Origin of the sequence: Streptomyces sp. x-80 (assembly GCF_046549095.1) — a bacterium.
GTDB lineage: Bacteria > Actinomycetota > Actinomycetes > Streptomycetales > Streptomycetaceae > Streptomyces > Streptomyces celluloflavus.
This window is the reverse complement of sequence record NZ_JAJPWM010000007.1, coordinates 112,328-168,461: the sequence shown is the minus strand read 5'-3', so window position 1 is coordinate 168,461 and position 56,134 is coordinate 112,328. Positions and strand designations below refer to the sequence as shown.

The following is a 56,134-nucleotide window of genomic DNA, read 5'->3' as shown; positions in this document are numbered from 1 at the left end:
GACTGTCAACTGGACCTCCGGGGAGAGAAGCGAGAAGAGAGAGGAGAGAGCGGGAAGGGTGCGGGAAGGGAGCGGAGAAGAAACCGGAGAAGAAACCGGAGAATCGCCCTACGCCGTCAGTCATCGATGCCGGTGCGCTCCACCCCCGCGACGATGTAGCGCTGGAGCAGCAGGAAGACCAGCACCAGCGGGGCGATCGAGACGGCCGCCGCGACGAACAGTTCGTGCAGATTGAGGCTCTGCGCGGTGGTGAACGTGGACAGTGCGACCTGGACCGTCCAGGACTCCTGGTCCTGGCCGATGACCAGCGGCCACAGGAACGCGTTCCAGGCGCCGATGAAGACGATCGTGCCGACCGCGGCGAAGACCGGCCGGGCGTTGGGGACGACGATGCGCCAGTACGTCCGCCAGTAGCCGAGCCCGTCCACCCGGGCCGCGTCCTCCAGCTCCTTGGGGAAGCCGAGGAAGTACTGCCGGAAGATGAAGCAGGCGAAGGCGCTGAACAGGGTCGGAATGACCAGACCGCGCAGCGTGGAGATCCAGCCGAGGGACGAGACCAGGACGAAGCTCGGTACGAAGGTGACCGCCGCCGGGACCATCAGGGTGCCCAGGACCGCGTAGAAGACGATGCCGGAGTGGCGGTAGGGGATCCGGGCCAGACCGTATCCGGCGAGCGAGGCGAGCAGGACCGTGCCGACGGTCGTGGCGACGGCGATCAGCGTGGAGTTGAGCAGCGCCCGGCCCATGGGGAGGTTCGGATCGCGGAAGACCTCGGTCAGATTCGACCACTGGAGGTCGTGCGGGAAGAACGTCCAGTCGGGCGCGGTGATGTCCTGCTCGGTGGCCAGCCCGTTGCGGACCAGGAGGTAGAAGGGGATCAGGAAGAGCAGCGCGAGGGCGATCAGAAGGACGATCCGCAGCGCGCGGCCGGCCCTGGCCAGCGCGTCGTGAGCGTCATGCATGGGCGGTCAGTCCTCCTTGCGGCCGAGGCCGAACCAGCGGGCCTGGGCGACGGTCGCCACGGCGATGATCAGCGCCAGGATCACCGCGCCCGCACTGCCGAGCCCGAGGTTCTGCTCCCGGCCGAGCGCGGTGTAGTAGAGGTAGACCAACGGCGGTCTGGCGTACGGCGGATAGCCGCGGGCGTCGCTCAGCAGGTTGTAGAACTCGTCGAACGCCTGAAACGCGTTGATGACCAGGAGCAGCACCACCGCGACGGAGGTGGCCCGCAGCTGGGGGAAGGTGAGGTGCCGGAAGACCTGCCAGCCGGGCCGGGCGCCGTCCACCGCCGCGGCCTCGTACAGCTGCGGGGAGATCCGCTGGAGTCCGGCCAGGAAGAGGATCATGTAGAAGCCCGCTTGCAGCCACAGCCGGACGGTCACGATCACCAGCCAGTACCAGGGCGGATGCGTCGTCGACAGCCAGGCGGTCTGATCCCCGCCGAACCAGCCCAGCACGGTGTTCGCGAGCCCGAACCGCACCCCGTTGAAGATCGACAGCTTCCAGATCAGCGAGGCGACGACATAGGAGCAGGCGGTCGGCAGGAAGAACACCGACCGGAAGAACGCCTGGGCGAACCGCAGCCGGTTGACCATCAGCGCCAGGCCGAGCGAGAGCGCGAAGGTCGCCGGCACGATGAAGACGGTGAACAGCAGGAACGTGCCCAGACTGCCGAGGAACGCGTCATCGCTCAGCATCGACGCGTAGTTGTCCAGCCCGACGAAATCGGTCGGGGTGACGGTGTTGTGCGCGTCGAAGAAGCTGAGATAGACGCTCCAGGCCAGCGGTACGTACGTGAACAGCCCCAGCCCGATCGCGAACGGGCCGACGAAGACCCAGAACCAGAGGTTGCGGCGCTGCGGCCCGAGCAGCCGGGCGCCGAACGAGGGCCCGGGGGCCGTAGCGGCCGGCCGGGGGGATGCCACGGCCCCGGCCCCGGCCCCTTCGGTCGTCCGTACGCTCATCTCTCCACGCTCACTTACTCACGCTCACTTATCCACGCTCACTTCTTCTTGACCCGCTGGAGCTCGGCGTTGACCTGGCGGATCACGGTCTTCAGCTCGCTCTCCGGATGCGCGCCGTCCTTGATGATGCGGCTCAGCGCGTCCTGATAGGCCGTACGGTCCGCGGTGGTCCACAGCAGCGGCTCGGCGTAGCCGTGCTCGGTCGCGAACCGGACCGCGTCCGCGGCCGGGCCCGTCCGGAGCTGTTCGGCCTTCTTGGCGAGCGAGATCCGGGCCGGGATGTGGAAGCCGTACGAGAGCGCGAAGTCCTGCTGGTAATCGGTGCGGTCCACCCACAGCCACTTCGCGTACGCCTTCGCCTCCGCCGTGCGCTTACCGCGCGCGCTGACCGCCACCCCGTACGCGCCCACCGGGACCGAGGGCCTGCCGCCCGCCCCGTCCTTCGGGAACGGCAGTACGCCGAAGTCGTCGCCGAGCGCCTTCTTGACCTGCGGCAGCGCCCACAGCCCGGACCACTGCATCGCGGTCAGCCCCTGGATGAAGGCGGACGGGTCCGACCAGTCGGTGGGGGCGCCCAGCAGCAGCGACCGGTCGGCGTACAGCCGGTGGATCTTGCCGAGCGCGCGGGCGGCGGCCGGATCGTCGAACCCGGCCTTGCCGTCGTCGCCGATCAGGCTCAGCCCGGCGGCGAAGAGAGGGGTGCCGCCGAGGACGCCGACCCCGCCGTCGTTCCCCAGGAACAGCCCCTTGACCTTCTTCGTGGTCAGCTTCCGCGCCGCGTCCACCAACTCGTCGAGTGACTGCGGCGGTTCGACACCGGCATCCTTGAGGAGGCTCTTGCGGTAGTAGAGCAGCTGCGTGTCGATGGCCTGCGGGATGCCCCAGATCTTGTCCTGCCAGATCTTCGGGGCGAGCACGGCCTGGTTGAAGTCGTCCTTGACGGGCTCGACCTCGGCGGTGAGATCGACGACCTGGCCGCCCCGGATCTGGTCCAGGAGCGGCCCGTTGACCTCGAAGACGTCCGGCCCGGAATCGGTCAGCAGCGCGGCGGCGGTCTGCCGGTCGTAGTCGCCGGGCCGCCACTGCACGGTGACCGCCGCCTTCCGGTAGGCGGCGGCGTACCGCTTTACGGCCTGCTCGGCGCCGGCCTCGCCGTACTGGTGGTACCACTGACTGATCGCTGGCCCCGAACCGCCGCCGCCCCGGCCGGTGTTCGATCCGCAGGCCGCCAGCACCCCGGTGAGCGCGATGCCACCGGAGACGGCGAGCAGCCGCCGCCTGCCGATGCCGTGGTCGGTACCCGTCATGGCCGGACGCCCCCTGTGCTCGTAGCTGAGTGGTGATCGACGATCGCCACGCGGTGCGGCGACCACTGTGCCGCACGAGCGTGAAGAACGCATTGCACCTTTACGAACCGGGTCGGCGCGTCGGATGTTCCACCTCAGGGGCCACGCCTGGTGTCTCGTGATCCTTTTTGCATCACTTCGAGTTATTTGCAACGAGTCTCTTGATGTCGGTCCGGACGAGGCGGACCTTGGCCAGGATCTCTTCGGCGGTGGCCGTCCAAGTGAACGGGTTGACGCCGGAGTTCCAGGTGCCGGTGTCATTGCGGACCCGCGTGATCAGGACGTCGGCGCCGGCGGAGGTGGAGCGGCGGATACTCCGCCAACTCGCTTGTCAACCCTGGGACGAGGGTGGTGGAAGCCGGCGGTGTCATCAGCGTCAGCGCAAATCACCCGCGCCCCTACCTGCGCGGGTACTTGCTCCTGGGCACCGCCGGAACGGTCACCTTCCTGTCCGGGCGGCCCGCGCTGGGCATATCGGGTCTTCCAGCGGTTCACGGTCGGCAGAGACACTCCGAGCAGCCCGACAAAACCCTTGCGGCGACTCCTATCGCCCGACCACAGGACAATCCGGGTCCGCGAGGCCACAACCACAGGAACACCCCGGTGTACGCCAACTCCCGGAATTCTGCCAACCGTTCCACGGAGAGATCCACCGCCGGCAGCAACGAGGCAGGGAGCGGGTTCCGGCGCGGATTCGGGGTCAGTGATCGCGCCGACGCGCATGACGCCGCCGATCGTCGCTGGTCTTTCGCGTTGGTCCACAGGCGAGTTGGCGAAGTATCTGAAGCGGGCCGAGGGCGTCGCCGTGTCCTGGCGCTACGTTGCGCGGGTCTGACGCGAGGAGAATCTCAAGCCGCACCGCAAGGACAAGAGGCCGGACCGTTCACCTGGACCGCAGCTGCTGAAGAGATCCTGATGAAGGTCCGACTTGTCCAGATGCAAACGGGATCACGAGACACTAGTGACGCGGGCGGCCCCGTGCGAACTGGCCATCTGTGACGGCGCGGTGGAAGGCGGTCCAGGCAGCCGGGGTGAGGATGAGCGCGGGACCGTCGAGATTTTTGGAGTCGCGGACGGCTACGGTTCCGGGGATGTCGGTGGCTACTTCGACGCACTCGTTCTCGTGGTCGCTGTAGCTGGACTTGCGGTAGGTGAAGTCGGACATGCTCACAGTTCCTTGCCCAGGTTGCTGATGAATGCTCGCGAATCGCTCTCGCTGAGCGCTTGCTGTGCGATTTTCTCGAACAGTTCACCGTGGTGGGAAGCCTCCTCTCCGCCTTCGATCCACAGCGGCGTACGGGGGATCTCGACGTAGACCACGTCCATCGCCCCGGGGTCCGCGAACGAGATCAGGCTGAAGCCGCAGCCCATGCCCAGCTGGGCTCCTGCGCTGAAGGGCAGCACCCGGATGCTGAGGTTCGGCCGCTGGGCCTCAGCGGCCAGATGCTCAAGCTGTTCACGCATCACGTCTGTCCCACCGACGAGGTTCCTGAGCACGGCTTCGTAGACGATGGCGTTCAGGCGGAGCGGCGGGTCATCGACCAGGCGCCGTTGGCGGGCCAACCTCGCAGTCACGAAGTGGTCGTCCGGGTTTAGCGCGCGAACGTAGCCGGAGGTTTGCAGCAACCCTGGGATGAAAGCGACCTGCCAGGTCTTGATGGCTCTGGCGGCGCTCTCCAGGATGGCGTACTCCTTCATCGGAGGGGAGAACGGTGCGTCGTTCCACCACCCCTTGGCCTTGCGGCGCTCGCGGTCGATCCGTGCCAGCTCCAGCAGACCGCCGACGACCGCAGGGTCGTCCACGTTGTACAGGTCGCACAAGGCCCGGATATCCGGATCGCGTACGGGAACCCAACCACCCTCCATCTTTGCGACCTTGGTTGTGGACGCGGTGAGCCTCTTGGCGGCCTGAGTCTGCGTCATGCCTGCTGCGGTCCGGAGCTGTGTGAGCTCCCGGCCCAGTCGGCGCCCCAGGACAGTTGAAGTGCTGTTTCCCTGCATCGATTGGCTTGCTGTCACGCGATCAGTGTGGTGGTGGGCGGACGAGGCATGCAAGCTCGTACGGAGGAATGCCTCCAAGAGGAATTGCAACGATCACCGATCCGCCACTACCGTCCGTAGGGAACTGATCGCGCAGCGACTCCAGTTGGCATGCTGATGCGCGCTGCCCAAATCCGGAGGTGGCCGACGATGATCGCCCCACAGGAACCGGCGGAAAAGACGGAAAGGGTCCTCCACGAGGACGTGCTCGACTACACCTCGCGCCCCAAGAGCGTCTCGCTTGCGCGCCACCGTGCCGCCCGCCTCGTCGGAGAGTGGGGAAAGGGTCAACTAGCCGACACGACATGCTTGTTGGTGTCCGAGCTGGCCACGAACGCCATCCGGCACGGCGCCGTACGCGGCCGGTTCTTTCGGGTTCGGCTCACCCTTACGGAGTCCGCGCTGCGGATCGCCGTGACCGACGCGCGCGGTGAACGCCTGCCTTGCGAGGGCGCGCCCGCACCGGACGACACGCACGGGCGCGGCCTGCTGCTGGTGCGTACGCTCTCGGCCCGTTGGGGCGTCAGCGTGCTCGCCGTCGGTAAGACGGTGTGGTGCGAACTGGATGTGACGGAGGACGGCGCCGTCCCCTCCTGAGCCACCGGACCGGGTACGCGAGTGCACATGGGTACGAGGATGGAAGCGGTCGGGGAACGGTGCGGGAAGCGGAGACCGTGGCCCGGCGGCCGGCCCCGGACAACCGTACGGGCCGGCCCGCCCCAGGCTCCCTTGCCGAATACCGGTTGCCGCATGCCGTACGCCCGGGTCTCGGGCGTACGGCACGCGTGTCAGGGGGCCGGGGCCACCGCCGGGCTATCGCCCGCAGCGGCCGAAGGCTTCGGGGCTTCCTGGATTGCCAGGGCTCTCAGGCTTTGCGGGACTCTCGGCGAGGGCGCCCCGGCCGCCGCTCACCGGGCTGCTGAGGCGTCCGGAGCCCGTACCTCTGCTACTGGTGCTACTGCCGCCACCGGAGCCACCGGAGCCACCGGCCGAATCGAGCCGGAAGCGGAGCCGGCAGATGACGGCGTCGGTGTTGCGGCGGACCGCATGGGCGACGACCGCGCCGCGCGGGTTCTGGAGCAGCCGCTGCCACAGGTGGGCCGGTTCGGCCTCCGGGATCAGGACGGTGACGCGGGTGGCGGGGCGGCGGCCCTTCAGATAGCTCACATAGGCGGCCACGGGACGGCCCACCGAGCGGGTGGTGGAGGGGAGTTCGAGCAGTTCGACGCCGGGGTTCCACAGTTCCCAGTCGCGGCGCAGCGCCTCGGCGGCCTGGCGGTCCTCGGGTGCGTCGTAGGTGACGGTGACGGCCACCACCTCGTCGCCCAGTGAGACCGCCGCGTTGAGAGCTTCGCAGGTCAGGCGGGAGAGGTGGGAGACGGGCACGATGACGAGGGAGCGGGCGCGGCGCGGCGCTTCGGGGATGCGGCCCAGGCCCAGGCTCTCGCCTATCCGGCCGTACGCGCGGTGCACGGCCTCGAAGGCGAGGACCAGGACCGGCAGCGCGATGACGATCAGCCAGGCGCCCTCGGTGAACTTGGTGGCGGTGACCACGACGGCCGAGACACCGGTGAGCAGGGCGCCGAAACCGTTCAGCGCGATTTTGCCGCGCCAGCCGGGGGAGCGCGCGCCGAGCCAGTGCCGCACCATGCCCACCTGGCAGATGGTGAAGCCGACGAAGACGCCGATCGCGAAGAGCGGGACGAGGGTGTTGACGTCACCGCCGGAGAAGACCAGCAGCGCGGCGGCGACGGCGGCCAGGGCCAGTACGCCGTGCCGGTGGACCTGGCGCTCCGCCTTCAGCCCGAAGACGTGCGGCAGGTAGTTGTCCCGGGCGAGCAGCCCCATCAGGACCGGCAGCCCGCCGAACGAGGTGTTGGCGGCCAGCGCCAGCAGCACCATCGTCGCGAACTGGACGACGTAGAAGGCCCAGTTGTGGCCGAGCGTGGCGTCCGCGAGCTGGGCGAGGACGGTGACGCCCTCGACCGGCTGGAGGTGGAAGCGGCCGATGAGGACCGACAGGCCGATCAGCATCACACCGAGCAGCGCGCCGAGCGCGATCTCGGTGCGCTGGGCGCGCTTGACGGCCGGGGTTCGGAAGGACGGCACCGCGTTGGCCACCGCCTCGACACCGGTCAGTGCCGAACAGCCGGACGCGAACGCCTTGAGGAGCAGCAGGGCGCCGACGGCGGTGGCGTTGTGGGAGACGACGGAGGCGTGGCCGTCGGCGGTGAGAGTGGAGACGGGCGCGTCCCGGCAGAGGCCGACGACGATCATCGTCAGGATCGAGCCGACGAAGACGGCGGTGGGCAGCAGGAACGCCTTCGCCGAGTCGACGATGCCGCGCAGGTTGATGGCGGTGACCAGGACGAGCACCGCCAGGCAGATCCAGAGGCGGTCGCCGTAGAGGGCGGGGAAGGCGGAGGTCAGGGCGGCCACCCCGGCCGTGACGGAGACCGCGACGTTGAGGACGTAGTCGAGGACGAGGGAGGCCGCGGCGACCAGCGCGGTGCGTCGGCCGAGATGGGTCTTGGCCACCGCGTACGAGCCGCCGCCGTCGGGGAACGCGGCGATCACCTGACGGTACGAGGCGACCAGGACCGCGAGCAGCGCGGCGATGGCGAGTGTCACGGGGAGGGTGAAGCCCAGGCCGTGGGCGCCCGCGGCGGCCAGGACCAGGACGATCGACTCGGGTCCGTACGCGACCGAGGCCATGGCATCGAGCGAGAGGGCGGCGAGGCCCTGGACGGCGGTGAGGCGATGCCGGGCGTCGGCCTCCGGGGCGCTGTCGTCGCCGGTGCCGTCACCGCTGCTGTCGGCGGTGTCGTGGTGGGGGGAGGAGGGCCGTCCGGGCCGGGCTCCGGTGGCGGTATTGGGGGGTTCCTCGGGCCGGCTTGCGGGCTGGGACACCATCGACATCTTTCGTCGTACCTCCGTGCGGCACCGTACGTGGAAAGGCCCGCCCCGGGGCTCCCGGCGCCCACGACGGCGGACGGCCGGGCCCGGTGACGGGGTGCGCCCAGCGTGCGGGGTACAGGACGGCCCGGCCGTGACCTTGGCGGGGCTTTGGCGGGTAACCAGGGGTTCTTCACGGGTTCTTGACGGGGACGACCGTGTCCTCCGGCGTGCGCGACGGCGCGTCAGGAGTGCATCAGGGGCGCGTCAAGGTTCCTGCACGCTGTATCAGTGCCGTATCAACGCCCCGGCCGCCCCGGGGACACCGCCCTAGCTTCGTCTCCATGGGACGACGACGAGACCTGGGCCCCGAGTTCACGGCGGATGGCGGGGGAGGCGAGGGTGACGGGGCCGGCGAGCGGCACGGGAACGGGGAGAGACGGGCGGGGGACATACGTGGTGCGGGTGCGGCGGGTGCTGCGAGCGCCGTGAACGCTGCGGGTGAGACGGGGATGACGGGTACGCCGGGTGTGCTGAGTGTGCCGGGCGGGACGAGTACGCACGGCGCGACGAGTGTGCCGAGTGCGATGAGCACGACCGGAGCGACGGGCGCGACGGATTCGACGGGAGGGGCCGGGCATGCGGGAGTGGACACCTGGTCGGCGATTCCACCACCGGTGCCCGGTGGTGCGGTTCATGACCGGACCTGGGCACCCGAACTCCGGGCCGCGGTCCGGTGCACAGCCGGGCTCTTCGCCCTCATGCTGCTGGTCGACCTCGCCAACCGGACCCTCGAACCGGGCCGCATCGCCTGCTGGACGGCCGTCGCGCTGGTGCTCTTCGCGATCCTCTACCCGCCACGGGTGACGGCCGGCGAACACTGGCTGGCCTCCCGCGGCCTGCTGCGCACCCGCCGGGTCCGTACCGATCTGCTCGTGCTCGTCCGCCGCAGTGACGGAATGGCGCCCCGCCTGATACTCCGCGACGCCCTGGGCGGCCGCGTCGAACTGGACCCCAAGGTCTTCACCGCGAACCCGTTGCTCTGGCACCACCTCGACCAGGGCGTACGCCGGTCCCGCGCCCGCGGCCTGCTCCGCTGCGGCGCGGCCCCGCTCCAGGCGCTGGCGGACCGGATCGACCGCGACGGCGCGCGGGCGGTGTTCGACGCGTCGGGGCTGTAGTCCGTCGTGTGGGGGCGGTGGGCGCCCGGCACGGATCGGACCAGGTCCTGTCGGATCGTGGCCCTGGGATCGTGAGGCTGTCAGAGCGTGGCGCTGACAAAACGTGCGCTGTCAGATCGAGTGCTGTCAGATCGTGTGCTGTCAGATCGTGGCGGGCCGGATGAAGTCGTAGTGGACATCGGTGAGTTGTTCCGAGGCGACCCACAGCCGTTCCGAGGTCGTGTCCTTCTTCGTCCACGGCGCGCGGAAGGACTGGGCCGGGGCGCCACGCAGTCCGTTGCGCGGGCCGATGAACGAGTCCGGCCTCATATGCGGGGCGGTCGCCGCACAGAGGGTGCCCAGCGCGCCGCCTTCCGGGGACTGGCCGATGACGCGGTTGCCCAGCCCGATGACGCGTTCGGCGGACCGGCGGCCCTCCATCCGCACACCGGCGGTCTGCAAGTTGGTGGTGGCGTAACCGGGGTGCGCGGCGGCCGCGACGACCTGGGAGCCGGCCGCCGCCAGTCGCCGGGACAGCTCGTGGACGAACAGCAGATTGGCGCTCTTCGACCGGCCGTACGCGATCCAGCGGCGGTACGAGTGCTCACTGTTGAGGTCGCCGAGATCGACGTCGGCGAGGGCGTGGAGTGTGCTGGAAACGCTGACGACGCGGGCCCCGGGGGTGGCGAGGAGCTTGGGGAGCAACAGTCCTGTCAGCGCGAAATGGCCGAGATGGTTGGTGCCGAACTGCATCTCGAAACCGTCGGCGGTCGTGCGGTACGGCAGCGCCATCACGCCTGCGTTGTTGATCAGCAGGTCGAGCCGGCTGCCGTCGAAGTCGTCGAGGGCGGCGGCGAAGTCCCGTACGGAGGACAGATCGGCCAGATCGAGGCGCCGGAACTCGACCTCGGCGGTGGGAACCTCGGTCCGCAGCCGCTCCAGGGCGGCGACACCGCGCGCCTCGTTGCGGCAGGCCAGCAGCACGCGGGCGCCACGGCGCGCCAGTTCGCGCGCGGTGACATAGCCGATGCCGCTGTTGGCGCCCGTGACGACCGCCGAACGGCCCGTCTGGTCGGGGATGTGGCTGGTGTTCCACCGGGTCACGCGTGCGCTCCTCCGTAGGGGAGTCCAGGGTACGCCTCAGGGGCAGCCCGATTCGGTCCGGTTCCGGAGATCGCCATCAGCCCGCCGGGCCCTTCGTCCGGCCTTCCGTCCGGCCTTCCGTCCGGCCTTCCGTCCGTCGTTCCGCTGGGCCCTTCGGCGGGGCTTCGGCGGGCCTTCCGGGGGTCTCCGCACTGACCCCCGGTGGGTTCTTCGCCTCGCCTCCTGGCGGCCGTCGGCCGGTGGTGTTACGGCGGCGAGTTCTCCGGCTGTGGGGCCTTCGGTTGTTCGGGTGCTCGGCTTTCGGCCGGTGGAGCGTCGACTGCCGGATCTTCGGCGAGCTGTTTGATGGCCGAGAGGCGCGTGTCCCAGTCGGCGGCGAGCCGGTCCATCCACCGGGCGGTGACCCCGAGCCGCGCCGGTATGACCCGGTATCGCGCCTCGCGGCCCGCCCGATGGCCGGCGACGAGTCCGGCCTGGTCGAGAACCCCCAGGTGTTTGACGATCGCCTGGCGGCTGACCGGCAGCTCCGTGGACAGGACCGTGGCGGTTGCCTCACCGTGTGCGGCGAGGGCGTCGAGTATCCGGCGGCGGGTCGGATCCGCCAGCGCGGACAGCACCTCCGCCACCGTGTCCCGGCCTTCGTCCCGGCCTTCGTCTCGGATCCGGCCCTGATTTCGGTCCTGGCCCTCGTTTCGGTCCTGGTCCTGGCCCTGGTTCCGCTTCGGGTCCGACGTCATGCCGCGAGTTGCTCCGCGTACCGCCGGATGTTGTCGACCTGGGCGGACCAGCCCTCGGAGTGGCTCTCGTACGAGGCTCCCGCGGCCGTCTCCGCCGGAATGTCGAGGTCGGCGAACCCGGTCTCCACCACGCGCAGCCGGGTCCCCTCGCCCTCCGGGGTGAGGGTGAACTCCACGAGGGTGGAGTTGCCCTCGACCGCCACCTCACCGGGGAACCCGCTCGCCCAGCGGTAGGAGAAGCGGTGCGGCGGCTCGACCGTCACGATCGTCGTCGGGAACTGGCGCCCCGCGCCGTGATCGAGATGCATGATGCCGCCCGGACGCAGGTCGACCGGGGTCGGCTCGCCCTGCCCGAACCACGAGCCGACGTGCTCCGGCTCCGTGAGCACCGCCCATACCCGCTCCACGGGCGCCGCGATGCTGATCTCGCGCTCGATGCGGTTCCTGCCCTGGCCACTCTCCGGAGCTGTGCTGTCGCCGGTGGTGGTGTTGTCGTTGGTGCTCATGGGATGAACCTCCCGCCGTTCTGCCGTCGTGATGCATATGTTCGTGCTACTCGATGGTTGCACGTTGGGGTGGATAGGTGCAACCGGTGGGTTGCGTGAGATGGCTGTGGGTGTGGCTGCCGACTGCCGACTGCCGACTGTGTGCATGGCCGTGTGCGGGAGGCGTGCGTCCCGTCTGTCTGCCCGTCCGTCCTCTCGTTCCTCACGTGGCCCCGGTGCCTCGTCGCCCCGTCGCCGCGTCGTCCCGGCATCGGGAGTCGGCCTGAAAGAGTCCAACGCCCGTGGCGCCGTGGGCTGTTCAGGTGGCATGGGCCGGGCCGCATGCAGGTCGTGGGGCGGCCCGAAAACGAGTGGCACAAGGCCGCGTGCTCCGCATAGCTTCTGCGCTCGTGACCGATGATCCGGTGCGTTCATCCAGCAGTTCGCCCGCGATATCCACGGAGCCGGCCGTGGTGGTCTCCGACGGGCGGACAGTGACGGCTGAGCGTGCGTCGGGGTCGTCCGGACCCGCCGAGACGTTGTTCTCCGGGACGTACGCGGCCGCATCCTCCAGTTTCGCCGCGGTGATGTTCCTGACCGGGCTCGCCGCGCTGGCCGTGGTTCCCACCTTGCCGACGGCCGCCCGGGACCTGGACGGGGTGGCGCTCTTCCCGCTGGTGGCGGGGTGCTTCGTGGCCGCGAGTCTGCTGGGCGGGGTACTGGGAGGCCATTGGGCGGACCGTTCCGGGGCGCACCGACCGCTGGCGGCGGGCATGGCGCTGGCGGTCGCCACCCTGCTGGTCTCGGCCGCCAGCACCTCGATCTGGCAACTGGCGGCCGGGCGCTTCCTGGACGGGCTGGCGGGCGGAATGGGCGCGGTGTCGATCAACGCCGCCATCGGCCAGGCATACCCCGACCGGCTGCGGGCACGTGCTCTGGCGCTGATGAGTGCCTGCTGGATCGTCCCGTCACTGGTCGGCCCTCCGCTGGCGGGGCTGGTGGCCGGATGGTGGTCCTGGCGCGCGGTGTTCTTCGGTCTGGCCGTTCTCACCCTGGTGCCGGCGCTCGTGGTGGTGGCCCTGCTGCGCGGCCGTTCCTGGCCGCCCGCACCCGCGCCCGCACCGTCGGCGGACCGGCCGCGGAGCCCCGCGCTGATGGTCGCGACCGCGGTGAGCGCGGGTGCGGCGTTGGGGCAGTACGGCGTCTCGGGCTGGGACACGCACCACCTGCTGTTCGTGGCGGGTGGGCTCGCTCTGCTGGTGGTGTTTGCACCACGGCTGCTGCCGCCGGGCACCTGGTGTGCCGGGCGCGGGCTGCCGGCCACGGTGCTGCTGCGCGGCCTGGGTTCAGGAGTGTTCTTCACGCTGGAGGCATTCGTGCCCCTGCTGCTCGTCACCGACCGGGGCGCGCCTCCGGTACTGATCGGCCTGGCCTTCACAGGTGCCGCCGTGGCCTGGGCCGCCGCCTCCTGGGCGCAGAGCCGTCTGCTGGAAAGCCGCCCCCGCCACCACCTGGTCGTGGCCGGTGCACTGGTGCTGGCGACGGCGGTCGCCCTCGCCGTGGCCGGGACGCTTCCCGCGATGCCCGCGTTCGTGGCGGCGTCGGCCTTGGTTGTCGCGGCCGTCGGCATGGGCATGTTCGCCCCTTCCCTCACCGTACTGTCGCTCTCCCACAGCCCGGCCGACCGCCAGGGCTATGCGAGCGGCGCGATGCAGACGGCCCAGAACCTGGGCCAGACAACGGTTCTGGGCCTCTCCTCCGCTCTGCTCAACGCCTGCCTGGGCGCAGGCTCCGCCGACTCCGCCGGCTACGCAGCCGCCTTCGGGCTGCTCCTCGCGCCGTGCCTCCTCGCCACCCTCCTCGCTGCCCGCACCCGCATCACATGAGCGAAACCACGAACCACGTCCCCGTAGGCATGCCGCCGCCCATCGATCGACGGGCTCCTGAATCGAGGGACTCCTGAAACCGACCGGCTCCTGAAACCGACCGGCTCCTGAAACCGACCGGCTTCTGAACCGACGGGCTGCTGAACAAGATCAGTAAGTGGTGGGGGTGTTCAGCGACCGGTTCTCGCTCCCGTACCGCGAGGGTGCCGTTTCGTACGGCCGGCGCCTTCTCCGTCCTAGGCCGCATCGACAGCAACCAGGCCCTCGCCACCAGCACGCTCCACCTCCTCCACCTCCTCTACCTCCTCTACCTCCTCCATCTCCTCCTTCGCTGTCCCCACCGTCTCCACCACACAGTCGGCCCCGACCATCCCGGCCACCCCGTCGACACCAGCCACTGTCCGGCCGGGGACCGCACCACTGCCATCGGTTCGCGCCTCGCGCGAGCCCGGATGGCCGTGGGCCCGGACGCGCTCCTCGCCCGCTTCCGCTTCGCACGGCCCGCCTGGCTGACGGGCAGCCTCCCGCCTGGGGCGACGAGTTCCCCGTCAAGCCGCCGCTCGCCCTCCTCCTCGACCGGTGATCCGGCGGCGGACCGGCACGCAGCCACGCAGTCGGCAGGGCCCGCGGACAGTCGGCGGAGCCCGCGGGATGTCAGCGCGGCCAGGCAAGGGCAGGGCGTATACGCCGCCGTACCCGAGCGGTTGCCGGCCGATGTCGCCCGGCAACCGCCCGGACGCACGCGCAGCCCCTACGTCCACGTCCACGCCCACCCCCACCCTTACGCCGGACGTCTACGCGGCCCCAGCCCCAGCCTCCGCCCCCGTCGTTGTCGCCGTTCCCGTCAGCCGTCGGGCCGCCAGCTCCGCGTACACCGCGGCCCCGTCTGCCAGCACCGCGTCGTCGAACTCGGCCAGTGGTGAATGGTTGTTGGGGCTGCGCCCGGGGTCGGCACCGGCGGGCGGGGCCCCGAGGGTGAGCATCGCGCCGGGGATCTCGTCCAGTACGCGGGAGAAGTCCTCCGAGCCGGGCAGCGGCTGCGGCAGCGCCCCGTAGCGTTCCTCGCCGAGCGCGTCGCGTACGACATCGGCCGCGAAGGCCGCTTCGGTATGGTCGTTGACGGTCACCGGGTACAGCTCGGCGAAGTCCGCGTCCACGCTCACCCCGAACGCCGTCGCGATACCGCGGCAGACCTCCACCGTGCCGTCCTTGACCAGGGCCTGTGCCTGCGGTGAGAAGCTGCGTACCGATGCCTCGAAGACCGCGGTCTCGGGAATGATGTTCTGCTGGGTGCCGGCGTGGAAGGTGCCCACCGTGAGGACCACTGGGTCGAAGATGTCGAAGGTACGGGTGATCCACGCCTGGAGGGCGCTGACCATCGCGCAGGCGGCTTGCACCGGGTCCTTGGCGCGATGCGGCATCGAACCGTGTCCGCCCTCGCCGCGTACGGTCACCCGCAGCACATTCGCGGCGGCCAGCGCCGGCCCGCCACGGGTGCCGAAGACACCGCTGGGCAGCCCCGCGGACATCACATGGATCGCGTACGCCGCGTCCGGCCGCCGTCCTGTCGCGTCCAGCAGCCCTTCGGCCAGCATGTGCCGCGCGCCGTCGAAGCCTTCCTCGCCGGGCTGGAACATGAACAGCACATCGCCCGCGAGCCGTTCGCGGTGCGCGGCGAGCAGTCTGGCGGCGCCGGTGAGCATCGTGGTGTGCAGATCGTGGCCGCAGGCGTGCATCCGGTCGGTGTCGGCCGCGAAGTCCAGACCGGTCCGCTCGGCGACCGGCAGCGCGTCCATGTCGCCGCGCAGCAGCACGGTCGGACCCGGCTGCCCACCGCGCAGTACCGCCGTCACCGAGCTGAGTCCCTCGCCGGTCCGCACTTCGAGCGGCAGACCGTCCAACTCGGCCAGCACCGCCTCCTGGGTACGGGGCAGATCCAGCCCGACCTCGGGAATGCGGTGCAGCGAGCGGCGCAGCCGTACGAGGTCGTCGGACATGGCGCGGGCGTCGTCACGCAGATTCAGTGGGTTCATCTCGTGCTCCTTGTCTGGTGCTCCTTGGCGGGAGGGGCGGGCGGGGAGGGAGAGGGGAGGGGCGGGTGATCGGGTGGATGGGCGAGTGGTTGACGGAGGGGCTGGGGTGGGGCTGAGGAGAGGATGCCCAGGCTTCGGGCCGTCTGCGCCTGATTCGGCCCGGACTTGCCCCGGGCATGTGAGGCAGGGAGCTCTCAGGGTTCGGCTCGGTACCTGAGGGGAGGACGGGAGCGAAGGGGAAGAGGCGAGTGAGGGGACGGGGGGGACGGGGCCTGAGGTCCGTGCGACCCGCGAGGCGGGTTGCCGGGGGAGTCCCGCCGTCATTCACCGGCCTGCGGTGCAGGGGCGGCACTCCGGGGCAGCCCGGCGGCCCGTCCGCGCAGCAGGAGGTTCTGCGTCCCCAGGCCGATCGCCAGGCAGGCGTACAGCGACGCGGTGCCCAGTAGCCCGGCCCCGGCCGCGTGGTCGATCCACAGACTCAGCCCGATGTGCACCCCCACCGAAACCAGCCAGAGCCCGGTGGTGGCCGCTGTCCCCTTGCGCAGCACCTGGTCCTGGGGGCCGCGCCACATCCGTACGGTCCGTGCCCTGGCCACGCCGAAGCCCGCCGCGACGGCCAGGCTCACCACCAGGAGGATCACGGGCAGCGTGGTCAGCGCGTGGTACTTGAGGACCGAGGCGATGCCGAACGAGATCCCCAAGACACCCAGGGCGCCGAGGAGGGCCGGGACGATCAGCGAGCCGATGCGCCGCACCGGGCGGGTGCGCAGCTGCTGTCGTACGACCGGACCGACGACCACCACGGCTATGACGAGGGCAGCCCCGCCCCCGTTGTTCGTGCTGTGCACGAGCCAACTCCCCTTTGTGGCACCGCTTGCGCGCGGAGCCGTAATGCCCAGCACCATGGCGGCCACGGCCAGGCCGTGTGGCACCGCTTATGCGCGGAGCCGTACCGCCCATGGTGGGCGAACACCTACGGGGGCCCCGTACCGGATGTCGGTCCGTACGGCCCCTCCGCCGACAGCGTGATCCCCGCGATCCCGGTCGCGTGGCGGTTCTCGGCCGGCGTGCGGGCGAACCCGTACGGGGGTGGGCAGCAGGGCGGGACGGAGCAGCGCGACGGGAGACGGAGCGGCGCGGTGGGGCGCTCGGCTCGTCGTGCCGCAGTCATCGGCCGCCAAGTGCTGGGCCGACGAGAACCGCCGGTCCCGGATGCCCGAGGACCCGCCCTTCGTAAGATCACCCGGTGCCTCCTGACATATCCCTGATCACTCTCGCCTTGCTCTGCATGGCCGCCCTCGCGGCGGGCTGGATCGATGCCGTCGTGGGTGGCGGCGGACTGCTGCTGCTTCCCGCGCTGCTGGTCGGACTCCCGCACACGCCCGCCGCGTACATCCTCGGTACCAACAAATCGACCGCCATCGTCGGCACCGCCGCGGCCGCCGTCACCTATGTCCGCAAGGCTCCGATCGATGTACGGAACGGGCTGCGCATCGGTCTGGCCGCGCTCGGCGGATCGCTGGCCGGGGCGTTCTTCGCGGCCGGGATCAACAGCGAGGTGCTGCGCCCGCTGATCATGGCCGTACTCCTCGCGGTGCTCGCCTTCATCCTCTTCCGCCCCTCCTTCGGGACCGCGCCCGCCCTCTCGGGCCCGGTCTCCCGGCAGCGGGTGCTGGCGGCGATCCTCATCGCCGGCCTGGGCATCGGCTTCTACGACGGTCTGATCGGGCCGGGGACCGGCGCCTTCCTCGTGATCGCGCTCACCGCCGTCCTGCACATGGACCTGGTCACCTCCTCCGCCACCGCCAAGGTCGTCAATACGTGTACCAACGCCGGGGCCCTGGTGATGTTCGGAATCCAGGGCACGGTGCTCTGGCAACTCGGCGCACTGCTGGCCGTGTTCAACCTCGTGGGCAGCCTGGTGGGAGCCCGGATGGCACTCAAGCGCGGCGCCGGGTTCGTACGGGGCGTGCTGGTGGTCGTGGTCGTCGCGCTGCTGTGCAAGCTGGGCTTCGACCAGTGGATCGCGACCTGAGCCCGGTCCGGCCTCCCGGTCCGGCCTCCCGGTCCGGTTCTGGCTCCGTCCTGTTCCGCCCCCTTCTCCCGCTACCCCGCTACTCCCGCGCTTCCCCGCCAACCCGCCACCGTGGCGCCCCTATTGCTCCCGATTCCCCAGATTCCCCAGATTCCCCGGGGTCTCCGTCACCTCGCGAAAGCGGCAGCGATACATCCGTGCCAGGTCCCTCATCGCGGGTATCAGCGCTGCCACCCGGGCGGTCAGCCGGTAGGCCGTCGGCAGCTTCTCCCACCCCGGTATCTCCAGGGCGCTGATGTTCTCGACGATCTCCAGCCCGGGGCTCAGCCGCGCCACCCCCGCCGTGCCCGTGCCCCAGTGCAGCGTCGCGCCGGTCTTCACGATGACGCGGTCGTGCCGCAGTGTCCGGATGGCTTGCGGACCGAGCGCGTCGAAGGCGAGCTCTCCGCTCGGTACATGGGCCATCAGCCGCCGTAGCAGCGCCGTGCCGTCCTCCTCGGTCAGATACATCAGCAGCCCCTCGGCCACGATGATCGTCGGCCGGTCCGACGGCAGCCGCGCCGTCCACGCGGGGTCGGTGACGGACGACGGGATGGTCGTGTACCCCGCGCGCTCCGGATACAGCTCCCGGCGCAGCGCTATGACCTCCGGGTAGTCGACGTCGTACCACCGCACCCCCGGGCCCGGGGCCAGGCGGTAGACGCGGGTGTCGAGGCCGCAGCCCAGATGCACCACCGTGGCGTATTCGTGCGCAGCGAGGAAGCGCGCCGTCCAGACGTCCAACTGCCGTGCGCGCAGGGCGACCGCGGCCGACTTGCCGGCGCCCAGCCGTATCTTCCCGAAGTCGTAGTCGAGCCGACGGACGGCGTCGACGGCCATGGGGTCGTCGAGTATCGGGTTCTTGGAGCGGCTGTCCACCGCCCGGCCGTAGAGCGTGGCGAGAAGGGTTTCCTTCTCCTCGGTCAGGTGCACCTTCAGCCGCGTCTTCGGATTCGGACTGGTCATATCTTCGAGAGTACGGAACATTCAGAAAAATGTGAAGGCTTTGCTGGGCTGGGCCGTGCGAGTGGTGGACGGGAGTGGACGGAAGGTGCGTGCTCAGCCGCGGGTGGCTGTGGTGATCTCTGAGTCCTGCGCCCGGTCCGGCACCTTCGTGACCGCCGTCAGCAGTACCGCAGAGTCTTCGACGGCGTGCAGTGCGTGCCGCTCGTGCGGGATCGCGGTGATCTGGCCGGCGAACAGCTCGTGGTTGCCGCTGGGTGCGGTCAGCCGGACCCGGCCGTACAGGACCTGGAGGCTCGCGGCCGGGGGCGCGTTGTGCTCGTCCAGCGAGGAACCCGTGGTCAGCGCGATAACGGTCTGCCGCAGTGGACCGTCATGCAGGAAGAGGTGTGCGCTGCGCCCGTGTGCGGAGGCCCTGGCGTCGTCGATCTGCTGGCGGGCGAGGGTGTTCAGGTTGTCCATGAACGGGCCTTTCGGGTGCGGACCGGCGGCGGGGACCCTTTTCCATCCTTGCCGGTGCCCTGGTGGGCGCAACCGGGACGTCCGGGGGTGAACCGGGCTGTTCGACGGTGACCGGCCCGTCCGGGTGCATGCCCGTACGGGTCGGCCTCGTCGCGGTCGGGGTGATCGCCGCCGTCCGTACGATGCGAGCGATCCCCGCGGCACGGGTGATCCGTGCGCCGTCCCGCTTCCGTTCCCGTTCCCGCTTCTGTTCGCGACCCTGACTCCGCTCCCGCTCCCGCTCCCGCCCCCGACTTCGCCCCCGACCCCGACCCCGACCCCGCACCCGCGCCTGCCCGGCTCCTCCTTGTGTCCCTGCCGGCTTCTGGCTGTCGGCTCAACCCCAGCCGTTTTCCCGCCCTTTCCCGCCCTTTCCCGTACGTCTCCTCCTGCGAAGGGTGCGCAACCGTGGCCGACCCCACCGCCCAGAATGACCCGTCGGACCCGTCGGACCCGTCGGACCCGTCGGACCCGTCGGACCCGTCGGACCCGTCGGACCCGTCGGACCCGTCGGCCTCATTCGTATCCGCCGTGCCATCCGCGTCCTTCCCGTCATTGGCGTCATTCGCGCCGCCCCGCTCGTACGCGTCGGCGGGTGGCGTGCCCGAATCGCCCGACCGGGCCGGGCGGCCGGCCCGCTTCCCGGCCGTCATGACGACCACCGGCAGTGGGTGGAAGGCCAAGTGGCCGGCACGCGACGCGATCGAAGGCAGGCTCGCGGCCGGTGCGCAGATCAGTGTGATCAGTGCCCCGCTGACCTCGGTGTTCCGCTGGGAGGACGCTGTCGAGGCCACCGGGGAGTGGCGGGTGCTGTGCACAACGGCGGCCGCACCGTACGCGGCGTTGGAGGCGCGCCTCCTCGCGGCGCACGATGGTGGGACTCCCGAGATCGCCGCCACCCCGATCACCTGCGGCGATGCCGGATACCTGGCCTGGATCGCCGAGGAGGCGAGCTGACGTGCGGCGGGGAAGGGGGCAAGCGGCCGCGGTGGCGCTCGGTCTGGCGCTGTGCCTCATGGCCGCGTCCGTGAGCCGCGCCGCCGATGCGGCCACCGTCCACCCCCACCGGCCCCGCGCCGCCTCCCTCTCCACCCACGCCTCTGCTTCCACACCCGCACCCGCCCCCACGCTCACCCCCGCCGCCGACCCTGACCCTCACCCCGACCCTCACCCCGACTCCCCTTGGACCGCCGACGACGCCGCCGCCTACTGGACGGCCCGGCGGATGGCCGACGCAGCCCCGCCCCCGCGTCGCCCCGACCGCCCCGCGGGAAACCCCCAACCCTCCTCCACCGCCCGCCACTTCGATGGCATTCCGTCCGTCGGCGTACTGTTCTCCGTCGGCCGGGACACACGGGCGCACCACTGCACGGCCAGCGTCGTCCACAGCCCGCACCACAATCTGATCCTCACCGCCGGGCACTGCAATCCGGGGTCGCACGCCGCCTTCGTCCCCCAGTACGCGTCCGGGGCGGCCACCCAGCCGTACGGGGTCTGGGCGATCGGGGAGACCTTCGCGCATCCTGGCCGCGGTACCACCGGCGCCGCCGCCGACCTGGACTTCGCGTTCGCCACCGTCGCGCCGGACCAGGACGGCCGCCTGATCGAGGCGGTCACCGGCGGCAACGTCCTCGGCCCCACGCCCGGTTACACCAACCAGGTCACGGTCATCGGCTATCCCACCGTCCGCAACGACCCGCAGGACCGGGCCGTACGCTGCGACACCCGCACCACCCGGCTGCCCGGAACCCGTCAACTGCGCATGGAATGCGGCGGGTTCCACGGCGGGACCTCCGGGAGCCCCTGGCTGACCCGCTTCGACGAGCGGACCAGGACCGGCTGCGTCATCGGCATCATCGGCGGCCTCAACGGCGGCGGACCGCCCGGTCCGGGCAGTGACCGGATTTCCTACAGTCCGTACTTCGGAACGGAGACTCTGGACCTCTACTCCCGCGCGTCCCAGGCGCGATGACCCTCCGCGGGCCGCCCGCGGACCATCCGCCCGACCGCCGACCGCCGACCGCCGACCGCCGACCGCCGACCGCCGACCGCCGACCGCCGACCGCCGACCGCCGGAAGACCGGATGCGCACTCGGGCGCGCCACGTCGACGCGGTCCACCGCGGACGTACGGCCTCCTCGTCGCCCGATCTATCGTCGGCGGACGGAACAACGGAACATGCGCCCTGGCGCGGAGGAGTAGGGATGAACGCTTCAGGTCTGTCGGAGGCGCGGCTCGGGCGGCTGCGCGAGGTGCTGGCCGGGCATGTCGCACGGGGCGAAGTGCCGGGCCTGGTCGCCCTGGTGGCCCGGCGCGGGGAGGTGCACAGGGAGGCGATCGGCACGACCGAGGCCGAGGGCGGCGGCGGTCCGATGCGCGGCGACGCGATCTTCCGTATCGCCTCGGTCTCCAAACCGGTCACGGCCGCGGCGGCGATGATCCTGGTGGAGGAGTGCCGGCTGCGGCTGGACGACCCGGTGGACGAGCTGCTCCCCGAACTGGCCGACCGCAAGGTCCTGCGGCGGCCCGACGGGCCACTTGACGACACGGTTCCGGCGCACCGGCCGATCACCTTGCGCGATCTGCTGACCTTCCGGATGGGTTTCGGTGCGGTGCTGGCGCCGCCCGGGACGTACCCGATCCAGCGGGCCATGGACGAGGCCGGGCTCACCCCGGGCCCGGAGGCCGTACCGGTCGGGCCCGATGAGTGGCTGGCACGCCTCGGCGACCTGCCGCTGGTCCACCAGCCGGGGGAGAAGTGGATGTACCACACCGGCTCCGACGTCCTGGGCGTGCTCATGGCCCGCGCCACCGGGCGGCCGTTGGCGGAGCTCCTGAAGGAGTGCCTCTTCGAGCCGCTCGGTATGGCGGACACCGGGTTCCATCTCCCCGCCGACAAGCTGGACCGGCTGCCCGCCGCCTACCGGCCCGACCCCGGGACGGGAAAACTCGTGCGCGTCGACGACCTCCGCCGTACCAGGTGGGCACGGCCGCCCGCCTTCCCGTCCGCGGGCGGGGGACTGGTCTCGACCGCCGATGATCTGCTGGCCTTCTGCACGATGCTGCTGAACAAGGGCCGGTACGGCGCGGAACGCATCCTGTCCAGGCCGTCGGTCGAGGTGATGACCACCGACCAGCTCACCGAGGAGCAGAAGGCGGAGAACGCCGTGTTCTTCGGCGGCAACAGCGGCTGGGGGTTCGGCGTCAACGTCGTCACCGGGCGGAACGAACTCGCCGCCGTACCCGGACGGTTCGGCTGGAACGGCGGCTCGGGTACCTCCGTCTATATCGACCCGGCAGAAGGACTGATCGGGATTCTGCTGACCCAACGGGCGATGACCGCCCCGATGCCACCCGCCCTGTTCCGCGATTTCTGGACCGGCGCCTACCAGGCCATCGACGACTGAGCGGCACCGGACCCGTGGGGTGGCGGGCCGCACCGGGGTCCCCGGGCCCCGCGTACGCCAGGCCCCGCGTACGCCAGGCCCCGCGTACGCGCGCGGGTCCGGCCGGCGGAGGCGCTAGCGCAGTGCCTCCGTCAGCCCCTGCTCGCGCGGTCCGAGGAAGTGCGGATCGGGCCGCAGCAGTGCTTCCGTCGCCGCCTTGCCCGCCGCGAAGATCTCCCGTACGCCGCCGTACGCCCAGGTCACATCGTGGTGGGCGGCGACCCCGACCCCGTACGACTCGATACCGGCCGCCGCGCACAGCGACAGTGCGCGCCGGATGTGGAAGCCCTGGCTGACCAGCACCGCCTTGTCCACGCCGAAGACGCGGTGTGCGCGGCTGCACGAGTCCCAGGTGTCGAAGCCCGCATGATCGCTGACGATCCGCCCGGCCGGGATGCCGTGGCGCAGCAGATAGCCGCGCATCGCGGCCGGTTCGTCGTAGTCGCGGCGGCTGTTGTCACCGGTGACCAGGATGGCCCGCACCGTGCCGCGCTCGTACAGTTCGGCGGCCGCGTCCAGCCGGTGGGCGAGATACGGCGACGGCTCGCCGTCCCGCAGGCCCGCGCCGAAGACGACGGCGACCGGCGCGGCGGGCACATCCGCGACCGTACGGACGCGCGGCCCCGCCGAGGCGTTCAACCACGTCGCGGGCGCCAGGGCGAGCACGCTCAGCACCACGACGGCCTGGTACGTACGGCGCCACCCCCGACGGGTCCGGGGCAGCCGTAGCCGCCGGTCGGATCCCCGCCCCGGCTCCGGCACCGGTCGCGGTCCCAGCCCTGGCATCTGCGCTCCTCACATCCGTACATCCATACATCCGTACCGGCGGATCCGTGCCCCAGCGGTGCCCGGTCCGCTCCGGATCCATGATCGATCTCGTCGGCTGCGACGCCCGACGGCGGGTGCCTGGTTGCGGAGGGAAGAGAACATCATTAACCAGAGCTTTACGGAACGGAAGGAAGGTCGCGAGCCGGGACGCCCGCGGAAACGCGAGCCGGAACGGCCCCTGAAGGGAAGGGAGAGGAACCTCCGCCCATGATCACCGAGCCCGAGCCCGAGCCTCATGCCGATGCCGATGCCGATGCCGATGCCGGTCCCGGTCCCGGTCCCGAGCCCGACACCGTCCGCCTGCCGTTCTTCGTCTACGGCACGCTGCGCCCCGGCGAGGCCAACTACGGCTGGGCGCTGCGCGGCAGGACCGGCACCGAGGAACCGGCGCGGATCGGCGGTGCGTCGCTCTACGACGGTCCCGGATACCCGTACGCCGTCGCCGGGCCGGCCGACGCCGTGGTGTACGGCGATCTGGTCCTGCCGCGCGCCGCCGACTACGACGAGGTGTGCGCGGCGCTGGACCGGCTGGAGGGCTGCGCACCCGGCGACCCGGGGAGCGTCTACGAGCGGGTGGCCACCGAGGCCGGGTGTCCGGACGGCAGGACCGTACGAGCCTGGGTCTACCTGGCGGCCGAACCGCTCGCCGCCCGGCTGCGTGCCACCGGCACCCCTGTCGAAGGCGGCGACTGGCGGCGCGCCACGGCGGAGCGGCGCGCCCGCCGCCCGGCCGGACCCGGTGCCGCCGCGGCCCCCGACCGCACCCCCGCTAACCTGAACGACTACTTCCGCACGGATCAATGACGCACCGCACGGACCAAAGACGCACCGGCCGGTCCCGGACCGGCTGAACCCCGTACCGCCCCCCGCAAGCCGACGACTCCCCACCACGGCAAGAACCCGTACCGCGAGAACAAGAACCCGTACCGCAAGAACCCGTACCGCAGAACAGGTGTGACCCGCGTGCCTTCCACCCCCGCTCCCTCCTCCGCCGGCGCTGCCGGGCCCCCGCTGCCCAAGGCGGAGCTGCATCTCCATATCGAGGGCACTCTGGAGCCCGAACTGGCGTTCGTGCTGGCCGAGCGCAACGGTGTCAAGCTGCCGTACGCCACCCAGGACGAGCTGCGCCGGGCCTACTCCTTCGCCGACCTCCAGTCCTTCCTGAACCTCTACTACGCCCTGATGGCCGTGCTGCGCACGGAGGACGACTTCGCCGACCTGGCGGACGCCTACCTCGCCCGCGCCGAGGCGCAGGGCGTCCGGCACGCCGAGATCTTCTTCGACCCGCAGGCGCACACCGCGCGCGGTGTGCCGATCGGCACGGTCGTCCGGGGGCTGGCCCGCGCGCTGGACGGGGCCCAGGAGACCTACGGCATCAGCACCCGCCTGATCATGTGTTTCCTGCGCGACGAGAGCGCCGAATCGGCCCTGGCGACCTTTGAGGCGGCCCGCCCGTACCTCGACCGGATCACGGCCGTCGGCCTGGACTCGGCGGAGGTCGGGCACCCGCCGTCGAAGTTCAAGGAGGTCTACGCGCTGGCGCGGGAGGCCGGGCTCAAGTGTGTGGCGCACGCGGGGGAGGAGGGGCCCCCGGCGTATGTGTGGGAGGCCCTGGACGTCCTCGGCGTGGACCGGATCGACCACGGCGTGCGCTCCATGGAGGACGAGCGGCTGGTGGCCCGCCTGGCGGCGGACCAGGTGCCGCTGACGCTCTGCCCGCTCTCGAACGTCCGGCTCCGGGTGATCGACGACCTCGCCGCCCATCCGCTGCCCGCGATGCTGGACGCCGGACTGCTGGTCACCGTCAACTCCGACGATCCGGCCTACTTCGGCGGCTACGCGGACGACAACTTCACCGCCGTACGCGATGCCCTCGGCCTCGACGAGGAGACCCTGCGCACCCTCGCCCGCAACTCCTTCCGCGCCGCCTTCCTGGACGAGGCGACGCGCGCGAAGTACCTCGCGGAAGTGGACGCCCACTAGCTGCCGGGGCTTTTGGCCGACGCGGCGAGCGTGCGTGCTGGGCGGCGCGACGGGGCAAAGCCTGCCGGGAGGGGCACTGCCCCTGGTCCCCCTGTGGTGGGGGCGTGCCGCCGCCGGTTCCGCGCGGCGGTACGCCCCCACCCCGGACGCCACCCCTGGTGGCCGCCGCCGCCCCGTTACCGCGGCCCCGCCCCGGTCGGCCGGCTGCCCCCGGCGCGTACCCCATCCGGCCCCGAACCGCCGGGGCGGTTACCGTCGCGGTATGACGGGCACACCACCGACCAACGGCCGGGACGCGGGAGCCACCGGCGGCGGCGCCGACGCGCCCGCCTCCGTGCTCCCCGGCGCCGCCCCCGGCTACGCCCCCACCACCCCCGGATACGCCGCCGCCGACGCCGAGCGCTGGGTCTCCGAGCCCGACAAGCGGCCGGGACGTACCGCCTTCCAGCGCGACCGTGCGCGGGTGCTGCACTCCGCCGCGCTGCGCCGCCTCGCCGGCAAGACCCAGGTCGTCACCCCGGGCACGCTCACCCATGCCTGGGACGCCAGCCCGCGTACCCGCCTGACCCACTCGCTGGAGTGCGCCCAGGTCGGCCGCGAGCTCGGCGCCGCCCTCGGCTGCGACCCGGACCTCGTCGAGACCGCCTGTCTCGCGCACGACCTCGGCCACCCGCCCTTCGGACACAACGGAGAGCAGGCGCTCAACGAAGTCGCCGCGGCCTGCGGCGGCTTCGAGGGCAACGCCCAGTCGCTGCGGCTGCTGGCCCGGCTGGAGCCCAAGCGGTTCCGCCCCGCCCCGGACGGTGCGGCGGTCAGCGTCGGCCTCAACCTCACCCGCGCCGCCCTCGACGCCGCCACCAAGTACCCGTGGCCCCGGGGCGGGCACCCCACCGACCTCGCCTCCCCGAAATTCGGGGTGTACGAGGACGACCTGCCGGTCTTCCACTGGCTGCGGCAGGGCGCGCCCGCCGCCGCGCGCAGCTTCGAGGCGCAGGTCATGGACTGGTCCGACGACGTGGCGTACTCGGTGCACGACGTCGAGGACGGGCTGCACGCCGGACACCTCGACCCGAACTGCCTGCTCGCCGACGCCGAGCGGGCCGAGATCTTCGCCGTCGCCGGTGCGACCTACGCGCCCGGCGCGGACCCCGACGAGCTGGCCGCGGCGCTGGACCGCCTCCTGGACCAGGAGTGGTGGCCGCACGGCTACGACGGTTCGGCGCTCGCCCAGGCCCGTCTCAAGGACGCCACCAGCCAGCTGATCGGCCGTTTCTGTCTGGCCGCCGAGACCGCGACCCGGGCCGCGTGGGGGACCGGACGGCTCACCCGCTACGGCGCCGAGCTGGTGGTTCCGGACGAAACACGGCTGGAATGCGCCGTCCTGAAAGCCGTCGCCGACCGGTACGTGATGCAGCGGCCGGACCAGGAGGCGCTCCGGGCGGACCAGCGGATCGTGATCGCCGAACTGGCCGAGGCGCTGCTCACCCGCGCCCCCGACGGCCTTGATCCGCAGTTCCGTTCGCTGTTCGACGCGGCCGCCGACGACACCGCCCGGATGCGGGCCGTCATCGATCAGATCGCGGCCCTCACCGACGCCTCGGCCCGTTCCCTGCACGCACGCCTCACCCGACCCCCGGGTAACGCGCGGGACAACCCAGGGTGACCCTGGAGGGGAAGCCCCCTTCCCCCCTCCCGCTCCGTGCGGGACGCTCGGACCCGACCGTTTCGAACGGGGGGACCACGAGCACACCAGCGGGCGGGGGACACGGGGCACAACCGGGGGACCGAGGACGTTCACGGACGCGGACGCAGGCGCCGCAACGAGGAGGAAGCAAGTGGTCGACGCACACCGGACGTTCGTCATCGTCGGGGGTGGCCTGGCCGGCGCAAAGGCCGCCGAGACCCTCCGCTCCGAGGGCTTCACCGGCAGGGTGATCCTCATCTGTGACGAGCGCGACCACCCGTACGAGCGCCCGCCGCTCTCCAAGGGGTACCTGCTCGGCAAGGAGGAGCGCGACACCGTCTTCGTCCACGAACCCGCCTGGTACGCCCAGGCCCAGATCGAGCTGCATCTCGGCCAGCCCGCCGTCCACCTGGACCCCGCGGCGAAGACCGTCCGCCTCGGCGACGGCACCCTGATCGCCTACGACAAGCTGCTGCTGGCCACCGGTGCCGAACCGCGCCGACTGGACATCCCCGGTACCGGCCTGGCCGGCGTCCACCACCTGCGCCGCCTCGCGCACGCCGAGCGGCTGCGCGGCGTGCTGGCCTCGCTCGGCCGCGACAACGGCCACCTCGTCATCGCGGGCGCCGGCTGGATCGGCCTGGAGGTCGCCGCCGCGGCCCGCTCGTACGGTGCCGAGGTGACCGTCGTGGAGGCCGCGCCGACGCCGCTGTACGGCGTCCTGGGCCCCGAACTGGGCGGTCTCTTCGCCGACCTGCACCGTGAACACGGCGTCCGTTTCCACTTCGGCGCCCGCTTCACCGAGATCATCGGGCAGGACGGCATGGTGCTGGCCGTGCGCACCGACGACGGTGAGGAGCACCTCGCCCACGACGTGCTCGCCGCGATCGGCGCCGCGCCCCGCACCGCCCTCGCCGAACAGGCCGGGCTGGCGCTGGCCGGCCCCGAAACCGGTGGCGGGATCGCCGTCGACGCCGCGCTGCGCACCTCCGACCCGTACATCTACGCCGCCGGCGATGTCGCCGCCGCGGACCATCCGCTGCTCGACACCCGCCTGCGCGTCGAGCACTGGGCCAACGCCCTCAACGGCGGCCCGGCCGCCGCGCGCGCCATGCTCGGCCAGGAGATCGGCTACGACCGCATCCCGTACTTCTTCTCCGACCAGTACGACGTCGGCATGGAGTACTCCGGCTACGCACCGCCCGGCTCCTACGACCAGGTGGTGTGCCGCGGTGACGTCGGCAAACGGGAGTTCATCGCCTTCTGGCTCAGCGAGGGCCGGCTGCTCGCCGGGATGAACGTCAACGTCTGGGACGTCGCCGAGCCGGTCCAGCAGCTGATCCGCGCCGGGCTGCCGCTGGACCCGGAGGCGCTGGCCGATCCGGAGGTTCCGCTGGAGTCGCTGCTCCCGTAGCGTGCGGCCATGAGCCCTCGCCCCACCGGCCCCGCCGGTCCTGCCCGCCCCACCGGCCCCGCGGGACCGGACCCGGACGTCCCGGCCGTCACCCTCGATGACGTCCGGGACGCCGCCCGGCGGCTGGCCGGGGTGGCACACCGGACGCCGGTGCTGCGCTCCCGGACCGTCGACGCGCTGGTGGGCGCCGAGGTCTTCCTCAAGTGCGAGAACTTCCAGCGCGTCGGCGCCTTCAAGTTCCGCGGCGCCTACAACGCCGTTTCGCGGCTGTCGGCCGGACAGCTGCGCCGCGGGGTCGTCGCGTACTCCTCGGGCAACCACGCGCAGGCCGTCGCGCTGGCCGCCCGGGAGCTGGGCAGCAGCGCCGTCATCGTGATGCCCGAGGACTCCCCGCGGTCCAAGACCGACGCCACCGCCGGATACGGCGCCGAGATCGTCACCTACGACCGGTACACCGGCGACCGCGCCGCCCTCAGCCGGCAGCTGGCCGAGGAGCGCGGTCTGACCCTGATCCCGCCCTACGACCATCCGCACATCATCGCCGGGCAGGGCACCGCGGCCCTGGAGCTGATCGAGGAGACCGGGCCGCTCGACGGGCTGCTGACCCCCGTCGGCGGCGGCGGGCTGATGGCGGGCTCGGCGATCGCCGCCACCGCGCTGGTCCCCGGCATCCGCATGATCGGCGTGGAGCCGGCGGCGGGCGACGACACCCGGCAGTCGCTGGCGGCCGGCCACCGCGTCACCATCCCCGTCCCGCACACCATCGCCGACGGCCAGGCCGTGGACGCCCCCGGCGAGCTGACCTTCGCCATCAACCGCCGGCTCCTCGACTCGGTCGTCGTGGTCGGCGACGACGAGATCCGCGCCGCCATGCGGACGGCCTTCGAGCGGCTGAAGATCGTCGCCGAACCCAGCGGCGCGAGCGCGCTGGCCGCCCTGCTGGCCCACCGCGTCGACCCGGTACCGCCCCGGATCGGCGTGATCATCTCCGGCGGCAACATCGGCCTGGACCGCTTCCTGGAGCTGATGGCCTGACCTCGGCGGGCGGCGTCCCGGCGGCGCGCACGGCGGCGTCCACGGCGGCGTCCGCGGAGGCGTCCACGGAGACAAGGAGGCGGCGCCGGGGGAGACGTGGGCGGACGCGCGGCGGGGACTGTCCGACCCCGGCCGTAGACTTCACGCGTGGCAGGCAGGATCAACGATGACGATGTGAAGGCGGTGCGGGACGCGGTCCCGATCGACGCCGTCGTGTCCGAGTACCTCCAGCTCCGTAACGCCGGCGGCGGCAATCTCAAGGGCCTGTGCCCCTTCCACGACGAGAAGTCCCCGTCCTTCCACGTCAGCACCGCCAAGGGGCTGTACCACTGTTTCGGCTGCCAGGAGGGCGGCGACACCGTCGACTTCATCATGAAGATCGACCACCTCTCCTTCGCCGAGACCATCGAGCGGCTCGCCTCCCAGGCCGGCATCACGCTGCGCTACGAAGAGGGCGGCTACACCCCCGGCCGCCAGCAGGGCGAGCGCACCCGCCTGGTGGAGGCCCACAAGGTCGCCGCGCAGTTCTACGCCGAGCAGCTGGACGGTCCCGAGGCCGCGATCGGCCGCACGTTCCTCGCCGAGCGCGGCTTCGAGCAGAGCGCCGCCCAGCACTTCGGCGTCGGCTACAGCCCGGCCGGCTGGGACCACCTCACCCGCTTCCTGCGCGGCCGCGGCTTCAGCGACCGGGAACTGATCCTCTCCGGCCTCTCCCAGGACGGCCGCCGCGGCCCCATCGACCGCTTCCGCGGCCGGCTGATGTGGCCGATCCGCGATATCTCCGGCGAGGTCGTCGGCTTCGGCGCCCGCAAGCTCCGCGACGACGACAACGGCCCCAAGTACCTCAACACCCCCGAGACCCCCATCTACCGCAAGTCCCAGGTCCTCTACGGCATCGACCTCGCCAAGAAGGAGATCGCCAAGACCAGCCGCGCCGTGGTCGTCGAGGGCTACACCGACGTCATGGCCTGCCACCTGGCCGGCGTCACCACCGCCATCGCCACCTGCGGCACGGCCTTCGGCGAGGGCCACATCAAGATCCTCCGCCGGCTCCTGATGGACAACTCCGGCTCCGAGGTCGTCTTCACCTTCGACGGCGACGCCGCCGGCCAGAAGGCCGCCCTGCGCGCCTTCGAGGACGACCAGAAGTTCGCCGCCGAGACCTCCATCGCGATCACCCCCGGCGGTATGGACCCGTGCGATCTGCGGCTCGCCAAGGGCGACGCGGCCGTCGCCGACCTGGTCGAGTCCCGCACCCCGCTCTTCGAGTTCGCGCTGCGCCATGTCGTCTCCCGGCACAACCTCGACACCACCGTCGGCCGGGCCGCCGCCCTCGACGAGGCGGCGCCGATCGTCGCGAACATCAAGAACAGCTCGATCCAGCACGAATCGGCCGTCGCACTGGCCGGCATGCTCGGCATCCTGGACACCCAGTTCGTCGTCCGCCGGGTCGGCCAGCTCGCCCGCTGGGCCCGCGAGCGCGGCCGCGACGGCGGGCCCGGCCAGGGCCGTCCGCAGCGCCGCGGCCCGGCCCCCGGCGCCGAGGCCGAGCCCGCCGCGCCCACCTCCCGCGGCCCGGCCCTCAACCTCCGCAGCCCCGCCCACCGCGTCGAACGCGAACTGCTCAAGCTCGCCCTCCAGCGCCCCGACCTGGTCTCCCCGGCCTTCGACGCCTACGGCACCGACGAGTTCACCGCCCCGCCCTACGCCACGGTCCGCCGCTGCATCGAGGACGCGGGCGGCGCCACGGCCGGCGCCGCCGACAGCGCGTACGTCTCCCGGGTGCGCGAGGCCGCCCCCGACGACACGGTCCGCGCCATGGTCACCGAGCTGACCGTCGAGCCGCTGCACACCCGCCGCGACCCGGACGAGGCATACGCGGGCGTCCAGCTCGTCGCCGTCCGCCTCGCCGCCGTCAATCAGCGTGTCACGGAAATCCGCGGCGCCCTCCAGCGCCTCGGCCCGCGCGCCGACCCCGAGCACCTCACCGCCGTCCAGAACGAACTCTGGGTGCTCCAGCAGTACGGCCAGTCCCTGCGCGAACGCGGGTACGCGGCGCTGTAGCCCCGCGCGGGCCGCGCACGCCTCCGACGGCCGGCCCGGGGCCGGTAACCGGACGCCCGCCGCCCGCTCTTGGCACCCCGCCGTAGCCGCCCGGTCACGGAACGGACTCAGAAAGTGGCCGCACGCCCCTCGTGGCGGGCGTGTGTCGTGCCCCACACTGAGAAGCGGTGCCTGAGTCCTCGGAGCGCGGCGGGTCCGGTCGCCTGGACCGTGCATCCCCCGCGGAACCGCTCTCGACGTACGGGACGGACGGCGGCTCGGCCGCAGTCGCTCCCGGCCTTTCCGCCGCCTCAGCAGAGATCACCCTGGAGGTCGCCCCCGTGCAGATCCGGACTCTCTCCGACGCACCGGCCGGTGACGCGCCGGCCGCCCCGCGAACGGCCGCTGCGGAGCCGGTCACCGTGGTGCGGCAGGGCGCCGCGCCCGCCGCCGAGCACCCCGCCGAGGAGACCGCCCCGGAGCCGCCGCGCCCGGAGCCGAACGGCCCGTCCTCCGATCTCTTCCGCCAGTACCTCCGCGAGATCGGCCGTATCCCGCTGCTCACCGCCGTCGAGGAGGTCGAGCTGGCCCGCCGCGTCGAGGCTGGTCTGTTCGCCGAGGAGAAGCTCCGCAGCACCCCCGACCTGGCCTCCCAACTCGCCGTGGATCTCGACACCTTGGTGGTCCTGGGCCGGATGGCCAAACGCCGCCTCATCGAGGCCAATCTGCGCCTGGTCGTCTCCGTCGCCAAGCGCTACGTCGGCCGCGGCCTGACCATGCTCGACCTCGTCCAGGAGGGAAATCTCGGACTGATCCGCGCCGTCGAGAAGTTCGACTACGCCCGCGGCTACAAGTTCTCCACCTACGCCACCTGGTGGATCCGCCAGGCCATGTCCCGCGCCCTCGCCGACCAGGCCAGGACCATCCGCGTCCCGGTCCACGTCGTCGAACTGATCAACCGCGTGATCCGCGTCCAGCGCCGGATGCTCCAGGAACGGGGCAGCGAACCGACCCCCGAGGAGGTCGCCGCCCACCTCGACCTCACCGAGCAGCGCGTCAGCGAGGTGCTGCGGCTGGCCCAGGAACCGGTCTCGCTGCACGCCCCCGTCGGCGAGGAGGACGATGTGGCCCTCGGCGACCTCATCGAGGACGGCGACGCCGCCTCACCCGTCGAATCCGCCGCCTTCCTGCTGCTCCGCGAGCATCTGGACGCCGTGCTGTCCACCCTCGGCGAACGCGAACGCAAGGTCGTCCAGCTCCGCTACGGCCTCGCCGACGGCCGCCCCCGCACCCTTGAGGAGATCGGCCGCATCTTCGGCGTCACCCGCGAACGCATCCGCCAGATCGAGTCCAAGACCCTCGGCAAGCTCCGCGACCACGCCTTCGCGGACCAGCTCAGGGGCTACCTGGACTGACCGGGAGCGGGCTGGCGTCCGCGGACCGGCCGGTACGGCGCGACCGGCGCGGACCGGCCGGTACGGGCCCACCCGTACGGACCGGCCGGGCGGGTGCCCGCGCGCCCGGGGCCGTCACTCCTCCCACTGCTGGAAAGCCCCCGGATGGCTCTCGTCACGGACCGCCGTGAACTGCTGGCGAACGGCCAGTCCGACCGGCAGCTCGTCACCCGGCTCGAAGACCTGACTGGCCGCGGCCGGCCACTGCGGCGGATCCACCCACGGGGTGCCGCCCGCCTGCCGGACGGCCTCCGCCCCCGCGGCCGGGGCGAGCGTGCCGTGCGCCACACCCAGCGCCCACGCCGCCTGTCGCGCCGCACCCAGCGCCGTGTACTCCGCGGGCTGCGGCACCACGACCGGCACCCCGAACAGCCCGGGTGCCGCCGCCTGTACGGCGCCCAACTCCGCGGCCGCGCCCAGCAGAAAGACCCGCCGCACCGCAACACCCCGCCCACGCAGCACATCCAGCGCGTCCGCGAGCCCGCACAGCATGCCCTCCACGGCCGCCCGCGCCAGATGCTCCGGCTTCATGCTCTCCCGCCGCAGCCCGTGCAACGACCCCGCGGTGTGCGGCAGATGAGGCGTCCGCTCGCCCTCCAGATACGGCAGCATCACCATGCCGTACGCACCGGGCGACGACGCCAGCGCCAGCTCGGACAGGCCGGCCAGATCCGTCCCGAGCAGCTCCGCGGTGCCGCGCAGCACCCGCACCGCGTTGTTCGTGTGCACCACCGGCAGATGCCGCCCCGTCGCGTCCGCGAACGAGGTGATCGTGCCGCTCGGATCGGCCAGCGCCTCGTGGTGGATGCCGAACACGGAACCGGACGCGCCCAGCGACACCACGGCATCGCCCACCCCGACCCCCAGCCCGAAGGCGGCCGCCATCGTGTCGCCCGTACCGGCGGAGATCAGCAGCCCCTCCGGCGTGAACCCGGCGGTCCCGGCCGGCCCCAGCACCTCCGGCAGCCGCACCTGGTGCCCCAGCGCCAGCTCCACCAGATCCGGCCGGTACGACTCGGTCGCCGTCGACCAGAAGCCGGTCGCCGAGGCGCCGCCCCGGTCCGTCGTACGGCGCGCGGGCCGCCCCAGCAGCTGCCAGGCCAGCCAGTCCTGCGGCTGCATGACCTCCGTGATCCGGGCCGCGTTCGCCGGCTCGGTACGCGCCAGCCAGCGCAGCTTCGTCACCGGATGCGCCGCCTGCGGCACCGCCCCGATGGCCTGCGCCCACGCCGTACGCCCGCCCAGCGAGCCGATCAGGTCGGCCGCCGCGCTCTGCGCCCGCTTGTCATTGCCGAGCAGGGCGGGCCGGACGAGGTTGCCCTCGGCGTCCAGCGGCACCACACCGTGCTGCTGGGCCGCGACGCCGATCGCCTGCACCCCTTCGAGCAGCCCGTTGCCCGCGGCCTCGCCGAGTGACATCAGCCACGCCTGCGGATCGACCTCGGGCCCCTTCTCGACGGGGTGCGGCGCATACCCCTGTCTGATGACGGCACCCGTGTCCGCATCGCAGACCACGATCTGTGTGCTCTCGGACGAACTGTCCAACCCGGCGACTATCCCCATGGCTCCAGATGATGCCGCATCGCGGGCCCGGGGAAGGTGCCAGGGCTTGCCCGGGGAACCCCCGGACGGCTCGGCCGCCGCGGACCACGGCTCAGGTGTTGCTGGTGCCCCAGTCGTCCTCGTCGGAAGTGCGCTGCTCACGCAGCGAGCGGACCCGGTCGGTGACCGAGGGCGGCAGCCGGTCACCGACCTTGGCGGACACCGTCCCGAACGCCTTCGTGGCGGCCTGCCGCCCGCTCAGCGCGGCCGACTCCGCGGTGTTACGGACGGCGGGATTCTGCGTGATCCGCCGGACGCCCTTGCACAGCTGCTCGTACCGCTCCCGGCCGGCCCGGGTGCCGAGCACGTATCCGATGGCCAGTCCCGTGATGAACGTGAGCCGGTAGCGCATCGCTCCGCCCTTCCCTCTCGTCGGTCTCGGTCACAGATGCCACACCTTTCACGCCTGCCACACAGGCCGCGCGTCGGCGCCGCTCGCTCTCCTCTGGTGGCGGTCCGCACCGGACCGCCGGGCAGTGCCGCGCGCCTGCCCTCGGGGCCGGAGATCGCCCGAGGCGATACCGATTGGCGGAGCACCCCCCTGCTTGCGCTAATGTATGTGTCGCAGCGAGCGCACGCCGTCCGGAGGCCCGGACAGCAGCGCATTCGAGGCACACAGAGCAATCCCCTGTAGCTCAATTGGCAGAGCAGCCGGCTGTTAACCGGCAGGTTACTGGTTCGAGTCCAGTCGGGGGAGCTCGGTCCCCTGTAGCTCAATTGGCAGAGCATTCGGCTGTTAACCGGAGGGTTACTGGTTCGAGTCCAGTCGGGGGAGCAGGAAGAACGAGGACCCCGAAAGGGGTCCTTTTTCTTGTCCCGTGGAACCGAACCCCCGGTGGCCCAAGTCCTCTTGGGCATGCATGGTCGCGAGACGACGACCCTCACGGGCAGGAGATCGTATGAGCAGCTATGCTGCGGCAGACGGCGCGCACATTTGTGCGCGGCGCGCCGTGAGGGGGCGGTAGCTCAGCCGGTTAGAGCAGCGGACTCATAATCCGTCGGCCGTGGGTTCGAGTCCCACCCGCCCCACCACAAAGTGGTCCAGGAGAAACGTTCTGACCAGCGCCTTAGCTGGTCAGAGCCGACACGACAGGATCTTGGCGGCCCGTCCTGATCATGCTGTCATGATCGACAGGACAAATTCGGGACGCGGGTCACGCGGCGGGACGCAATCCCTCGTCTGGACCACCCGCGTCGGTCTCCGGTGTGTCTTCCGTGATCTCGTCCTCGGGCCCGGGACGCTCCTCGTGCCGAGGGACACCCTTCTGCGGGGACCGGGGCACGACTGCGCTCGTCGACTCCGCCTCGGCGGTCAGGAGCTGCGGCAGGACGCTCGTGTACGTGTCCGAGGTGATCTGGCGGGAGCTGTGTCCAAGCCGCTCCTGGACCACCTTGATGTCGGCCTTGCCGAGGAGCGCGAGCGTTGCGGACAGGTGCCGTGTGTCGTGCAGGCGGATCGGGGGAAGCCCGGACAGCTCCACGAGCCGATTGAACCGCCGGCTGATCCAGTCGGGGTGCAGGGGCTCGCCGTTCTCGTGTGTCCAGACCCGGTTGGTTTCGACCCATGCGTCCTCGCCGGACCACTGCTCGCGCTCCCGGTCCTGAGTGACCCGCCACTCTTGCCACTGCTCGCGAGTCTGGGAGTCGAGCGTGACGGTACGCACACTGTCCTGCTTCGGGGCCTCGTCGTACTGCCGGTACGCGATCTCGACGATCTGCGCGGAGATCCGGAACCACGAGCCGGACAGGCTGACCTCCGTCCAGGGCAGAGCGCACATCTCGCCACGCCGAGGACCACGGAAGACGAACCCGTGCCACATGCCGCATAGTCGGTCATCGCAGATGAAGTCGAGGAACTGGCCGGTCTGCTCGGGGGTCCACACCATGACGGGGCTAGGCTTTTGGCCTGTCCGCTTCCACTCCTCAACCCGCTCTGGTGTCCACACCAGCGCCTTGGGGCGTTTGACCGCCGGCAGCTCGACCATCGCGGCCCAGTTGGTTGCGTACTCGGCGCGCTTGATGCCGCCGCCAAGGAACGAACTGAGGGTGGCGTTGATGCGGTGCATCGTCGCGGCACTGGTGATCTTCCGCTTGCCCTTGCGGCCCTCGCGAAGCGCGGCGTTCGCTTCCAGGTATGCCTGGCGCGTGACGCGGCGTTCCTCCTTCTTCCCCGCGGCGCGGACCCAGGCGGTGTGGGCGGCGTCGCGGGCCTCCTGCAACTCGACCACCTTGGCGTGGTGGAGAAGCCGTTCGGCGTTCTGGCGCTCGATCGCGTCGTACATGGCCTCGACGTGGCGCAGCTTGAGGTCACGCCGCTTGATGTGGCCGAGGTGCGGTTCGAGGTAGAGCGTGATGTGTTCTTCATACCCATGCCGGGTCGTGCGTGCCAGGCGCCTCTTCCTCTTGACCCAGGTGTGCAGGTCCTCCCCGACGGTGGCGTTGCTGAGTACGTCGGTGCCACCGATGACGTCGCGGTAGACCTCGGCAGCCTTGGTCTTCGCCTCGTCCTTTGTGGCAAAGCCGCCCCGCCGTACACGCTGGCGCTGGCCGCCTTCGCCTGCTTCGAGCTCGAAGTAGAAGTACCAGGTGCCGTGTCCCTTCTGCTTGAGCTTCGGGCAGTTCGCGCCGAGCTTGCGCAGCTTCGGCGAGCCGTCGGCGTCGAGTATCGGAGTGCCGTCATCGTCGACGACCGGCTCTTGGCAGGCGCAGCGACGCTGGTAGCTGGGGTTGAACACGAATATCCCCTTCGTGGCCTTCGATTGTGGATCTTCTGTGTCGGTCCTTGTCGAACCGATGCTCTATCTTGCCCCAACACTCCAGTGTTGGCGTATCCTTAAGTGACGTTGGCGCGGGGGAGAACGCGACAACGAGATGACCACGAACGACGCTTCTGTAGCTAGGGACTCCGGGGCCATGACCCTGGACGAACTGCTGGCGCTGCCGCCGACTGTGAACGTCGCGACGGCTGCGCGGGCTCTGGGTATAGGCGTGCACAAGGCATACAGCTTGATCAGGGTGGGGGCTTTTCCCGTGCAGACACTCACTTTGGGCAGCACGGTGAGGGTCCCTGCCGCTGCGCTGTGGCGGGTGCTGGAGGTGACTCCACCGGCGCAGTGATCTCTGTAGTTCCTTGGCGTGCGGATCTCCCTCAAGGCCACGGCCTCGGAAACGGGGCTTTGGCCTAGGATCGGGCAGCTACGGGGACATGAGAGAAGAACGGACGGGACCGCATGCCACGGCTCTACGGTTTCGACGACGCGACGCGTCGTCGGCTACGTGATGACGAGGTGGGCCCGCTTCGCCAAATGGTCAGCCGGGCGATCGAGGGCTGCCAGTCGAACGCGGACATCGCCGTGTGGGCGAACGGCGAGGGGTGCCGGGGCACGCTCGGAGGAGAATGGAAGGACGCGTCGGTCGGACGCCTCTTCCGGAACCCGGCGATTGCCGGACTGCGCTATGACGATGAGGGTGAACTCGTCGACGCCGGCCACCCGGGTGCAATCACCCCCGAAGAGTTCAAGGCGCTCCAAGCGCGGGAGAGCAGCCGCAAGACGTCCGACGCAGCCCCGCCTTACGACTACCTCTTGGTGGACGGTGCCAGTACGTGCGGCAAGTGCACCTGGGCGCTTCAGGGGGCACGCACGAACGCCGGAACGCCCGGGTATCGCTGCCGTCCAAAGGACAAGGACGGCCGCGGCGGATGCGGCGAGGTTCGCATGGGCGCCGAACTCCTGGAGAACCACGTCGGCGAGTACGTCGTGGCCGAACTCCTCAAGCCCGGCATCCGCGAGCAGATCCTCAAGGCTCAGGCTGCCGTCCGCGCCCAGGTCGAGAAGATGAAGGCGACGATCAAAGACCTGGAGGGCCGCCGGAGTGAAGCGGCGACCCTCTACGGCAAGCGTCAGATCAGCAGCGACGCGTTCGTGACCGCAGATCGCGAGATCACGGCCAATCTCAAGGACACCCGATCACGCCTTCGGTATGCCGAGCAGATGGCGGACTTCTCCCTCGGCGGTGCCAAGGATCTGGTGCGGTGGTGGAACGCGGCGCCGTCCGCATCCAAGAGAGCCATCACGAGGTTGTTCTTGGAAGGCATCGAGGTGTTCCCCGCGAGTGCCCGAGGCGTCCGCACCGTTGAGCCGGGCAGGGTTGTCCTGCGCTGGCGCAAGCTGCCCGGCCTTTCAGACAGCCATTGACGAAGGCGTCTTGCGGGACGCGAGGTGCTTGCCGACCATCGCCAGGGTCAAACCGGTGATCAGCGCGATAACGGCGAGTCCGGCCAGGGCAGGCGAGACGATCTCCTCGGCGCGCAGCGGCCACGGGTGGCCAAGGTAGTGGGCCACCAGGTATGACCCCTTGCTGGCTGCGTAGGCGACACCGAATATGGCCGCAGCCGCCGACAAGCCCAGGCCGCGCGCCGACCAGATGTGTCCGCTCCGCCGCGCGGACAGGGCCATTCCGGAGCAGAGAAACGCGATCTCGCCGCATGTGACGGCCACGTAGGTCAGGTAGACCATGAGATAGACAGTGACGCCTGGAACTGTGGCGTACTCCGTCGTGAACTCAATGCTCTCGTCCGTGGCCTCGACGAACAGCGGCAGCATCGCAGCAAGGACGCAAATGGCGAAAGCGACGCGTGCGTACAGACTGGCCTTCAGCACCTCATGGTTGTACGACCAGTCGACGAGCATGAGCTGAAGGCTGCCGCACCACAGCACAGCGCAGAAGTGCGCCCCGAGCTTGGCTGCGTTGTTCATGCCGGTCGTGGACTCAACGAGATCTTCGACCATCGGTACGGCGAGGATGACGCCGACCGTGCAGACACCGAAGGCTACGGCTCGGGCGAAGCGGGCGATGCTGTATTCGTTTCGGCTGCGCTGACGCCATGCTTCCCGCGCAGAGAGCACGGTGCCCGCTATGCCGAATAGCGCGCACAGGCCGAAAACGATGCCGTCCATTGTTCAGGTTCCTTCCAGATCAGAAACTGCCCGGTCTGCCGCTTCGGCGAAACTGAGCCGCCGCCGCCGGCCTGGCCGCGGTGGTTCAGCGACAGGCGGAAGCGGTTCGGGAACCTCGGGGACGGTGAGGTCGCTGCGTCCGTGACGCAGTCGAATCTCACGAGCGGCCTCCAGAAGTTCAGCGGCCCCAGCCTCGCCCAGGTCGTGGACAAGGCGAAGCGCCTCACGGGCGTCTTGTTGCTCCTCGTAGACCGACAGAGAGGTCAAACCGTTGTAACCGGGCAGCAAGTAAGCTACCGGACACTCGAATGCGCGTGCGAGCCCCTGGAGCTGAGAGGTTGACGGATTCGACTTGACCCCGTTCAGGAGGTCGTTCACAACCTGGTGGGTCATCGCGGGCTTCTCGCCGGGTGCTTCGGCTGTCGCGGCAGCGAGGGTGCGGGTGCTCGGGGTCTTCCCAGCTGCCTCGACTTTGCGGCGCAGCAGTAGAGCGAGCTTGCTGGCGAGAGGGACATCCGAGCCGGGCGGCATGGTGCTGGCTGCTCCTTCGGTGGTGTGGCGTGGCCCGGAAGGGGGGCGTGCGAGGCGGTCGAGTGGCGGCTATGACTGAGAAGACAGCCTAATGTCTATGTTGGTTGACATTAGGCTGGCCTGCAAAGCAAGATCTATAGACCAGCAGCAGATCGTGTACTCAGCATGCGGGTCGCCGCGCTTCTCCGCCCTCCCGGCTGCGAGATTGTGATCGGAGCCCCCCTCAGCCGCTTGATGTGTGCCGCGAATTAGCCTGTGTGGGGATCTAAGCGCGCCTCGTGGAGGTGGAACGCTGCAACGCGGGGAGGAATGGGTGGGGATCGAGTTGGAGCGAGTGCTGGCCCGGATGGCGGAGTCCGGCGGCGCGGAGAGCGTCACCCTGGATGAGGATGTGGCGCTAGAGGTGCTGGGGGTTCTGTCGGTCGTCGACCCGAAGCGGGTCGGTTGTGATGCCGAGCGGTTAGGTGGCGCGGTCGCGGGCTGATCGATGAGGTGGTTATTGAGCGCGGACTTCCTGGCGGAGGTCCGTGCTCACGTCTGTGACCTGCGAAAACTTCTCGAAAAATGTAGCCCCCTCCACTGAATGCATATAGAATAGAAGCAGAAGGAAGGGGGAAGGAAGAAGCCCCCGCCGACCTCTTGGAGTCTCGAATGTCGCACAAGTACGCGAGTCTGAAGATGCGCCAGATCCGCCGCAACCCGAACCAGCCCCGCGAGACCTTCGACGAGGAGGCGCTGACTGAGCTGACCAACTCGATCAAGGAGCACGGCCTCCTCCAGCCCATCGTCGTCCGCAAGGTGGAGCAGGGCGGCTACGAACTGGTCGCCGGCGAGCGCCGATTCCGCGCCAACGAGCTGGCAGGCAACATCACCATCGAGACGAAGATCTTGCTGTCCGAGGGCGACGTCGAGATCAGCGACATGGAGTCCTTCAAGAAGGCGATGGCCGAGAACCTGAACCGCGAGGACATGCTCCCGCTGGAGGAGGCGCGCGGCTTCAAGAAGATCCAGGACGACGAGGAGGACTCCACCCCCGCGAGCGTCGCCAAGATCGTCTCCAAGTCGGTCCAGTACGTCAATCAGCGCCTGGCCCTGCTCGCCCTGCGCCCGGAGATCCAGGCGGCCGTGAACCTGGGGCACATCGGAACCCAGGCCGCCGTCCAGATCGCTGCCCTCTCGCGGGACAACCAGAAGGCGGTCTTCGAGGACTGGAAGAAGGGCGACAAGAACGACAACCAGCTCGTGCACATCGCCTACGCCATGCGCAAGCAGGAGAAGGCGGCTAAGCAGGACTCCATGGTCGACGTCGAGGAGATGACCCCCGAGGAGAAGGTCCAGCACAGCCGGGTGCAGGCCAAGACCAAGAGCGACCTCGACGAGATCGAGCGGATGTGCGAGCTGCTGGACGGAATTGGCAAAGCGGACCCGATGGAACTTGCCCGCACTCTGGAGGGCCAGGTGGGCAAGCGGCTGGAGCAGATGGACCGTGTCGCTGCCTTCGTCCAGAAGGCCCGCTTCCAGCTCCGTCAGGCGAAGGCGCACGCCGACGCCAGCGAGATCATGGTCAACCCCGCGGCGGCGGCCCCCGACCTGGTCGCGGAGGCCGACGCCGCGCTGGCCCGCCTGGAGCCCGCCGCCGACGACAGCTCCGAGGCAGAGGCGGAGACGGAGTTCGCGTCCGCCCCGCAGGCTGAGGCCGCCGACGACGCGGAGCACCGGAGTGCCCCGGCGTCGGAGGAGAGCGACGCCGACGCCGAGCCCGTCGCTGTCGCCGCCTGAACCACCCACCTGGGGCGGCCCCCAGCGGGCCGCCCCCCTTTTTCCCATCGGGAGCCCCCATTGATGAACGACATCCGCACCATGCGCAATGTCAACCGCAACCTGTTCGCGGGAGTGCCGGCCACGGCCGACGCCCTTGAGGAGTACGACTCCGACGCGGCCCGACTCGTCCGCGAGGCTGCGCAGCATCTGTTCAAGGGCCGCCGCGACAATGACTCGGAGGCCATAAACGAGGCCAGCAACGCGACCTTCCTCGCTGCTGCCGAACTCCTCAACCAGGCCGGGCGTTCCGTCTACGTCCGCTTCCCCATCATGGTCACGGCACGTCTGGTGGAACTCGAAGCGGCGTTGCTCGCTGCCCAAGGCCCGGACCGTGAACGAGGCGGAGGGACGGACAGCGTGAAGCGGCCCGCTCGCATCAACGGCCTCAAGACCTGGCCCGAGGACGGCACCCTGCCGCCCAAAATCTGCCGCCTCTGCGACGCCGACCTGGCCGACGCCCGCAATCAGCTCGCCTCCGCGATCTGCGTCGTCTGCGGCTACTGGGTCTGCGAGCTGTGCGACGGCGGCACGGACCCCGCCACGGGCGACGCCGTCTGCGCCGACCACAAGAGTCATCCGCGCGCCGTCAACTGCACCCAGTACGCGTGATTAGGAGTCTCAGGCTGCAAAATAGATCCCAACACTCAAGGGTGATACGGTCTATCTCGTTGGCGGGGACGGCCACAGCCGAGGAACCGGCCCACCAACACGCCGTGGCATGCGGCATCCCCTTCGGTGCCTGGCGGGTGGCCAATCCCCCGCGCCCTACCCGCCAGGCACCGGCTCCGCGCCGAAGCGAAGCCGCCGGGACCGCAGCGCCACGAACACGACCGGACCCGCCCCCGCCCACGCCGGGGACGGGTCCCGTGCACTCCGGAGCGACATGAGCGCAGAGGACTTCAAGGGACATTCGGAAGACCGTGAGCTGTACATGCGCCTCCTCGTCGAGCGGTACGGCCCACCGTCCAAAGCCGCCGACGAGCGGGACCCCGGCCGCAAGGTCCAAAGGGGGCCAGACCGCGACGGGGCGCGGCACTACGCAGAACTCGAAGCAGCCATCTCAACCAGACGACGACCCAGGAGAACAGCGGCATGAACGAGCGCCAGGCGCCAGAACATAAGAAGCACCGCAAGCCACCTGTGCCGGGAGCCGAATGGTGCAAAGCCTGCGAGTCCTGGTGTCTGCCGTCCGGCATCTGCCGCTGCAACAACCGCTAGCGTCGGATGCTATGACCGCCCTGCGCCACAACGGCGGTGAGCCCGTCAACCTCGACGGGCTCACCGCCAGCACCATTACCGACGACGTGCTCGACACGACGCGCGCCGAACTCCAGCACTACCGAGCCAAGGACGCCACAGGCCGCGCGGCAGCGCGCCAGCTCAGGTCAAGGGGAGAAGAGCCGGGCCGGCGAGGACTCTGACCAGAGTTCCACGTCAAGCCAACAACCCACGGTGATCGTCTAGTGTTGGCGTGCGTAGGGCGCGGGGAACGGCCTACACAAGGGACGCCCCCGTGACCACGCTTGCCAACATCCCCGAACAGCTCCTGCCGCTCGCCGTTCCCATCGGGGACCTTGCGCCGTACCACCGCAACCCCCGCAGCGGCGACATCCCATCCATTGCCGAGTCGCTGACGGTCAACGGCCAGTACCGCGCGATCGTCGTCAACAAGGGCACGCACACAGGGCGCCCCAACGAGATCCTGGCCGGCAACCACACGCACGCCGCCGGGCTTCAGCTCGGCTGGGAACAGATCGCCGTCACCTGGGTCGATGTCGATGACGACGCGGCAGCCCGCATCGTCATCGTCGACAACCGCACCAACGACCTCGCGGGATACGACACCGCCCTGCTCGCCGAAGTCCTCTCCGGGATCCCCGACCTCGCCGGTACTGGATACGACCGCGAGAGCGTCGACCGGCTCCTGGATGACACCTCGCTCCCCGAGACGCTGGAGCTGACCTCCGACGGCGCGGGCACCGGAGCCGCCGCCACTGTCGACTACCTCCAGTGGGGCTACCTCCAGTGGGAGTCCAAGCGGGTTCGAATCACCTCCGAAGAGGTCGAAGCCCTCAACGCCATCTACACGAGGTTCGTCGACGACACCAACAGCGACCTCGGCTTCGGTTGGCACGTCCTCCAAGAGGCTCACCAGGAGGGCGACGCCGCATGAGCAAGGCACCCACCACGACGTTCCACGAGTCGTACCCGCTGGACCAACTGCGCCCCGCCGACTACAACCCACGCCGCCTCAGCGAGACGGCCTTTGTCCGGCTCCAGACGTCGCTGCGCCGCCACGGAGTCGTCAAGCCGGTGATCCTCAACGCGGACGGCACACTGGTCGCAGGCCACCAGCGGACCAAGGGCCTCAAGGCCATCGGCCTGACCCACACCCCCGCGGTCATGCTCGGCACGAAGGTCCGCCTCCAGGACGAGATCCAGTTCAACCTGCTCCACAACCGCGTGGAGACCGAGGCCAGCGTCGTCTACGCCGAGCCCGGAGAGATCGGCGCCTGGTCCTGGATACCGTGGCAGTCCATCCGCGTCGCCGAACGCAAGAACCTCTCCTTCGTCAACGCCATCGGCCACATGACCGCCGGCCACGGCCCCTGGGGCAGCGTCGTCATCGATGACCAGGGGCGGATCGTCCTCAACGCCGAATACGCGGTCGTCGCCTCCTTCTCGCGCTTCGACCTCCTCGCCTGGACCGTGTCCTCGGCCGACGCCGCCCAGCTCCACGCCGACCTAACCGGCGAGTACGGCGTCTACGACTGGAGCGCGATCGAGGACAAGGCCCCCGTCTGGAACCAGCACATCGTCCAGCCCAAACGACTGCGGCAGTTCTCCTCCAAGGCCAAGGCGGGGAAGCTCGCCTACGGCTCCGAGACGTGGGACCAGCTCGTCACCCCATGGCTCAAGCCCACTCAGCGCGTCGTGGACTTCGGCGCCGGGTACGGCGACTACGCCAAGCACCTGCGTGCCAAGGGCTTCAACATCCACGACTACGAGCCCTACCGGTGCCGGGACGGCTCGTACGCCGTCGACATCCGGGCCGTCGTCGGTATGATCCGCGACATCGACAAGGACATCCGGACCAACGGCCTGTACGACGTCGTCGTCCTGGACTCCGTCATCAACGCCACCACCTCGCTCGACTACCAGCACTGGGTGATGACCACCGTCAACGCCCTGTGCGCTGCCGACGGAGTGGTGTGCCTCGGTACGCGGAGCCTCGCCCGCGAACTGCGCGACGAGCAGGCCAAGCGCGTCACCTCCCAGACCGCGACCACGAAGATGAGCTTCCTCGACGACGACAACGTGGAGATGAACTTCGTCAAAGGCAAGTGGCAGAAGCTCCGCTTCCACACGCCCGAGACCCTGGAGCCCATGCTCCGCCGCTACTTCGAGGACGTGAAGGTCACAGACCTCAGCGGGTCCAACCTTAAGGCGACATGCCGCCGCCCCATCGAACTCCCCAAAGAGGAATACGAGAAGGCATTTGAAGAGGAATTCAACATGCCTTATCCGAACGGCTTTCGCCATGACAGGCATCTGGAATTGGTGGGAAATTTGATAAAATTGGCAGTAGAGAGAAATGAATCTCTCGCCAGTTAGGAACGTAATTGGGGAGCGTATGTCGCAGCGAATGCAGATCCAAATCGAATCGCGAAGTCGATACCACATCATGTGGCTGGCAGGCGTGCGGCACGTCGCCCTCGACCATCACTGCCTGCGCAGCTTCGGCCAGCCCGACCGTCCCCGGGTGGACTTCCGCCGCCGGCATCAGACCCTGGAACTCCCGCAGGACAATCCGCCGCTGGCCTGGTACCTGTGCGCGCTGCCCAACCCCTGGAACTGGAGCCAGAATGCCCACCTGGCCTTCGAGGGCGTCGCCGGCGAGCACTGGGAAGGCCCGGCCCTCGTGCCGGGCCTTCACGTACACCTCAACAACGCTCGCCCAATCACAGGCTGGGGGGAGCACAGCATCCCCGCCGACGAGCCGCGCCGGAATTCCGTCCGTTACCGGACCTGCCGCAACTACCAGTTCGCCTGGTGGTTGCGCACCCAGCGCAACGCACCGGATGCGCCACCCGAGTTCATCCCGCCGAAGAGGCCCGGTGAGGGCGAACAGATGTCGCTGATCTGATCCGAGCGGGGCCAGACGACCGCCGTCCGGCCCCGCTCCGTCGCGCTCACAACGCCACTCCTCGCAGCCGCACTTGGGCGAGAAGGCCACCGGGCCGCTGCCGAGGGCGGCTCTCAGCACGGAAATGGGATCATGGACCTGGGCGCGGGGGCGCACCCGAGCTGTGGAGGACCCCCGCCGTGGGACGCCCCGACAAAGCCGCGCGTGCGGCCATCGCGCGCCGCCGCTCGGACGCCATCGACCTACGACTCGCCGGCGTGGACTGGCTCACGATCGCCCGCAAACTCGCCGCCGACCCGACCGCCAACTCTGACGGCATCGCCTACCCCCAGGGCTACGGCATCGAGCGGTACCGCAAGAGTCAGGACCCGCCCACCGACGAGGCCCTGATCCACGCCGCCTGCCGAGACGTCCGTACGGCACTCGCCGACCGCCGCGCCGAGCTGAACGATGACGTAGACGAGCTGCGCGCGCTGGAGGCCGACCGGCTCGACCGGCTGTTCTTCGTGGCCTACAAGAAGGCCGTCCGCGACCAGGACCTCGCGGCCATCGACCGAACCCTGCGGATCATGGAGCGGCGCGCCCGACTGCTCGGCCTCGACATGCCCGTCAGGACGGAGCTGTCCGGCCCCGACGGCGGGCCAGTGCAGGTCGAGAACGTCACCGCCGACGAACTCGACGCCCTGATCGCCCTCACCGACCCGGACGCCGAATGAGGCCCCGCGACAACGAGAGCGCCATCGCCCACTACAAGACGCTCCCCCCAACCCAACGCCGCGCCATCGCTCGGTCCGCATCCCCGACACTGCGGGCCGAGCTGGCACACGCGGAACGCCAGTTGGCCATGGACCGCTCGCCGGGCGCCCTCGCCGCCGTCCTCACCGGCGGGCGGGAGATGCAGGCGCCGCACCTGGACCTGATAGACCGCGCCTTCATCGACATGGCCGAGGGCCGGTGCGACCGCGTCATGCTCACCATGCCCCCGCGGCACGGAAAGAGCCGACGCGCCTCGCGCTGGGCACCGCTCTGGTACCTCCGGCGCAACCCCGGCCACCGCATGATGATCGCCAGCTACTCCGCCGACCTCGCCGACGACCACGGCCGCTGGATCAGGGACGCCATCTACACCTGGGGCGACGACCTCGGCATCCAGCTCGCGCCCGGCAGCAAGGCCGCCAACCGCTTCGACATCGTCGGCGGCGAAGGCGGGCTTCTCGCTGCGGGCATCGGAGGCGGCCTCACCGGACGCGGCGCCCACATCGCCATCGTGGACGACCCGGTCAAGGACATGGCCGACGCGGACTCGCCGACCATGCGCAAGCGCGCCTGGGATTGGTGGACCTCCGTAATACAGACCCGACTCGAACCGACCGGCGCCATCTGCCTGATCCAGACCCGCTGGCACGAAGACGACCTCGCCGGACGCATCCTCGCCACCGAGCGCGACGCGTGGCGCGTCATCGACCTTCCAGCCCTCGCCGACAGCCCCGACGACCCGCTCGGCCGGGAACCCGGTGAGCCGCTGTGGCCCCAACGGTTCGACGCAGCCCACCACGCCCGAACCCGCAAGCGTGTCGGCGAACGGGTCTGGGGCGCCCTCTACATGCAGAAGCCGCGTCCGCCCGAGGGAGGCGTCTGGAAGCGCGAGTGGATCGACACCGCCAGAATCAACGCCGTCCAGTTCTCCGGCATCGACATGGCGCGCATCGTCGTGGCCGTCGACCCCGCCGGCGGAGAGTCCACCGTCGGCGACGAGACCGGCGTCATCGGCGTCGGCCGGGACTTCGACCGACAGCTTTACGTCCTCGCCGACCGCTCCGGCTCCATGGGCGCCAACGACTGGGGCCTTGCCGCCTGCCGACTGGCCCTCGAACTCAAGGCAGACGCCATCGTGGTGGAGAAGAACTACGGCGGCGACATGGCGAGGCAGATCGTCACCCAGGCATGGGAGCAACTACGCCGCGAGGGCGTCACCAAGGGCCTGCTCATGCCGATGATCCTGGAGGTCACCGCCAAGGTCGGCAAGCGCCTCCGCGCCGCGCCCGTGGCCCAGCTTTACGAACAGCAGCTGGTTCACCACGTCGGTGAGTACACCGAGCTGGAGGACCAGATGGTCACCTGGGTCGAAGGAATGGACAGCCCGGACCGTATGGACGCAGCGGTTCACGGACTCACGGAACTGGCCGACCCCGACCAACTCGACACTCTGCCAACTGACATTGATGACGACCGCTTCGACGGAAGAAGATAGCCGTCCTTACCAGCCCAGAATTATTCTGGCTACCACCGCACCTGCTGGTATTTTGTCAAGTAGTCCTCGAACAGGCTGATGGATGTGATTGTGCGTCCGACGTTCTCGTACCAAGCGAGGCCCGTGGTGTTGCACGCGCCGCAGAGCAGTCCACGAGTGCATTGTCCACACGTCTTGCCCTTTTGTGAACAGCATCTTCTGTCATGGTCGATGTGGAAGCTCGGCATCCCCGGTTCCCATTGACGTCGGCAAATCTCGCACCGAAACTCGCGCGAGGCTCGGAACTCTCTCACTGCGGCGACGGACGGGAAGCGAAACCTGTTCATCACCTGGTGGTCTGGGTCACAAGCTAGGCAATACGTCGCTCTGCCGCTAGTCGTGGCAGCACTGCGTCCAAACTCGTCAAGCATCTTGATTTGCCCACAGTCGCGGCAGAGTTTCATGCCGCGCCTTCGGTGATCGTCCGCTGTTTCGGTGCTGATCCGCGTCGTGTAAAGGACACTGAGTGGACCACCACGTTTCGACTGTTGATAGTGCCCGTTGCACAATTCATTCGCGACAGTCGGGTTCTTGCAGCCGCCGAAAGTGCACAGCTCAGACTGGGCACGGCGTCGCTTCCTTGGAGGACGCAGGTCCTTTCCCGCCGCCCGCTGCTGGTTGTGGGCGTCGCATAGCCCGTTCGACCGGATCGGGCGCTCGCACGGCTCGAACCGTGAGCCTGGTGGGAATGCTTGACACGTGCGAGGTTCCCGTACTTGGGCCGCCGTCATAACGCCGCTTCATCTAAGGGTAGTTGCTCTGGCGGATGAGGATCCTAGCGGAAACATCTGTTAATTTGCGGCCACTTGCCGCGACTCGGTTACAGTACGCGTGCACGTAACGGCCCCATGAGGAAACTGCCCACTGCGGGCCGGAGGCCCGTACCTGTTGCTAGCCTCACGATCATGGGGACCAGGGGGAGTTGGACCACAGCCCTGTGCACCGCCGCCCTCGCGGTCGTGTGCCTCACGGGCTGTTCGTCCGGAGCGGGGAAGCCGACGGCCGAGGATCAGCGCGCCGCACACCTCGACCGTGTGCGCGAGACGTACCGGCTCGGGCGCAGCGAAGGGCTCGCCCTGCAACGACAGAAGATCGCCAGCGGCGCACCGCCCGCCTACTCCAGTCCGAGCGAGCAGGAGTGTAAGGACCGGTGGGACCAGCTCGGCGAGCACGAGCAGAGCGCGGGCGACCGTGGCGGATTCCTCTCCGCGTGCTCCTCTTTCCCGGCGCCGGGGATGCCGGGATACGACGAGGCGGTGGCAGAGGCCAGCGGGGCCGAGCCAACGCCGTAACCTGATCTTGCGGCGCGGGGCCGACTGCCTGGAGGGGCATTGTGGGCCTGCGCGAGCTGATCACCGACGTCTGGAGTTGGCTGGACTACAAGCCAGTCATGGCCGACCCGCGCCGACCGGGCCGCAACGCCTGGGCGGAGCTGACCTCATCCTGGGTCCCCGACGAGGACCTGCGGCGCCTGGCTGCCTACCGCCTGCTTGCCGCGTACGACTCCAACCAGGCCGGCCAGGTGGCCGCTATCACCGGGGACGACGAATCGGGAACCGAGCGGCGTGAACTCGGCGACGCCTCGAAGCTCGTCGACACCGCGCTCGGCTACCTCCTGGGCTCCGAGCAGACCATCACGGTCGCTGGCGCAGAGCACGCTGACGATGAGCCGACGAGTGAGGCCGCCATGGCGCTGGCCGTTCAGGAGAAGCTGAGGGCATGGGCTGAGAAGGAGCTGCTGCCACTGCGCATCCAGCAGGCGGAGCGGACCGCGATCCTGCTGGGCGACGCGGTCTACAGCCTCGCCTGGGAACCGGCGAAGGGGCGCGTCCTGCTGCGCACGTGGGACCCGGGCCTGTACTTTCCGGAGTGGCCGGAGGACGGTGAGCAGGACGGCGCCGAGTTCCCCATGCGGGTGCATCTGGCCTGGGAACTGCCGGAGGACAAGCGGCGTGGTCTGAAAGCCAGGCTCCGCCGCATCACCTACGAACTCGGGCCGATCGCTCCCGCCAGCCGACGCGGCACCGCGAAGAACGGCAACGCGGTGCGCGAGTACATCTACGCCGACGACGGCGCACCGGTCCTGAGCAAGGGCGACTCCCTCAACGGCGAGACCGGCGCGATCACGCGAACCTACCCCTGGGCGCCGGGACGGCCGACCCCGTGGACGTGCTACCTCACCGACGCCGAATGGGAGCTGGACGACCTCAAGTACGCCGACTTCCTCTACGACCTGCCCATGCACAAGGCCACCTACCGCGTCCGATCGGATGGTGAAGTCCTCGACCGCCTCGACCTGATGGTGGACTTCATCCCCCTCGTCCAGGTCACCAACTCCATCCCGGCCAGCGGCGAGCACTGGGGCAAGCCGACCGTGGCCACTGTCCTCCAGGCCCTGGACGAGCTGTCCGCCACCGACACTGACAGCTCCGGAGCCTCAGCCACCACCGGTTCGCCGATCATCGGCCTTGCCGGAGCACGGCTACCCATCGACCGCGCCACCGGACAGCCGCTTCCGGTCAAGGTACGAGCCGGGACGGTATGGCAGCTCAACGACAACGGGCGCATGGATGTCCTCGACACCTCCGCCCAGCTCGCCGAACTCCGGTCCCGCGTTGACCACATCCTCGACCGCATCGCCGCGAACTCCCGACTCACGGCCGCCGGCCTTGGCACCCTCGACCCGACCGCCCTGCCATCCGGCTACGCCCTGCAACTCGCCCTCGGCCCCCTGGACTCACTCGTCGTCGCCATGCGCCTGGCCCGAACCCACAAGTACGCGGTGCTGCTGCGCATGGTCCAACGACTCCACCAGGCGGGGCAGGCCGAGGGATGGCCCGCGGGGGAGTCCCTGCCCGCACGACTGATGTGGGGACCGCACACCCCGACCGACCGTGCTGCCGTCCTCAACGAAGTGGTCAAGGGAGTCGGCGCGGGCGTCCTGTCGGTGGAGACCGGAATCCGCATGCTGATCGACGCCGGATACCCCATCGACGATGCTCAGGCCGAGATCGAGCGCATCCAGGCCCGAGCCTTCGAGGCCGCCGCTCGCCTCGCAGATGCCACCGGTGACAACGCCGCAGTGCGCAAATACCTTGGGCTGCCCGAAGCGGATCCGGAAATCCCAGATGTCCCGCTGGCACCTTCCGAGTAGTGAGCACGTTGTTCCCGTGTCCGATCATCTGCGAAGAGCCCGGGGGCGTCCGATGGACGGCGCATGGATCACCTTCACCTCCAGCGTCACAGCAGCAGCCATGGCGGCCACCGTCGCCTACCTGGTGCCGCGACGATTGCAGCAGCGCAAGGAGGCCGAAGATGAACGGGACAAGGCGGCCAAGGAGAAGGCCGAGGCGATCGAGCTGATCGCAAAGATCCGCACAGACGGGACGCAATGGATGACGTATCTCCAGACCGTCATCACTGACACCGCAGCGGGGCGCTTCGTAGAGCTCCGCGAGTTCGACTCGAAAGCCGGGGAACTGATGAAGAACAACGAGGTGGCACTCGCCCTGGCCTCGCACCTCGGATACGACCTGTTCTACAGCCCGTTCACTGACTGGATGCGACAGGTGCACGGCAATGTACGGGCTGCCGTCGCGGAGCAATCACGAGCCAAAGCACAAGAGATCATCACGGAGACGAACTCGTTCCGCAGCTACTTCACACCCAGGGAGGTCATCACCGTGCGGCTGATGGACGAGGTGACCGGCGGCACCCGCAGCACAGCCCACCTCTTCGCCGGTACCGAGTTCGACCCGCAGCGCCCGTAATCGCCGCGCGAGCAGACAACGGCGAAGCGAGACACGCCACGAGATCGGTACAGTGATCTAGGCGCGGGGGCGCTGGAGACCTGTGGATGGTTCACGCATGACGCGCCCCTCGCTCCCCAACCCGCTCGAACCGGTCGGGCACCGCCGTGACGGGCGGCCGATCTATCGGATCCTCGGTGCCTCACCAGAGGACGACGCCAACAGGCCCGAACACGGCGGCGCAGCAGCCGGAGGCGCGGTCACGCAGGAAGACCTGTCACGACTGCTGGCCCGGGAGAAGACGCAGGGCGGGCGCGCTGCCGTCAAGAAGCTGCTCGGCGAGTTGGGATTCGACAACTCCGACGCCCTGGCCGAGTTCATCACCACTAAGCGTGACGCCGAGCAGGCCGTGCTGACGGAAGTCGAACGCCGCGAGCTGGCCGCCGAGGAGAAGCTGAGGGCAGCCGAGGCCCGCGAGGCCCAGGCCGCAGCCAAGGAACGCGCCGCTGTCCGACGCGCCGCCCTTGCTGGACTCGGCGCGGCCGGGGATGACCTCGCTGACGCGGTACTCCTCATCGACCGGGCCTTGGACGACCAGCCCGGCGCCGATGAGAGGGCGGTCGCTTCGGCTGCCGAGCAATTGAAGGAGCGGAGGCCGGAGCTGTTCGGCCAGACCCGCGAGACCACGCCGCCTGCCCCCGGTGGGTCTCCGGCCAGCGGCCCGCCCTCGCGCGCTGGCGTACCGCCCAAGCCTGGCGCGGCAGGGCTCGAAATGGCTCGGCGGAGGGGCTTCATCACCGGCTGACCAGGCCCAGCGACGTCATGGCGCACACCGTGACCCCACCGGTGGGAAAGCCGGACATGGGGACCACGCCCCTCACTCCTCCCGTGGACGGCGCCACCACCAGGTGAGTGCGCGAATCTGATTCGCTTCACGTCCACGGGAGGACGGCTGTGACACTCCAGCCCATCACCACGTCGACGTCGTACACCGCTGACCGGGCCTGGCTCGCGGCACTGCACGGCACCGACTCCACTGAGACCATCACGCTCGACATCTCGAAGCTGACCGCCGGTACGCACACTGCCGCGTCGGCCGACACCAGCCAGCCTTACAGCCGGGTGCTGTCCGGCGTACCCGTCGGAAAGCTCACCGCGAGCGGGCTGTACGGAGCCTTCGACCCGACGGCGACCGACGGCTGCCAGAACCTCGCAGGCCACGTCTTCGCGGAAGTGCTGTTCGCGCCGACCGCGACCAAGGCACCTGCCGCGTTGCTCTGGCACGGCGTGGTCGTCGCGTCGAAGGTGCCCGGCGGCATCGACCCCACCAAGGTCACCCCGTCGGTGACCGGCCCGCAGATCCGGTACGTGTGAGAGGCAGCCGGCGATGACCATTCAGGACCTGATCAAGAACGTCGCGGCCCGCGACCTCACGACCTTCGCCCGCGCCATCCCTTCACCGGTGGACCACCTGCTCACCAAGGACGGCGGGATCATCCCGACGCTGGAGCAGGACGAGGTGAAGTGGCGGGTCAAGGACAACGGCCGGTACGTCAACGTTGCCAAGTACCGCGCCTTCGACGCCAGCGTCCCCTTTGCGTCCCGCGAGGCGTGGCAGACCACCCGCGAGGGCATGCTGCCGCCGCTCGGACAGAAGCTGCTCGTCGGCGAGCAGGAGCAGATCCTCCTGGAGACGTCCCGCGGCGCGGACGAGGACCGGCTGATTGAGCTGCTGTACGACGACACCGAGCGGCACGTCGAGGCGATCCGCTCCAGAGTAGAACTCGCCTGGGGCGACGTCCTGGTCGACGGGAAGTTCTCCCTCGTCGCGGAGAACGGCTTGACCACGGAAGTCGACTGGGGTGTGCCGGTGGGCAACCTGCCGACCGCTCCGAAGCTCTGGTCGGACCCTACATCGGATCCGATCAAGGATGAGCTGGCGTGGATCCAGTATCTCGACGACCGGGGGGCGCCCGCTCCGGACGTGGTGCTCACGAGCCGGAAGGCGTTCAGCCTCCTCGCCGCGAACAACGCCTACCGGGCGGCCTACTTCGGCAGCGTGAACCCGTCGAACACGCCGACCGCGACGCTCACCCCGCAGCAGATCAACGTGGTGCGCGATAACTATGGCCTGCCCCCGGTCACCTTCTACAAGGGCCAGGTGCGCGTCGACGGCGTGCAGACGAAGGTTCTGCCGGAGGACCGCTGGATCATGCTGCCGCCGGACCGTACGAAGTGGGGGCAGACGATCTTCGGCGTGACCGCGGAGGGCCTGGCGCTCTCACGCGGCACGAATCCGGAGATCACCCGCGAGGACCGTCCGGGAATCATCATCACCAGGGGCGCACAGGATGACCCGGTGCAGATCTGGACCAAGGGCGCAGCAGTCGGCATGCCGGTGCTCCACACTCCGGACGCCCACATCGTGGCGAAGGTGATCTGATGAGTGCCCGACTCGCGGCCGCGGTTCACGTCGAGCACCCAGTCAGCCGGGAGTGGATTGTCCTGGCTCCGGGGCAGGAACCGGAGCCGGAGGTCGCGGCTGTGATCACCAATCCGGACGCGTGGCAGGACGGGACCTCAGCCGCTGACGAGACGCCGGAGGGATCTCCGGCCGCTGCCTCGCCCAAGCCGGTCCCTGCTTCGAAGCGCACTAAGGCCGCGCCGGCTGCCGGATAACGCCCGTGCCGGGACCTCCTACTGGCATCAGTAGGAGGTCCCGCTTCCCTAGGGAGATCGTGATGGATGGGGCAATCCTTGCCTGGCTGCTCGCGCAGCTCGGCACAACGGCAGACCAGGCTGACCTTGCAGCCCGCTACGCCCGCCTGGGCAGCGCACGCAAGGTTGCCAACGAAGTCCTTACCGAGCGCCGTGCCAGGCTGCTGGGCGAACCGCTGCGCATGACGGTCGACGGCGTGGTCACCATCGACCAGAGCAACAACCTCGCGGGACTGGAGCGGCAGATAGCGGGCCTCGCCGAACTCGTCGCCCCGGACGATCTGGCAGTCGGTGAGGCGGGCGTCGATCTGGTCACCGTGCCTCTCCTGCCGCTCCGGCGGACGCGGTAGAGCGTCCATGTCCTACGAGTGGCCGCCGTTGGTTCCCGGAGATCCCGACAAGATCGCGCGTCGGGTCGCTGCTGTCCTCGACGACGCGTGGCAGCGTCTCGCCGGCAAGCAGCGCGAGGTGATCGTCCGGTTCGCGGACAACCCGAGGACGCCGTACACCCTGGCGACTCTGGAAGAGTTCAAGGAGGCGATCCGCGCCTTCCGCAAGCGCGTTGATCAGGAAGCCCGGCAGTTTGTGCAGCGGCAGCTCCCTCACCTGTACGAAGAGGGCGGGAGTGCGGCAGCCGAAGCCTTGGGTGTGACCTTCACGTGGACCACGTTCCACCGCGACGCGCTCCAGTCACTCGCGGCAGACTCGTACGCTGATTTCTTCCGTCGCTCCGAGGAAGCTCAGCGCATGGCGGGCACGTTCTACCGGGCCGCGCGCGCAGCCGCTCGCCGCGAGGTGCCGTTGCTGGCGGCAGGCAATACCACGGCGAAGCAGGCCGCAAAGAGTCTCGCCGACCGGCTCGCCACCGAGCACCAACTGACCTACGTCACCTACCGCAACAGCGCCCGTATGCCCATCCGCGCCTGGGCCGAGGCCGCTACCCTTGCGAAAAGCGCCGTCGCCTACAACGCTGGAACGCTCAACAGCACGCGCTTGGCCGGCGTGGACTACGTCGAGGTGTTCGACGGATTCGACTGCGGTTGGATCAGTCACACCGACCCCGACAAGGCCAATGGCACTCTGCGAACGATCGAGGACGCTGCCGCGGCGCCGATCTCGCACCCGAGGTGTCGGCGAGCCTTCGGCCCGCGGCCGGACGCACACGACGCTGCTACGGCGGCGGCACCGTGGCCCCCTCACGTCGACTGAGGGGGCCACCGTGCCTGAACCGGGTCAGCCAGTA

56 protein-coding genes and 3 tRNA genes (2 of these 59 cut by a window edge) are annotated in these 56,134 nt (G+C 69.9%); 36 read left to right on the top strand and 23 right to left on the bottom strand.

Going from position 1 to position 56,134, the window contains the following annotated elements; all coding sequences use genetic code 11:
* The 6 genes from ACLJWH_RS16035 to ACLJWH_RS16010 all read right to left on the bottom strand — a co-directional run.
* Positions 1–9 carry the beginning of a TauD/TfdA dioxygenase family protein gene (locus tag ACLJWH_RS16035; protein WP_411142381.1) on the bottom strand. Its footprint begins 930 nt before the window's first position, so the window shows 9 of its 939 coding nt (coding positions 1–9); its start codon is at positions 7–9; its stop codon lies off the left edge, out of view.
* Positions 10–116: 107 nt separating this feature from the next.
* Positions 117–962: a carbohydrate ABC transporter permease gene (locus tag ACLJWH_RS16030; protein ID WP_411142380.1), complete on the bottom strand. Its 846-nt coding sequence runs from the start codon at positions 960–962 to the stop codon at positions 117–119.
* 6 nt (positions 963–968) lie between these two features.
* A complete protein-coding gene (locus ACLJWH_RS16025; protein WP_411142379.1) occupies positions 969–1,964 on the bottom strand; it encodes a carbohydrate ABC transporter permease in 996 nt (331 codons plus the stop codon).
* A 38-nt stretch (positions 1,965–2,002) separates the two neighbouring features.
* Positions 2,003–3,271 carry an ABC transporter substrate-binding protein gene (locus ACLJWH_RS16020; RefSeq protein WP_411142378.1) on the bottom strand — a complete coding sequence of 423 codons (1,269 nt, stop codon included), beginning with the start codon at positions 3,269–3,271 and terminating at the stop codon, positions 2,003–2,005.
* 997 nt (positions 3,272–4,268) lie between these two features.
* Positions 4,269–4,475: a DUF397 domain-containing protein gene (locus ACLJWH_RS16015; RefSeq protein WP_411142377.1), complete on the bottom strand. Its 207-nt coding sequence runs from the start codon at positions 4,473–4,475 to the stop codon at positions 4,269–4,271.
* A 2-nt stretch (positions 4,476–4,477) separates the two neighbouring features.
* Entirely contained in the window at positions 4,478–5,311 is an 834-nt protein-coding gene (locus tag ACLJWH_RS16010; RefSeq protein ID WP_411142598.1) for a helix-turn-helix domain-containing protein, read from the bottom strand.
* Positions 5,312–5,500: 189 nt separating this feature from the next.
* Here ACLJWH_RS16010 and ACLJWH_RS16005 point away from each other — a divergent pair, with 189 nt between their 5' ends.
* Complete coding sequence (locus tag ACLJWH_RS16005) at positions 5,501–5,947, top strand: ATP-binding protein (RefSeq protein ID WP_411142376.1); 447 nt, start codon at positions 5,501–5,503, stop codon at positions 5,945–5,947.
* A 216-nt stretch (positions 5,948–6,163) separates the two neighbouring features.
* Here the strand turns inward: ACLJWH_RS16005 and ACLJWH_RS16000 are convergent, their stop codons facing one another.
* Complete coding sequence (locus ACLJWH_RS16000; protein ID WP_411142375.1) at positions 6,164–8,269, bottom strand: APC family permease; 2,106 nt, start codon at positions 8,267–8,269, stop codon at positions 6,164–6,166.
* Positions 8,270–8,832: 563 nt separating this feature from the next.
* Between ACLJWH_RS16000 and ACLJWH_RS15995 the strand changes: the two genes are divergently transcribed.
* Positions 8,833–9,426, top strand: coding sequence for a hypothetical protein (locus tag ACLJWH_RS15995; protein WP_411142374.1), 594 nt, complete (start codon positions 8,833–8,835; stop codon positions 9,424–9,426).
* 141 nt (positions 9,427–9,567) lie between these two features.
* Here ACLJWH_RS15995 and ACLJWH_RS15990 read toward each other — a convergent pair whose 3' ends face one another.
* The 3 genes from ACLJWH_RS15990 to ACLJWH_RS15980 all read right to left on the bottom strand — a co-directional run bounded on the left by ACLJWH_RS15990 (position 9,568) and on the right by ACLJWH_RS15980 (position 11,752).
* A complete protein-coding gene (locus ACLJWH_RS15990) occupies positions 9,568–10,509 on the bottom strand; it encodes an oxidoreductase (protein WP_411142373.1) in 942 nt (313 codons plus the stop codon).
* A gap of 245 nt (positions 10,510–10,754) precedes the next feature.
* Positions 10,755–11,135: an ArsR/SmtB family transcription factor gene (locus ACLJWH_RS15985; RefSeq protein ID WP_411142597.1), complete on the bottom strand. Its 381-nt coding sequence runs from the start codon at positions 11,133–11,135 to the stop codon at positions 10,755–10,757.
* A 107-nt stretch (positions 11,136–11,242) separates the two neighbouring features.
* On the bottom strand, positions 11,243–11,752 hold the full coding sequence (locus ACLJWH_RS15980; protein ID WP_411142372.1) for an SRPBCC family protein: 510 nt from the start codon (positions 11,750–11,752) through the stop codon (positions 11,243–11,245).
* A 473-nt stretch (positions 11,753–12,225) separates the two neighbouring features.
* Between ACLJWH_RS15980 and ACLJWH_RS15975 the strand changes: the two genes are divergently transcribed.
* Complete coding sequence (locus ACLJWH_RS15975) at positions 12,226–13,617, top strand: MFS transporter (RefSeq protein ID WP_411142596.1); 1,392 nt, start codon at positions 12,226–12,228, stop codon at positions 13,615–13,617.
* Between the two features lie 236 nt (positions 13,618–13,853).
* On the opposite strand, the gene ACLJWH_RS15970 is transcribed toward ACLJWH_RS15975, so the two are convergent.
* The 3 genes from ACLJWH_RS15970 to ACLJWH_RS15960 all read right to left on the bottom strand — a co-directional run bounded on the left by ACLJWH_RS15970 (position 13,854) and on the right by ACLJWH_RS15960 (position 16,498).
* On the bottom strand, positions 13,854–14,015 hold the full coding sequence (locus tag ACLJWH_RS15970; RefSeq protein ID WP_411142371.1) for a hypothetical protein: 162 nt from the start codon (positions 14,013–14,015) through the stop codon (positions 13,854–13,856).
* A gap of 396 nt (positions 14,016–14,411) precedes the next feature.
* A complete protein-coding gene (locus ACLJWH_RS15965; RefSeq protein WP_411142595.1) occupies positions 14,412–15,641 on the bottom strand; it encodes a M20 metallopeptidase family protein in 1,230 nt (409 codons plus the stop codon).
* Between the two features lie 329 nt (positions 15,642–15,970).
* Positions 15,971–16,498: a hypothetical protein gene (locus tag ACLJWH_RS15960; RefSeq protein WP_411142370.1), complete on the bottom strand. Its 528-nt coding sequence runs from the start codon at positions 16,496–16,498 to the stop codon at positions 15,971–15,973.
* A 398-nt stretch (positions 16,499–16,896) separates the two neighbouring features.
* Between ACLJWH_RS15960 and ACLJWH_RS15955 the strand changes: the two genes are divergently transcribed.
* A complete protein-coding gene (locus ACLJWH_RS15955; RefSeq protein WP_411142369.1) occupies positions 16,897–17,685 on the top strand; it encodes a sulfite exporter TauE/SafE family protein in 789 nt (262 codons plus the stop codon).
* A 120-nt stretch (positions 17,686–17,805) separates the two neighbouring features.
* Here ACLJWH_RS15955 and ACLJWH_RS15950 read toward each other — a convergent pair whose 3' ends face one another.
* Both ACLJWH_RS15950 and ACLJWH_RS15945 read right to left on the bottom strand, forming a co-directional pair.
* Positions 17,806–18,690 (bottom strand): class I SAM-dependent methyltransferase, encoded by an 885-nt coding sequence (locus ACLJWH_RS15950; RefSeq protein WP_411142368.1) that lies wholly within the window; start codon positions 18,688–18,690, stop codon positions 17,806–17,808.
* A gap of 93 nt (positions 18,691–18,783) precedes the next feature.
* Positions 18,784–19,149, bottom strand: coding sequence for a cupin (locus ACLJWH_RS15945; RefSeq protein ID WP_411142367.1), 366 nt, complete (start codon positions 19,147–19,149; stop codon positions 18,784–18,786).
* A 639-nt stretch (positions 19,150–19,788) separates the two neighbouring features.
* Between ACLJWH_RS15945 and cutA the strand changes: the two genes are divergently transcribed.
* The 3 genes from cutA to ACLJWH_RS15930 all read left to right on the top strand — a co-directional run bounded on the left by cutA (position 19,789) and on the right by ACLJWH_RS15930 (position 22,595).
* Positions 19,789–20,145, top strand: coding sequence for a divalent cation tolerance protein CutA (gene cutA, locus ACLJWH_RS15940; RefSeq protein WP_411142366.1), 357 nt, complete (start codon positions 19,789–19,791; stop codon positions 20,143–20,145).
* A gap of 58 nt (positions 20,146–20,203) precedes the next feature.
* Positions 20,204–21,160, top strand: a complete 957-nt coding sequence (locus tag ACLJWH_RS15935) for a trypsin-like serine peptidase (protein WP_411142365.1) — start codon at positions 20,204–20,206, stop codon at positions 21,158–21,160.
* A gap of 232 nt (positions 21,161–21,392) precedes the next feature.
* Positions 21,393–22,595 carry a serine hydrolase domain-containing protein gene (locus ACLJWH_RS15930; RefSeq protein ID WP_411142364.1) on the top strand — a complete coding sequence of 401 codons (1,203 nt, stop codon included), beginning with the start codon at positions 21,393–21,395 and terminating at the stop codon, positions 22,593–22,595.
* A gap of 114 nt (positions 22,596–22,709) precedes the next feature.
* Here the strand turns inward: ACLJWH_RS15930 and ACLJWH_RS15925 are convergent, their stop codons facing one another.
* Positions 22,710–23,420, bottom strand: a complete 711-nt coding sequence (locus ACLJWH_RS15925; protein WP_411142363.1) for a vancomycin high temperature exclusion protein — start codon at positions 23,418–23,420, stop codon at positions 22,710–22,712.
* Between the two features lie 249 nt (positions 23,421–23,669).
* Between ACLJWH_RS15925 and ACLJWH_RS15920 the strand changes: the two genes are divergently transcribed.
* The 7 genes from ACLJWH_RS15920 (at position 23,670) to ACLJWH_RS15890 (ending at position 33,036) form a co-directional block, all read left to right on the top strand.
* The gene (locus ACLJWH_RS15920; protein ID WP_411142362.1) at positions 23,670–24,266 is read left to right on the top strand and encodes a gamma-glutamylcyclotransferase family protein; all 597 of its coding nucleotides are present in this window, start codon (positions 23,670–23,672) and stop codon (positions 24,264–24,266) included.
* Positions 24,267–24,425: 159 nt separating this feature from the next.
* Entirely contained in the window at positions 24,426–25,445 is a 1,020-nt protein-coding gene (locus ACLJWH_RS15915; RefSeq protein ID WP_411142361.1) for an adenosine deaminase, read from the top strand.
* Between the two features lie 262 nt (positions 25,446–25,707).
* Positions 25,708–27,108 (top strand): deoxyguanosinetriphosphate triphosphohydrolase, encoded by a 1,401-nt coding sequence (locus ACLJWH_RS15910; protein WP_411142360.1) that lies wholly within the window; start codon positions 25,708–25,710, stop codon positions 27,106–27,108.
* A 172-nt stretch (positions 27,109–27,280) separates the two neighbouring features.
* Positions 27,281–28,543 (top strand): NAD(P)/FAD-dependent oxidoreductase, encoded by a 1,263-nt coding sequence (locus ACLJWH_RS15905; protein ID WP_411142359.1) that lies wholly within the window; start codon positions 27,281–27,283, stop codon positions 28,541–28,543.
* A 9-nt stretch (positions 28,544–28,552) separates the two neighbouring features.
* The gene (locus ACLJWH_RS15900) at positions 28,553–29,578 is read left to right on the top strand and encodes a threo-3-hydroxy-L-aspartate ammonia-lyase (RefSeq protein ID WP_411142358.1); all 1,026 of its coding nucleotides are present in this window, start codon (positions 28,553–28,555) and stop codon (positions 29,576–29,578) included.
* Between the two features lie 147 nt (positions 29,579–29,725).
* The gene (dnaG, locus tag ACLJWH_RS15895; RefSeq protein ID WP_411142357.1) at positions 29,726–31,642 is read left to right on the top strand and encodes a DNA primase; all 1,917 of its coding nucleotides are present in this window, start codon (positions 29,726–29,728) and stop codon (positions 31,640–31,642) included.
* Between the two features lie 167 nt (positions 31,643–31,809).
* Positions 31,810–33,036 (top strand): RNA polymerase sigma factor, encoded by a 1,227-nt coding sequence (locus tag ACLJWH_RS15890; protein WP_411142356.1) that lies wholly within the window; start codon positions 31,810–31,812, stop codon positions 33,034–33,036.
* Between the two features lie 114 nt (positions 33,037–33,150).
* Here ACLJWH_RS15890 and ACLJWH_RS15885 read toward each other — a convergent pair whose 3' ends face one another.
* Positions 33,151–34,638, bottom strand: a complete 1,488-nt coding sequence (locus ACLJWH_RS15885) for an FGGY family carbohydrate kinase (RefSeq protein WP_411142355.1) — start codon at positions 34,636–34,638, stop codon at positions 33,151–33,153.
* Between the two features lie 91 nt (positions 34,639–34,729).
* Positions 34,730–35,029, bottom strand: a complete 300-nt coding sequence (locus tag ACLJWH_RS15880) for a YtxH domain-containing protein (protein ID WP_411142354.1) — start codon at positions 35,027–35,029, stop codon at positions 34,730–34,732.
* A gap of 272 nt (positions 35,030–35,301) precedes the next feature.
* On the opposite strand from ACLJWH_RS15880, the gene ACLJWH_RS15875 reads away from it, so the two are divergent.
* From ACLJWH_RS15875 to ACLJWH_RS15865, 3 genes are all read left to right on the top strand, one after another.
* Positions 35,302–35,374, top strand: a tRNA-Asn gene (locus tag ACLJWH_RS15875).
* Between the two features lie 5 nt (positions 35,375–35,379).
* Positions 35,380–35,452: transfer RNA gene (locus tag ACLJWH_RS15870), tRNA-Asn, on the top strand.
* A gap of 180 nt (positions 35,453–35,632) precedes the next feature.
* Positions 35,633–35,709, top strand: a tRNA-Ile gene (locus tag ACLJWH_RS15865).
* 122 nt (positions 35,710–35,831) lie between these two features.
* Here the strand turns inward: ACLJWH_RS15865 and ACLJWH_RS15860 are convergent.
* Entirely contained in the window at positions 35,832–37,412 is a 1,581-nt protein-coding gene (locus ACLJWH_RS15860; RefSeq protein WP_411142353.1) for a tyrosine-type recombinase/integrase, read from the bottom strand.
* Positions 37,413–37,590: 178 nt separating this feature from the next.
* Here ACLJWH_RS15860 and ACLJWH_RS15855 point away from each other — a divergent pair, with 178 nt between their 5' ends.
* Together ACLJWH_RS15855 and ACLJWH_RS15850 are read left to right on the top strand one after the other, a co-directional pair.
* Entirely contained in the window at positions 37,591–37,794 is a 204-nt protein-coding gene (locus tag ACLJWH_RS15855; protein ID WP_411142352.1) for a DNA-binding protein, read from the top strand.
* Between the two features lie 113 nt (positions 37,795–37,907).
* Entirely contained in the window at positions 37,908–38,873 is a 966-nt protein-coding gene (locus ACLJWH_RS15850) for a recombinase family protein (protein ID WP_411142351.1), read from the top strand.
* Here the strand turns inward: ACLJWH_RS15850 and ACLJWH_RS15845 are convergent.
* Both ACLJWH_RS15845 and ACLJWH_RS15840 read right to left on the bottom strand, forming a co-directional pair.
* Positions 38,859–39,635 (bottom strand): hypothetical protein, encoded by a 777-nt coding sequence (locus tag ACLJWH_RS15845; RefSeq protein WP_411142350.1) that lies wholly within the window; start codon positions 39,633–39,635, stop codon positions 38,859–38,861. The two genes, ACLJWH_RS15850 and ACLJWH_RS15845, sit on opposite strands and share 15 nt — an antisense overlap.
* 3 nt (positions 39,636–39,638) lie before the next feature.
* Positions 39,639–40,166 carry a hypothetical protein gene (locus ACLJWH_RS15840; protein WP_411142349.1) on the bottom strand — a complete coding sequence of 176 codons (528 nt, stop codon included), beginning with the start codon at positions 40,164–40,166 and terminating at the stop codon, positions 39,639–39,641.
* A 313-nt stretch (positions 40,167–40,479) separates the two neighbouring features.
* Between ACLJWH_RS15840 and ACLJWH_RS15835 the strand changes: the two genes are divergently transcribed.
* From ACLJWH_RS15835 to ACLJWH_RS15795, 9 genes are all read left to right on the top strand, one after another.
* Positions 40,480–40,650, top strand: a complete 171-nt coding sequence (locus ACLJWH_RS15835; protein ID WP_411142348.1) for a hypothetical protein — start codon at positions 40,480–40,482, stop codon at positions 40,648–40,650.
* 167 nt (positions 40,651–40,817) lie between these two features.
* The gene (locus ACLJWH_RS15830) at positions 40,818–41,945 is read left to right on the top strand and encodes a ParB/RepB/Spo0J family partition protein (RefSeq protein WP_411142347.1); all 1,128 of its coding nucleotides are present in this window, start codon (positions 40,818–40,820) and stop codon (positions 41,943–41,945) included.
* A 63-nt stretch (positions 41,946–42,008) separates the two neighbouring features.
* The gene (locus ACLJWH_RS15825) at positions 42,009–42,596 is read left to right on the top strand and encodes a hypothetical protein (RefSeq protein ID WP_411142346.1); all 588 of its coding nucleotides are present in this window, start codon (positions 42,009–42,011) and stop codon (positions 42,594–42,596) included.
* A 620-nt stretch (positions 42,597–43,216) separates the two neighbouring features.
* Positions 43,217–43,408 carry a hypothetical protein gene (locus ACLJWH_RS15820; protein WP_411142345.1) on the top strand — a complete coding sequence of 64 codons (192 nt, stop codon included), beginning with the start codon at positions 43,217–43,219 and terminating at the stop codon, positions 43,406–43,408.
* 92 nt (positions 43,409–43,500) lie between these two features.
* The gene (locus tag ACLJWH_RS15815; RefSeq protein ID WP_411142344.1) at positions 43,501–44,160 is read left to right on the top strand and encodes a ParB N-terminal domain-containing protein; all 660 of its coding nucleotides are present in this window, start codon (positions 43,501–43,503) and stop codon (positions 44,158–44,160) included.
* A complete protein-coding gene (locus tag ACLJWH_RS15810; RefSeq protein WP_411142343.1) occupies positions 44,157–45,602 on the top strand; it encodes a ParB N-terminal domain-containing protein in 1,446 nt (481 codons plus the stop codon). Before ACLJWH_RS15815 ends, ACLJWH_RS15810 begins: the two co-directional genes overlap by 4 nt.
* Positions 45,603–45,633: 31 nt before the next feature.
* Complete coding sequence (locus tag ACLJWH_RS15805) at positions 45,634–46,134, top strand: hypothetical protein (protein WP_411142342.1); 501 nt, start codon at positions 45,634–45,636, stop codon at positions 46,132–46,134.
* 179 nt (positions 46,135–46,313) lie between these two features.
* The gene (locus ACLJWH_RS15800; RefSeq protein WP_411142341.1) at positions 46,314–46,850 is read left to right on the top strand and encodes a hypothetical protein; all 537 of its coding nucleotides are present in this window, start codon (positions 46,314–46,316) and stop codon (positions 46,848–46,850) included.
* Positions 46,847–48,385 (top strand): terminase large subunit domain-containing protein, encoded by a 1,539-nt coding sequence (locus ACLJWH_RS15795; RefSeq protein WP_411142340.1) that lies wholly within the window; start codon positions 46,847–46,849, stop codon positions 48,383–48,385. Before ACLJWH_RS15800 ends, ACLJWH_RS15795 begins: the two co-directional genes overlap by 4 nt.
* A 29-nt stretch (positions 48,386–48,414) precedes the next feature.
* Here the strand turns inward: ACLJWH_RS15795 and ACLJWH_RS15790 are convergent, their stop codons facing one another.
* Positions 48,415–48,711: an endonuclease domain-containing protein gene (locus ACLJWH_RS15790; RefSeq protein ID WP_411142339.1), complete on the bottom strand. Its 297-nt coding sequence runs from the start codon at positions 48,709–48,711 to the stop codon at positions 48,415–48,417.
* 618 nt (positions 48,712–49,329) lie between these two features.
* On the opposite strand from ACLJWH_RS15790, the gene ACLJWH_RS15785 reads away from it, so the two are divergent.
* From ACLJWH_RS15785 to ACLJWH_RS15750, 8 genes are all read left to right on the top strand, one after another.
* Positions 49,330–49,716 (top strand): hypothetical protein, encoded by a 387-nt coding sequence (locus tag ACLJWH_RS15785; RefSeq protein WP_411142338.1) that lies wholly within the window; start codon positions 49,330–49,332, stop codon positions 49,714–49,716.
* A gap of 41 nt (positions 49,717–49,757) precedes the next feature.
* Positions 49,758–51,578, top strand: a complete 1,821-nt coding sequence (locus tag ACLJWH_RS15780) for a hypothetical protein (RefSeq protein ID WP_411142337.1) — start codon at positions 49,758–49,760, stop codon at positions 51,576–51,578.
* 52 nt (positions 51,579–51,630) lie between these two features.
* Complete coding sequence (locus ACLJWH_RS15775; RefSeq protein ID WP_411142336.1) at positions 51,631–52,194, top strand: hypothetical protein; 564 nt, start codon at positions 51,631–51,633, stop codon at positions 52,192–52,194.
* Positions 52,195–52,291: 97 nt separating this feature from the next.
* Positions 52,292–52,978, top strand: a complete 687-nt coding sequence (locus tag ACLJWH_RS15770) for a hypothetical protein (protein ID WP_411142335.1) — start codon at positions 52,292–52,294, stop codon at positions 52,976–52,978.
* 149 nt (positions 52,979–53,127) lie between these two features.
* A complete protein-coding gene (locus ACLJWH_RS15765) occupies positions 53,128–53,547 on the top strand; it encodes a head decoration protein (protein WP_411142334.1) in 420 nt (139 codons plus the stop codon).
* A gap of 13 nt (positions 53,548–53,560) precedes the next feature.
* Positions 53,561–54,616, top strand: a complete 1,056-nt coding sequence (locus ACLJWH_RS15760) for a major capsid protein (protein WP_411142333.1) — start codon at positions 53,561–53,563, stop codon at positions 54,614–54,616.
* A gap of 298 nt (positions 54,617–54,914) precedes the next feature.
* Entirely contained in the window at positions 54,915–55,241 is a 327-nt protein-coding gene (locus ACLJWH_RS15755; protein WP_411142594.1) for a hypothetical protein, read from the top strand.
* Positions 55,242–55,248: 7 nt separating this feature from the next.
* The gene (locus ACLJWH_RS15750; RefSeq protein WP_411142332.1) at positions 55,249–56,100 is read left to right on the top strand and encodes a hypothetical protein; all 852 of its coding nucleotides are present in this window, start codon (positions 55,249–55,251) and stop codon (positions 56,098–56,100) included.
* A gap of 24 nt (positions 56,101–56,124) precedes the next feature.
* On the opposite strand, the gene ACLJWH_RS15745 is transcribed toward ACLJWH_RS15750, so the two are convergent.
* Positions 56,125–56,134, bottom strand: partial view of a DUF397 domain-containing protein gene (locus ACLJWH_RS15745; RefSeq protein WP_411142331.1) — the final stretch only. Its footprint extends 197 nt past the window's final position; 10 of the gene's 207 nt are visible here — the last part of the coding sequence; its start codon lies off the right edge, out of view — the gene reads right to left on this strand; it ends in the stop codon at positions 56,125–56,127.

Coding starts and splice junctions, on each gene's coding strand:
- ACLJWH_RS16015 (WP_411142377.1), bottom strand. CDS start 4,475: ATGTCCGACTTCACCTACCGCAAGTCCAGCTACAGCGACCACGAGAAC.
- ACLJWH_RS15885 (WP_411142355.1), bottom strand. CDS start 34,638: ATGGGGATAGTCGCCGGGTTGGACAGTTCGTCCGAGAGCACACAGATC.
- ACLJWH_RS15945 (WP_411142367.1), bottom strand. CDS start 19,149: ATGGACAACCTGAACACCCTCGCCCGCCAGCAGATCGACGACGCCAGG.
- ACLJWH_RS15840 (WP_411142349.1), bottom strand. CDS start 40,166: ATGCCGCCCGGCTCGGATGTCCCTCTCGCCAGCAAGCTCGCTCTACTG.
- ACLJWH_RS15845 (WP_411142350.1), bottom strand. CDS start 39,635: ATGGACGGCATCGTTTTCGGCCTGTGCGCGCTATTCGGCATAGCGGGC.
- ACLJWH_RS15995 (WP_411142374.1), top strand. CDS start 8,833: ATGAGCACGACCGGAGCGACGGGCGCGACGGATTCGACGGGAGGGGCC.
- ACLJWH_RS15750 (WP_411142332.1), top strand. CDS start 55,249: ATGTCCTACGAGTGGCCGCCGTTGGTTCCCGGAGATCCCGACAAGATC.
- ACLJWH_RS15930 (WP_411142364.1), top strand. CDS start 21,393: ATGAACGCTTCAGGTCTGTCGGAGGCGCGGCTCGGGCGGCTGCGCGAG.
- ACLJWH_RS15935 (WP_411142365.1), top strand. CDS start 20,204: ATGGCCGCGTCCGTGAGCCGCGCCGCCGATGCGGCCACCGTCCACCCC.
- ACLJWH_RS16005 (WP_411142376.1), top strand. CDS start 5,501: ATGATCGCCCCACAGGAACCGGCGGAAAAGACGGAAAGGGTCCTCCAC.
- ACLJWH_RS15900 (WP_411142358.1), top strand. CDS start 28,553: ATGAGCCCTCGCCCCACCGGCCCCGCCGGTCCTGCCCGCCCCACCGGC.
- ACLJWH_RS15795 (WP_411142340.1), top strand. CDS start 46,847: ATGAGGCCCCGCGACAACGAGAGCGCCATCGCCCACTACAAGACGCTC.
- ACLJWH_RS15825 (WP_411142346.1), top strand. CDS start 42,009: ATGAACGACATCCGCACCATGCGCAATGTCAACCGCAACCTGTTCGCG.
- ACLJWH_RS16010 (WP_411142598.1), bottom strand. CDS start 5,311: ATGCAGGGAAACAGCACTTCAACTGTCCTGGGGCGCCGACTGGGCCGG.
- ACLJWH_RS15790 (WP_411142339.1), bottom strand. CDS start 48,711: ATGAACAGGTTTCGCTTCCCGTCCGTCGCCGCAGTGAGAGAGTTCCGA.
- ACLJWH_RS15855 (WP_411142352.1), top strand. CDS start 37,591: ATGACCCTGGACGAACTGCTGGCGCTGCCGCCGACTGTGAACGTCGCG.
- ACLJWH_RS15950 (WP_411142368.1), bottom strand. CDS start 18,690: ATGACCAGTCCGAATCCGAAGACGCGGCTGAAGGTGCACCTGACCGAG.
- ACLJWH_RS15755 (WP_411142594.1), top strand. CDS start 54,915: ATGGATGGGGCAATCCTTGCCTGGCTGCTCGCGCAGCTCGGCACAACG.
- ACLJWH_RS16025 (WP_411142379.1), bottom strand. CDS start 1,964: ATGAGCGTACGGACGACCGAAGGGGCCGGGGCCGGGGCCGTGGCATCC.
- ACLJWH_RS15820 (WP_411142345.1), top strand. CDS start 43,217: ATGACCGCCCTGCGCCACAACGGCGGTGAGCCCGTCAACCTCGACGGG.
- ACLJWH_RS15850 (WP_411142351.1), top strand. CDS start 37,908: ATGCCACGGCTCTACGGTTTCGACGACGCGACGCGTCGTCGGCTACGT.
- ACLJWH_RS15770 (WP_411142335.1), top strand. CDS start 52,292: ATGACGCGCCCCTCGCTCCCCAACCCGCTCGAACCGGTCGGGCACCGC.
- ACLJWH_RS15775 (WP_411142336.1), top strand. CDS start 51,631: ATGGACGGCGCATGGATCACCTTCACCTCCAGCGTCACAGCAGCAGCC.
- ACLJWH_RS15760 (WP_411142333.1), top strand. CDS start 53,561: ATGACCATTCAGGACCTGATCAAGAACGTCGCGGCCCGCGACCTCACG.
- ACLJWH_RS15880 (WP_411142354.1), bottom strand. CDS start 35,029: ATGCGCTACCGGCTCACGTTCATCACGGGACTGGCCATCGGATACGTG.
- ACLJWH_RS15925 (WP_411142363.1), bottom strand. CDS start 23,420: ATGCCAGGGCTGGGACCGCGACCGGTGCCGGAGCCGGGGCGGGGATCC.
- ACLJWH_RS15830 (WP_411142347.1), top strand. CDS start 40,818: ATGTCGCACAAGTACGCGAGTCTGAAGATGCGCCAGATCCGCCGCAAC.
- ACLJWH_RS15920 (WP_411142362.1), top strand. CDS start 23,670: ATGATCACCGAGCCCGAGCCCGAGCCTCATGCCGATGCCGATGCCGAT.
- ACLJWH_RS16000 (WP_411142375.1), bottom strand. CDS start 8,269: ATGTCGATGGTGTCCCAGCCCGCAAGCCGGCCCGAGGAACCCCCCAAT.
- ACLJWH_RS15910 (WP_411142360.1), top strand. CDS start 25,708: ATGACGGGCACACCACCGACCAACGGCCGGGACGCGGGAGCCACCGGC.
- ACLJWH_RS15805 (WP_411142342.1), top strand. CDS start 45,634: ATGCAGATCCAAATCGAATCGCGAAGTCGATACCACATCATGTGGCTG.
- ACLJWH_RS15980 (WP_411142372.1), bottom strand. CDS start 11,752: ATGAGCACCAACGACAACACCACCACCGGCGACAGCACAGCTCCGGAG.
- ACLJWH_RS16030 (WP_411142380.1), bottom strand. CDS start 962: ATGCATGACGCTCACGACGCGCTGGCCAGGGCCGGCCGCGCGCTGCGG.
- ACLJWH_RS15810 (WP_411142343.1), top strand. CDS start 44,157: ATGAGCAAGGCACCCACCACGACGTTCCACGAGTCGTACCCGCTGGAC.
- ACLJWH_RS16020 (WP_411142378.1), bottom strand. CDS start 3,271: ATGACGGGTACCGACCACGGCATCGGCAGGCGGCGGCTGCTCGCCGTC.
- ACLJWH_RS15785 (WP_411142338.1), top strand. CDS start 49,330: ATGGGGACCAGGGGGAGTTGGACCACAGCCCTGTGCACCGCCGCCCTC.